A 57,671-nucleotide genomic window follows, 5' to 3' on the forward strand; every position below is an offset into this window, starting at 1 on the left:
GCGATGCTGCAGGTGTTCCTGCTGGACGAACAGGTCGCCCAGTGCACCCGCCTGACACGCATCATCTGCAGCGGCGAAGCCTTGCCGGTGGACGCCCAACAACAGGTGTTCGCCAAGCTGCCGAACGCCGGATTGTTCAACCTCTACGGCCCCACCGAAGCCGCCATCGACGTAACCCACTGGACCTGCCGCGAGGAAGGCAAGGCCAGCGTGCCGATTGGCCAGCCGATCGCCAACCTCACCACCTACATCCTCGATGCCGAGCTGCAACCGGTGCCCGCCGGTGTCATCGGCGAGTTGTACCTGGGCGGCGAAGGCCTGGCGCGCGGTTACCACCGCCGCCCTGCCCTCACCGCCGAACGCTTCATGACCAGCCCGTTCGGCGATGGCCAACGCCTGTACCGCACCGGCGACCTGGCCAGCTACCGGCCCGACGGCGTGATCGAATACCGTGGCCGTATCGACCACCAGGTAAAAATCCGTGGCCTGCGCATTGAGCTGGGGGAAATCGAAACCCGCCTGATGGAATTGGACTGCGTGCGCGAAGCGGTGGTGATTGCGGCTGACGGGCAACTGGTGGCCTACGCCGTGCCCACTCAAGCCCGTGACGCCGCTGAATTGCGCAGCGACATCAAACACCGCCTGAGCGAACACTTGCCCGACTACATGGTGCCGGCCCAGTTGATCTTCCTCGACCAACTGCCCCTGAGCCCCAACGGCAAACTGGACCGCAAGGCTCTGCCGAAACCCGATGCAAACCTGCTGCAAAAAGCCTACGTGGCACCGCAGAGCCCGCTGGAACAGCAGATCGCTGCCATCTGGCAAGACGTGCTGAAACTGGAACGCGTCGGCCTGAACGACAATTTCTTCGAACTGGGCGGTGACTCCATCATCTCCATCCAGGTGGTCAGCCGCGCCCGCCAGCAAGGCATCGCCTTTACACCCAAGGAACTGTTCCAACACCAGACCGTGCAAGGCCTGGCCAGCGTGGCCCGTATCGGCGCAAGTGCCCAGGTGATCGATCAAGGCCCAGCCACCGGCCCGCTCACGTTGCTGCCGATTCACAAAGTGTTTTTTGAAACGGCGATCCCTGAGCGCCATCACTGGAACCAGTCGGTACTGCTCCAACCTGCGCAACCGCTGGTGGCCGAGGCACTGCAAAGGGCGTTGCACGCGGTGATTGAGCACCACGACGCCCTGCGTTTGAGCTTTGCGCAACACCCCGGCGGCTGGAGCGCCCAGTACCGGCCAATGGTCGACTGGCAGTTGCAACAGATTGACGCCACCGCCGAGCAATTGTCGGACCTGTGCGATCAAGCCCAAAGCAGCCTCGACCTGCAACACGGCCCGCTGATCCGCGCCTTGTTGATCCACTTGGCCGACGGTACCCAGCGCTTGTTGTTGGTGATCCACCACCTGGCAGTGGATGGCGTGTCCTGGCGGATTCTTTTTGAAGACCTGCAAAACGCCTATCAACAGGTCAGCGACCAGCAGCCGGTGCAGTTGCCGGCCCGCACCAGTTCGGTCAAGGCCTGGGCCGAGCGCCTGCAACGCCGCGCGCAAAACCAGACGTCCCAGGACGAACTGAACTACTGGCTGGCACAACTCGACACCAACACGCCCGACCTGCCATGCGAACGTCCCCATGGCAGCCTGGACAATCGCCACAGCCACACGCTGCATACCCACCTCGACGCCCGGCAGACAAAGCAATTGCTGCAGCAGGCGCCCAAGGCCTATCGAACGCAGATCAACGACTTGCTGCTGACGGCCCTGGCACGTGTCATCAGCCGCTGGACCGGCGCCCCGCACTGCCTGATCGAGCTGGAAGGCCATGGCCGCGAAGACCTGTTCGATGACATCGACCTGACCCGCACGGTGGGTTGGTTCACCAGCCTGTTCCCGGTCAAGCTCGTGCCGGCCGCCAACCTTGGCGACTCCATCAAGCAGATCAAGGAACAGTTGCGAGCAATCCCCGACAAAGGCCTTGGCTATGGCGCCCTGCGCTACCTGGGCACGCCGCAGGCACGGGCCAGCCTCGGCGCCTTGCAGGCACCACGCATCACGTTCAACTACCTTGGCCAGTTCGACGGCAGTTTCGATGCCAGTCAGGGCTCGTTGCTGGCCCCTGCCGCCGAAGGCAGCGGCCGTGAGCAGGCGCTGAATGCGCCACTGGGCAACTGGCTGAGCCTCAATGGCCAGGTATACGGTGATGAACTGACCCTAGGCTGGCAATTCAGCCGGGAGATGTTCGACGAAGCGACCATTGCGCACCTGGCCGATGACCTCAAGCGCGAGCTGCTGGCGCTGATCGAGCATTGCTGCGACACCGTCAACGTGGGGGTCACGCCGTCCGACTTCCCGCTGGCGCGGATCAGCCAGGCACAACTGGATCGCCTGCCGGTGCCGTTGCCACAAGTCGAAGACGTCTACCCGTTGTCGGCGATGCAACAGGGCATGCTGTTCCACACACTGGAGGCACCGGAAAGCGCACTGTACGTGAACCAGATGGCCGTCTCGGTCACCGGCCTGGACGTTGCGCGGTTCACCGCAGCCTGGAACGCCGTGATTGAGCGCCATGAAATCCTGCGTACCGGGTTCTGGGCCGACAACCAACTGGCCGAACCGCTGCAAGTGGTCTATCGCGCGGCGACGATGCCTGTCGACGTACTCGACTGGCAGCAACGGGACGTCACCGCCCAAGACCTGGAGGTACTCGCGAGCCAGGATTGCGCCCGTGGCTTCGAACTTCTGCGTGCGCCGCTCACACGCCTGACCCTGGTGCAGCTCGACCCGCAAACGCACTACCTGATCTGGACCAGCCACCACATCCTCATGGACGGCTGGTCCAACTCGCGGCTGTTGGGTGAAGTCTTCGCGATCTACAACGGCCAGGCAGCACCGGCCAAACGCGGGCATTACCGCGATTACATCCGCTGGCTGCAAGATCAATCCCAGGCGGTACTGGAGCAGTTCTGGAAAACCAAGCTCCAGGACTTGAACGGCACCTCGTCCCTCGCCAACAGCCTATCGCCCAAACCGGCCATGGAATTGGAAGGCCACGCGGCGCTGTATCTGAATTGGGATGCGCTGCAAACCGCACACTTGCGTGAGCAGGCCCAACGTCTGCGCGTCACCCCGAACACGCTGATCCAGGCCACGTGGTTACTGCTGTTGCAGCGCTATACCGGCCAGGACACCGTGTGCTTCGGCGCGACGGTCGCGGGTCGTCCGGCCAGCCTGCCAGGCTCGGAGGACATGCTCGGGCTGTTTATCAACACCTTGCCCATTATCCAGACCCCGCAACCGCACATGCCCGTCGCCCAATGGCTGCAAGCGTTGCAGGCCTATAACCTGGAAGTGCGCGACCACGAGCACGCGTCCCTGGCGGACGTACAACGCTGGTCGGGCCAAGGTGGCCAGCCGCTGTTTGACAGCATTCTGGTGTTTGAAAACTACCCGGTGGACGAACGCCTGCAGGAAGCCGGGCAAGAACGCCTGAGCTTTGGCGACGTCAGCAGCCGCGATGTGACCAACTTTGCCATGGACCTGGCGATCAACCTCGGCGACACCCTGAAGATCGAGTTCCTGTACCTGCGCAACCGCTTTACCGAGGCCGCCACCGCACAAATCCTGCGCAGCTTTGAAACCCTGCTGCTGGAACTGCTGAACAACGCCCAGGCCAACGTCGGCAGCCTCACTATGCTGGCAGGCACCGAACAGCAACTGTTGCTGCAACGTAACGTGCTGAGCCCCGCCATGGCACCACGCGCCCACCTGGCACAGGTGATCCGTCAACACGCACTGGAGCGCCCTGACGCAGTGGCGGTGGTGTGCGACGGGATCGAGTTGAGCTACGGCGAACTGGATGCCCGGGCCAACCGCCTGGCCCACTGCCTCATGGCCCAGGGCATCGGGCCGGAGATGTTCGTTGGCGTCGCCCTGGAGCGTTCGGTGGACGTCATTGTCGCGTTCTATGGCGTCATGAAAACCGGCGCCGCCTACGTGCCGCTGGACATTGACTACCCGCAGGACCGCGTGCAGTGGATCGTCGAAGACTCTGCCATGAGCGTACTGATCAGCCAGCACTCGCTGCGGTCGCGCTTCGACGGCCTGGGCGAGGCGACGCTTATCGACCTGGATCGCCTGCCGCTGTCGGACTGGCCGGCGACGTGCCCGGCGCCGCTGGTGCACGACGATAACCTGGCTTATCTGATTTACACCTCGGGCTCCACCGGCAAGCCCAAGGGCGTCGCCGTGACCCATGGGCAAATTCGCATGCATTGCCAGGCGATTGCCGAGCGTTACGAGATGGACAGCGGCACCCGCGAATTGCTGTTCATGTCGTTCGCCTTCGACGGTGCCCAGGAGCGTTGGCTGTCGACACTGCAAAGCGGCGGGTGCCTGGTGGTGCGGGGTAACCAGCTGTGGACACCGGAAGAAACCTGGCAGGCGCTGCACGCCCACAGCATCAGCATCGCCTGCTTCCCTCCGGCGTATCTGCAACAGCTGGCCGAGTACGGCGACAGCCAAACCGATGCACCACCGCCCGTGCGCATCTACTGCTTCGGCGGTGACGCGGTGGCCGAGGCAAACTTTGAGCTGGTCAAACGCGTGCTCAAGCCGCAGTACCTGACCAACGGATACGGCCCCACCGAAACCGTGGTTACCCCGCTGCTGTGGAAAGTGAGTGTCGATGAACGCTGCGATGCGGTGTACGCGCCGATCGGCACCCGCGTCGGTGAACGCACCCTGTATGTGCTGGACGAACACCTCAACCCCGTGCCCGATGGCGTGGCGGGCGAGTTGTACATCGGCGGCGAAGGCGTTGCCCGTGGGTATCACCAGCGGCCCGGCCTGAGCGCCGAACGGTTTGTGGTTGACCCGTTCGCTGCCGACGGCACACGCCTGTATCGCACCGGGGATCTGGTACGCCAACGCCCCGACGGCGTGATCGACTACCTTGGCCGCCTGGACAACCAGGTGAAAATCCGCGGTTTCCGTATCGAACTGGGAGAAATTGAGTCACGCCTGCGCGAGATCCCCGACGTGCAAGACGCCGTGGTGGTCGCCCGCGATACGGCCGGCGGCAAGCAACTGATCGGTTACGTGGTGGCCGACGCTTCGGCCGGGCTGGGCGAACGCCTGCGTGCAGCTTTGCAGGTGGAATTGCCCGACTACATGGTGCCGGCGCAAATCCTCGCGCTCCCGGCCTTCCCGCTCAACCCCAACGGCAAGTTGGACCGCCTGGCCCTGCCTGACCCGGACTTCAAAGGCCGCGCCTTCGTTGCACCGCGCAATGCGTTGGAGGCACAACTGGCAGCGATCTGGCAGGAGGTGCTGGAGTTGGAGAGCGTAGGCGTCACCGACAACTTCTTTGAATTGGGCGGCGACTCGCTGCGCATTCTCAAGGTGCTGTCGAAGGTGCGCAGCCAGCCGGATATCGGCATCGAACTGAAACTGCGGGACATGATCGGCAAACCCACCATCGCTGAGCTGTCCGGGTTTGCCGAGGACGATGCCAGCCTGAATCCGCTGCTACTGCTCAACAGTGAAACGACGCACAGCTCGCCGTTGTTCTGCCTGCATGCCGGTTTTGGCACGGTGTTCGACTACGAGCCCCTGGCCCGTCGCTTGGATGGACAGCGCAGCGTCTACGGCCTGCAATGTCGCATGCTGCTGGACCGCCAGTGGAACGATGATTCCCTGGCGTCCATGGCCATCGATTACAGCCAGTACATCCGCCAGCAGCAAGCCAGCGGCCCGTACCACCTGGTGGGCTGGTCGCTGGGCGGCACCCTCGCGGTGCTGGTGGCCCAGGAGCTGGAAAGCCAGGGCCAACGCGTGGAGTTTCTCGGCCTGGTGGACAGTTTTGTGCCCACTGGCGAAGACGTCTTGAGCGACGACTGGAGCGAGGACTTGCGCGGGTTCCTCGCGGTACTGTTCGGCCTGTCGGCTGAGGCCTTGCCAACCTTCGACGTCAGGGCGACGACGGACAGCGCGGTGCTGGAGCAACTGATCGCACAGGTCCAGTCAGGCGCTGCCGCGCGTTCGGTGTATGCCGCAATCAGCACCGAGGAGCTGGCTCACACGTTCCAGGTAGCGATGAAACTCAAGGCGTTGTCCACGGGACTGGACGGCTTGCCGCCCACCCGGGCGCAAGCCCATTGCTGGTGGGCCAAGGCGATTGCCGACCAGCCGGTATCGAACCTGGCCAGCGCCCGGAGCAATGAACAGATCGCCGCCGGCCACTACGACATGCTTAACCACCCGACCCTGCTTCAGGGTCTGTTGCAGCACTTGGCGCTGCAACCCGTAGCCAGTTGAAACGTCGCCGCCTCTGATGGTCAGGGGCGGCGCTTCAGCCTATTTCACAAGGAACATGCAATGCCCCTGGACCCTGATCTCGAAGGTTTTCTGGAATTGGCGCAGATGGGTCGCCTGACCGGTAAAAGCCAACCCATGCACGCACTGAGTGTTGAACAGGCACGGCGGGAGTTCGAACAGACTTCGGCCATTCTCGACCCCAGCCCGCCGGGGTCGGTGGTGGTCACCCAGCTGACGGCCACCGCCCGCGATGGCCATGCACTGCCCGCCCGCCTTTACCGGGCGCCCGGCACTGCGCAATTGCCGGTGATTGCGTACTTCCACGGCGGCGGTTATGTGGTGGGCAGCCTGGACTCCCACGACTCCATCTGCCGCAGGCTCGCGGCCAGCGGTCAGTACGCGGTGTTCGCGCCCAGCTACCGTCTGGCGCCACAGGCGAGCTTCCCGACCGCAGTGAATGACAGCCTCGACGCCGCCAATTGGCTGGCCGAACAGGCCGGCAACCTGCAACTGGACAACCGCCGAATTGCCCTGGCGGGTGACAGTGTGGGGGCAACGCTGGCGACCGTCCTGGCGATCACCGCAGTGAAGGCGCCGCAGCAACTGGCGTTCAAACCCTGGGCCCAGTTGCTGTTTTACCCGGTCACTGATACCTCGCGGCAGCGTGATTCCCATCGCCACTATGCCGAGGATTACCTGCTGGAAACGGCCACGCTGGAATGGTTCTACCAACACTATTGCCCGGATGCCCAACAGCGCCTGGACTGGCGGGTCTCGCCGTTGCTGGCCGAAGGGCTGACTGCACTGGCACCGGCCTATATCAGCCTGGCCCAGTACGATCCGCTGTATGACGAAGGGCAGGCGTACGCCCAGATGCTGGCCGCGAGCGGCACAGCGGTCAGCCTGCACGTGCAGTCGGGGCTGACCCATGACTTCCTGCGCATGAACGGCATTACCAGCGCGGTTGCAGGCATTTATGAAGGCGTGTTGAGTTGGTTGGGGGAACAGCGCTAAGCAACACTTGACCGTTCCCGCCATTAAACAACGGGGCTGATTGCCAGCCCCGTTTTACATCCCTACCCCTGCTCCTTGCTCGCCTGCAACTGCCTGGCCTTTTCCATAAGCGCCGCTTTCTCTTCAGGTGTCATTGCATCCATGCGCAAACGTGCCTGGGCGATTCTCTCCAACTGCCCAGCGACAGTTTCACGCTCGCGCAGCTCCCGCGCCAATGCCGCCACGCTTGGGTGATCAAACACCACGCCGGGATGAATCTCGCATTGCAGCAGTTTGCGGATGCCTGCCACCAGCTTGATCACCAACAAGGAATGCCCGCCTGCGGCGAAAAAGTCCTCCTCGATGCTCAGCCGTTCCAACCCGACCAATTGGGCCATGCGCGTGGACAACAGGGTTTCAAGCGCATCCCGTGGCGCGACGTACACCGCCTGGGAAGCCACAGGTTGAGCGTGTTGCAGCGCCTTGCGGTCAACCTTGCCGTTTGGCAGGCGCGGCATGCGTTCAAGGCTCACAATCTGGCGCGGCACCATGGCCGCCGGCAGATGCTGGGCCAGTTGGTTTTTCAATTGAGGCCCTACGTCCTCTGCCGTCGCCGCACGCATTACCACAAACGCTTGCGGCTCCTCTCGCACCAGCACCACCACGGCCTCACTGACCTCGGGCAAACGCAGCAACTGCGCCTCTATCTCCGCCAGCTCAATGCGGAAACCACGCACCTTGACCTGATGATCGCGACGGCCATACAGCTGCACGCCCCCCTCCACCCGATAACGGGCCAGGTCTCCCGTGCGGTAAAGGCGCGCGCCGTCCACCAGCGGGCTATGGATAAACGCGTCTGCATCCGCCTCGCCCTGCAAGTAGCCTCGGCACAACTGATGGCCACCGATGAACAACTCACCGAGTTCACCCGTTGCCAGCAATTGCGCGTCGGCGCCCAGTACGAAGACTTGGTTTCCGGGAAGCACGTGGGTCAGCGGCACGCCATGGGACACGTCTTCCGCAGGCAGTAACGGATGCACCATCACGCCCACTGTCGCTTCGGTGGGGCCGTAATGGTTGAACACGCGACAGTCGGGCCGCAGCTGACGAATGCGCTGCACCAGGCTCGCGCCGATGGCTTCACCGCCCAGCACCAGCGTGTCAGGCAATACGGCGGTATCAGCCTCAAGCAAGGCGGCCAGGTGCGACGGCACGATTTTTAGGCAATCGATGCTGTTTTCCCGCAGGAACCCGGCGAAGCCCTGGGGATCTTGCAGGGTCGCATCGTCAGCTATATGCAAGGTCGCGCCGTTGTAGAGCGCGCCGAACAAGGCGGTGTTGCCCAGGTCCGCCGCTACCGTGGAACTAAAGGCAACGTGGCGGCAGGCGGACAGGCCCAGTTGCTGGCTGCTGCTCGCGGTGTAGTTGAGTAACGCGCCATGCTCGATCACCACGCCTTTGGGCTGGCCGGTGGAGCCGGAGGTGAACAGCACATAGGCGACGTCACGGGCCTGCACGGACACCGCCGGGGCCACCGTGGCATCCTGGGTTGATGCGCCCGGATTGAGCAGTTTGAACGCGGTCAGCGGGTCGTCCTGGCCTGGCGCGTGAGTCACCAGGATCAAGCTCGCGGCGGCGTGCCGTGCGATTTCAGCCTGGCGCGCCACTGGCCATTGCGGGTCCAGCGGCAGATAGGCTGCGCCCGCACGCCAGGTGGCAAGAATGGCGACGACCAGTTCCGCCGAGCGCGGCAGCGCCAGGCCCACGATCGACCCAGCGCCCACACCCTGGCGCAGTAATTCGGCACTCAAGCGCGCAGTACGGGCGTCCAGTTCTGCGTAGCTAAGGGCCTGGCCCGCAGCGACCAACGCCACGGCATCCGGCGTCTGATCAGCCCACGCAGCGATACGTTGCGGCAACAACTGCGGCGTTTGCATGATTTGCGCCGGCGGATTCAGTGCCAGCAATCGGCTCTTTTCGTCGGCACCCAACAGGTTCAGGCGTGCAAGGGTTTCATCCGGTTTGTCGGCGATGCTGTGGAGCAACTCGCGGAGCTGGCCCAACAGCGTCTCGACGGCGGGCGCCGTATAGCGTGCGGGATTGAAGTCCAGTGATAAACCTTGAGGTTCGCCAGACGCTGCGATTTCCAACTGAAGGGCCAACTCGAATTCAGGCAGACGGGCCGGCAGGTCGCTGCCCACCCAAACCAACCCGGCCACTTCACGCGGTTCCGAAACCCACCGATTGCCAAAACCGACCGCAGGCGCGGCCTGTTGTGGGAATGACAACGGTGTCCAGTATTCCTGCCAGGTGCGGTGCTGATCCAACTGCGCGGCCAAGGTGGTCACCAGCTCACGGAAGGTGCTGGCCGGATCAATGCGAATCGCCAACGGCAGGGTTTTCTCGAACAGGCCCAGGCTGTGGCTGAAAAATTCATAATCCAGGCGCGCATCATGCCGCCATCCCGCCAGGAATGACTCCCGACCACTGATGCGTGCCAGCAGTACCCACCAGGCGGCGTGCATCAGCACGTCCAGCGGCAGCCCCGTCGTGCGCAGGCGAGCCAATAGCGATTGATCCAATGGCACACTCAAGCGTTCTGCCGGCAGGACTTCTGCGCACGTCAGGCGATAGGGCAAGTCTGGCCCGCTGAGCAGCCCCTCGTGCCCTTGCAGATACTGCTGCCAGTAAGCCTTGGCGGTGTCTGCGTCTTCGTCGAAGATCACCTCGCTGCGCCATTCCAGGTACTGGGAAAACTGCCCCGGCTCGTCCTCTTCAAACCCTTGCTGCCCATAAGCGGCCAACAACTCCTGTTGGATCAGGGCCAAGGTCCCGGCGTCGGCGGCGTAACGCGAAACGCCTATCAACAGTTGCCAGTGGTCCGTTTCCAGGCGCTGCAACAACGCACCGATCAGCGGCTGTTGCTGCTGCAACCACTGCTGTTGGCGTGCAATCACCTGTTGGGGCGACGCCACGTCGAGCCACTGGGTCAAGCTCACCGCTTCAGCCGGCGCGACCCGCTGGCGCAATCCGTGATAACCACTCACGGGCGCAAATTGTGCACTCAATGCTTCGTGGCGCACCGCCAGGCTATCCAACGCGTGTTGCAGGCGCACCGGGTCCAGCTCGCCACGAATATCCAGTTTCAGGCAGTGGGTCAGATCCCCCCAGCTCGCCCCTTGTTGCCGTGCGTCCAGATGCTGTTGCTGCTCGACCAGCAACGCCAGTCCCGCGTCCACGGTTCCCTGTTGTGCAGTACTCATGCTCCGGCCTCTTCCTTTTCGGTCTCGCTATGCGCTAGGTGCAGCGCGCTGCGTTCAATCATTTCGCCCATTGCCACAACGATCTTGCGCGGTCCTTCGAAGGGATCACGTGCGTGGGCAGCCAGCATGTTGTCCAGCAGGATGACATCGCCCTTGTGCCAGTCGAACCGCACCGCGCAGGCTTCGTACAGCTCGCCCACCAAGGCCATGACTTCGTCTTCAATCGGCGAGCCATCGCCGTAGTACACGTGCCGAGGCATACGCTGCTCGCCGAACAGAGCCAGCAAGTCTTCGCGCACATCCGGGTCCAGACAGAAGATGTGGTGCAACTGAACCTGGTTGAAGAAGGTTTTTTCCCCCGTCACCGGGTGACGGATGATCGCCGGGCACGGGGTGCGGATTTGCAGTTCATCGTTGTCCAGCCAGGTCCACGCGATGCCCGCAGCCCGGCAACGCGCCTCGACGTCGGCACGCACGTCGGTCTTGAAGAAGTGCTGCCAGGAAACGTCGAGCTTGTCGGCAAAGGTGCGCACGTACAGCAACCCCTTGTCCTCGAAGCGCTCGCGGATCGCCGCCGGCAATTTGAGGTACATCTGCCGGCAGTCCACCACCGGTGTGGCGCCGCCGATTGGGGATGGCTGTTCGCAGAAGAACAGCTGCTTGCGCGGCCAGCGGTCCTGATGGGAGCTTTCGTTATGGAACAGGATCATTTTCTTTTCGGGGTACGGCGTGGACCGGTAGGTGTTCTTACCGCCCTCTTTTTTCGGCAAGTCGCCATATTGGCCATAGAGGCCCGGCTGTACAGCTTCAGCAAACGCTTCGAAGTCATGAATATCGCGCAGGGCAAATCCACGGAACAGAATCCCCGCATGGCGAGCCAGTTTTTCTTCCACCAGGGCGCGGTTGTCCTTGATCCAGGCCACCAGGTCCAGGCCCGGATCAGTGGGTTCCATCAGCAATGGAAAATCCTGTCCGGGTACCAGCAGCGATTCACGCATCAACGCACCGGCAGGCCTGTCGGTGCGGCTCTGGGATTTTTTCAGGAACTTGCCCAGCTTGTCGGCCTTGATGGCAGGCGGTACGGGCGTCGTGGTTTGTTCCAAGGTGTTGGTAGGCATGGTGATATCCCCTAATTGAATGTTCGGATCACACACAATCTGTTCAAGAATTCCCGTCCAGGCGTTGACGAATGACTCGATGCGTTGTTGTTCAAACAGGTCGCTGGCGTACTGCCAGGTACCGTGCAGGCCGCCTGCATCCTCATCGATGAACAGGGCCATATCGAACTTGGAGTAACCGCCACGAGTGGGCAGTACCTCAACCTCGATCCCGTCCATCTGGCCACCCTGCACCGGCAGGTTGTTCATCACGAACAACACCTGCACCAGTGGGTTGAAACCCCGTTGGCGCGGGCGCGGCGAGGCCTCCACAATCATGTCGAAGGGCAGGTCCTGATGATCGAAAGCGTCCAGCGCGGTGCCTTGGGTGGTGGCCAGGAAAGCGCTGAACGGTTGCTGCGCCACGAAGGTCGAGCGCAGCGGCAGAATGTTCACGAAGAAACCGATCAGACCTTCCAGCTCAGGCTGCTGGCGCCCGGCAACGTCGGCGCCGACCAGCACGTCATCGCTGCCGCTGAGGCGATGCAGCAGGATCTGGAACGCGGCCAGCATCGTGCTGTAAAGCGTCACACCGGCACGCGCCGACACCGCCTTGAGCCCTTCATGCAAGGCCACGGGCAGCGTGAAACCGAGGTCGCGACCTTCATGGGTCGGTGCCTGGGGACGCGGCTGGTCGGTGGGCAGTTGCAACACGCCGCTGTGACCGGCCAGTGCCTGTTCCCAGTAACGCGCCTGCGCGGCCAGCACGCCGGTGCGTTGCAGTTGCTGTTGCCAGAGGGCGTAATCGGAATACTGGATCGGCAGCGGCGGCAACGGCTCAACGCCCCCCGCCTTCGCCCGGCCATAGAAGCCCACCAGTTCATTGACCAGCACCGCCATCGACCAGCCATCGGAGATGATGTGGTGCATCGAATACAGCAACACATGTTCGGTGGGGCCCAGCTTGAGCACCTGTCCACGTAACAAAGGCGCCTGCAGCAGGCTGATGGATTGGCGGGTGTTCGCCTCAACGGCGACCGCGACCCGGCGCTGCTGTTCAGCGGGATCCAGGGACGACAGGTCCAGTAACGGCAAGTCGACCTCCACGTGCGCGGCGATGACGGCCTGCGGGTCACCCTCCTCGTCGGTGATGTAGGCCGTGCGCAGGGTTTCGTGGCGGGCAATCACCTGTGCCAGGCTGCTGACCAGCAGCGGCACCGACAACTCGCCGCGCAAGCGCACGGCCAGCGGCATGCCATAGGCGCCACTGGCCTGCGACAGCTGCTCCACTACCCATAGCCGGCGTTGCACCAGGGACAGTGCCGCGCTGGTTTTTTCGCCGTGGGCCACTAACGGGCTGCGCGCCGGCGCGGTGTCCTGCCCGGTGCGGGTGGAGATCGCCGCGATAAAGTCTGCCAATCGCGGCGCGCCAAACAGGTCACGCAGGGTCAGGTCGCAGGCCAACAGCGTCTTCAAGCGTGCGACCACTTGGGTGGCCAGTAGCGAATGCCCACCCAACTCAAAGAAGTGATCGTCCAGCCCGACCTGTTCCAGCCCCAGCACGTTTTGCCAAACCTCGGCGACCTGAATGTCCAGGGCCGTTCGGGGTGCCACATAGTGTTTTTGCCGTTGGCTGACATCCGGCTTTGGCAAGGCTTTACGGTCCAGTTTGCCGTTGGGGCTCAGGGGCAACACGTCGATCAGCATCAGGAAACTCGGCACCATGTAGTCCGGCAACGACTGACGCAACGCCGCCGTCAAGGTGTGCGCCTCCAGGGCATCCGACTGGGGCACGACATAGGCGACCAACTGCGCGCCGGTCGGCCCGTCCAGCGCAATCACCGCCGCCTCGCGCACCTGAGGCATGGCTTGCAGACAGGCTTCGATTTCACCCATCTCGATCCGGAACCCACGGATTTTCACTTGATGGTCAATACGGCCCACGTACTCCAGGGCCGCGTTGTCGTTGTAGCGAGCCAAGTCTCCGCTGCGGTAGAGCCGCGATCCCGGCACGCCGGAGAACGGGTCCGGCAAGAAGCGTTCGGCGGTCAGCGCCGGGCGATCGAAGTAGCCCTGGGCCAAGCCCGCCGCCGCACCGATGCACAGCTCGCCGACGCCGCAGGTCGGCAGCAATTCAAACCCGCTGTCCAGCACGTACAGCGCGCGCCCGTCGATCGCCCGCCCGATGGGCATGCCGAAGGCGTCATTGGCATCTGCAAGCTGGCAGTCATGCACGCTGGAGACCACGGTGGCTTCGGTCGGGCCATAGGTGTTCACCAGACGAACGTTGCCCAACCCAGCCTCGTACCAGGCACGTACGCCCTCCACGGCCATGGCTTCGCCGCCGACATGCACTTGGCGCAAGTTGCCCAGGGTGCGGCCATCGACGGCGCACTCCTTGGCCAGCAAGTACCAATAGGCCGCGGGCAAGTCGGCCAGGGTCACGCCCTGCTCGACGATTTGCTGCGCCAGCAACCCGGCGTCCCACAGCTCATCGCCGCGCATGATCAGCGCCGCGCCGATGCACAGCGGCGGGTAGCATTGCTCGACAAACCCGTCGAAGCTGAACGTCGCAAATTGCAGCACGCGGTCGGCAGGCGTCAGCGCACTGTAATCGGCCGCTGTGTCGCAGAACTGGTCGAGTGCAGCATGGTCGATGGCCACCCCCTTGGGTTGGCCGGTGGAGCCTGAGGTGTAGATCACATAAGCGAGGTCGGCGGCAGCGGCGTGGTTCGGTGGATTGGTCAACGGGTAGCCCGCCAGCTCTTCACCCTGTGCGCTGAACTCCACACGTTTGAGCCCATGGGGCAGCGGCAGATCAGCCAGCAAGCCGGTCTCGCTGAGCAACAGGTTCAGACGGCTGTCTGCCAACATGTAGCTCAGGCGCTCGGCTGGGTAGTTGGGGTCCAGCGGTACGTAGGCCGCGCCACTTTTGAGGACGGCCAGCAGGCTGACGATCAACTGCGGGCCACGCCGGGAAACCAGGCCTACCCGTTGGCCCGGGCCGACACCCTGCTCCAGCAGGCGGTGAGCCAGACGGTTAGCCCGCTGATTGAGCTGGGCGTAACTCAGGCGTTCACTGCCTGCCTGAACCGCCAACGCATCAGGGGTGGCTTGGGCTTGGGTGGCGATGCGTTCATGCACACGCATTGGCCGCGGCGCAGTACCAGGGGATTGGCTGATGGCGAGCAGCGAGGCTTGCGTGCTGTTGTCCAGCAGTTGCAGGGTGCCGAGTGGCGCGTGGATATCCGCCACCCATTGCGCCAGCAGGTGCCGCAAGTTGGCGCTCAATTGCGCGACGTGTTGCTCGGTGAACCGCGCCCGGTCGTAGCTGAACTCCAGGCGCAAGCCGGTCCCCAGCTCGATGCCCAGGGTCAACGGGTAGTGGGTGCGCTCATGGTTGTGCATCTTGCCGAAGGTAAGGCCCGCTGGCGCGCCTTGCTTGAGCGCTTCGGCTACCGGGAAGTTTTCAAACACCAGCAAGGTGTCGAACAGTGCGGCACCTTGTTGTCCGGCCCAGCCCTGGATGTCGTAAAGCGGTACATGTTCATGGTCGCGCAGGCTGAGGTTCAGCGCTTGCAGCTCCGCGAGCCAGGTGGCGGCGGACTGGGCCGGCGAGGCCGCGCTGATGATCGGCAACGTGTTGATAAACAGGCCCAGTTGCTGCTCGATACCCGGCAACGGCGCCGAACGCCCGGCAACAGTGGCACCGAAAGCCACGCAATCCTGGCCGGTGTAGCGTTGCAGCAAGAGGCTCCAGGCGCCTTGCAGCAGGGTGTTGAGGGTGACTTTGTGCTGGCGCGCGCAATCGCCGAGCGCGCGGGTGAATTGGCTGTCCAGGGTGGTGTGATGGTCGGCCATGCCCGCCCCTTCGACCGGCACGCGCAGTGCTTCAGCCAGCAGGGTTGGGGCTTGCAACGGTGCCAGGGCTTCGCGCCAGAACTTTTCGCCCGAGGCTTGCTGCTGCAGCCAACCCAAGTAATCGCGGAACTGCCCCAACGGTGCGGGCAAAACGTGGCCTGCGTAGTCGGCAATGACTTCGCCGAGCAACTGGGCATTGCTCCAGCCATCCATGAGGATGTGATGGCTGGTGAAAATCATGTGCCAGCCCGTACCGGCACCGCGCACCAACATCAGGCGAAACAGGGGCGCCGCGTTCAACTCAAAACCGCGCTGACGCTCGGCGTCGGCCAAGGTGTCGAGGTCAGCATGCGGGTCTTCGATCACGTGCAGCTGCAAATCGACCTGGCGCTGGATCACTTGATGGGCGCTGTCCAGGCCGAGCCAGTGGAAGCTGCTGCGCAAAATGTCATGCCGATCCAGCGCCGCCTGCCAGGCACGACCAAAGCTCAGCAGATCGAGGCCTTCAATGTCCAGGCGCAACTGGTTGATATAGGCCTGGGCTTCAGGCTCGTACAGGGTGTGGAACAGCATGCCTTGCTGCATGGGCGACAGCGGGTAGATATCGGCGATGGCCGGGCCGTCCACGGGCAAATCATCCAATTGCTGTTGGGTCAGGGTTGCCAGCGCAAAGTCCGACGGCGTCACCTGCCCGGCGGGTGTATCGCAGCAGTGCTGGATCAAGGCGTTGAGTTCGGCGGTGTAATCATCCGCCAGGCGCTGGATGGTCGACGCCTGGAACATCTCGCGGCTGAACCCCCATTGCAGCGCCAATTCGCCGCCATACACCTGCCCTTCCACCGTCAGCCAGTTGGCCAATGGCGCTTCGGGGTCTTGGGCCTGGCCGCTGCCTTGGGTGGCGGGCACGAACAATGCGGACTCATCGAACTGGCGATCGAACTGGCCGAGGTAGTTGAACGTGATGCGCGGCGCGGCCAGGCCCGCAAGGGCTTCACGCACCTGAGGCGCCGCCAGGTAGCGCAGCAGGCCGTAGCCCAGCCCCTTGTTGGGCACGGCACGCAGTTGCTCCTTGACCGACTTGATCGCGGTCGACAGCTCGCCGTCCGCCTGCAGACGTACAGGGAACAGGCTGGTAAACCAGCCAACAGTGCGGGTGAGGTCGACGGCGTCGAACAGATCTTCGCGACCGTGGCCTTCCAGTTGGATCAGCGCCGCAGCCTGCCCGCTCCACCGGCTGACTACCCGCGCCAACGCCGTCAGCAACAGGTCGTTGACCTGAGTGCGATAAGCCGCTGGCGCGTCTTGCAGCAACTGGCGGGTTTGCTCGGCGTTGAGGCGGGTTTCAAGCTTACAGCCCAAGCGGTTTTGCAGCCCGCCGTGGGGGTTGTCGCACGGCAGCTCGGCGTCGACGGACTGCGCCTGCCAGTAAGGCAGCTGTTCGCTGAGGGTTTGCGCGTGGGTGTGCAGTTGGTTCGCCCAGGTTTGGTAGGCACTGGTCTTGGCCGGCAAGGATGCCTGGCGGTAAGCCTGTTGCAGGTCTTCCAGCAGGATGCGCCATGAAACCCCATCCACCACCAGGTGATGCACCACCAACAACAAGCGCTGGGTGCCATCGGCCATGGAGACGAGGGCGGCGCGCAGCAGCGGGCCTTGCGTCAGGTCGAGGCTGCGCTGGGCTTCGTCGCATAGCGCGGCCAGTTGCGTATCGTCGGTGGCATGGGAGTGCCACAGCGCAGGCTCGTCGACGGGCGCAGCGTGGGTTTGCTGCCAGCCGTCGGGACGCTGCACAAAACGCAGGCGCAGGGCGTCGTGGTGGTTAATCAACTGCGTCAGCGCCGCTTCCAGGCGCACCGGGTCCAGGGCCTCGCGCGGGGTCAGCAACAAGGATTGGTTCCAGTGGTGACGTGCCGGGATGGCCTGGGCGAAAAAGCTCTGCTGTACCGGCGTCAGCAGCACCTCGCCGCTGACCGGGCCTTGGTCGATAACGCTGGCCTGCTCAAAGGTGGCGACGAGGGCCAGGCTGCGCACGCTCTGGTACTGGAACAGGTCGCGCGGGCTGAGGCGAATCCCCGCCTGGCGCGCGCGGCTGACCACTTGGATGGAGATGATCGAATCTCCACCCAGCTCGAAAAAGTTGTCTTCCAGGCCGACCTGCTCGACGCCAAGTACGTCGCTCCAAATCGCTGCCAGGGCTTGTTGCAGTGGGTTTTGCGGGGCGATGTAGGCTTGTTGCGGCGCGGCATCCGGCAGCGGCAGCGCTTTGCGGTCGAGCTTGCCGTTGGCGGTCACCGGCAGCTTGGCCAGGTGCACCATGTGGGTGGGCACCATGTATTCCGGCAGGCTGCTGAGCAGCCAGGCCTTGAGGTCGGTCGGCGCTTCACCTTCCAGCACCAGGTAGGCCACCAATTGCTTGCCGCCCTGCACCAGCACCACCGCCTCACGCACGCCTGGGTGTTGCATCAGGCGCGTCTCGATTTCTCCCAACTCGATGCGCAGGCCGCGCAGCTTGACCTGATGGTCGAGGCGACCAAGGTAGTCGATCACGCCATCCTCACGCTGGCGCACGCGGTCGCCGGTACGGTACAGACGCGCACCGTCACCGAAAGGGCTGGGCACGAAACGCTCGGCGGTCAGCGCCGGACGACGGTGGTAACTGCGGGCCAGGCCGGTGCCGCCCAGGTACAGCTCGCCGGACACGCCGGCGGGCACCGGATTGAGCTGCGCGTCGAGCACGTAGGTGCCAAGGTTGGCGATGGGGCGGCCAATGGGCACGGCGTCACGGCCTTCGTCGACGCAGGTCCAGTGGGTCACGTCGATGGCCGCTTCGGTCGGGCCATAGAGGTTGAACAACCCTGCCTGGGGCAGCTTGGCGAAGACTTGCAGTTGCGCATCCAGTGGCAAGGCTTCGCCGCTGCACACGATGCGCTTGAGGCTGTTGCAGCCCTGTACGCCCGGTTCATGGATAAACGCCTGGAGCATGGACGGTACGAAGTGCAAGGTGGTGATGCCGTGCTGGCCGATGGTCTCGATCAGACGCGCCGGCTCGCGGTGTTCGCCAGGGACCGCGACCACCAGGCGCGCGCCGGTCATCAGCGGCCAGAAGAATTCCCACACCGACACGTCAAAGCTGAACGGGGTTTTTTGCAGTACCGCATCGCTGGCGTCCAGGCCGTAGGCTTGCTGCATCCAGCACAAACGGTTGACCAGCGCGCGGTGGCTGTTACCGGCGCCCTTGGGCTTGCCGGTGGAACCGGAGGTGTAGATCACATAGGCCAGGTTCAGCCCGTGGATGGCTACGGCGGGCGATGCGCTGCTGTATCCGTCAAGCCAGCCAGGCGCCTGGTCCAAGGTGATCACCTGGATGCCCTCGGTGGGCAGCGACGGTAACAGGCTGTGCTGGCTGAGCAGCAGTTGGATGCCGCTGTCTTCGATCATGTAGGCCAGGCGTTCCTGGGGGTATTCAGGGTCAAGCGGGACGTAAGCGCCGCCAGCCTTGAGAATGGCCAGCAGGCCAACGACCATTTCCACGGAGCGCTCGACGCAGATCCCCACAAATGCATCGGGACCAACGCCCTGTTCGCGTAAGGCGTGAGCCAACTGGTTGGCACGGGCATCGAGCTGGGCGTAGGTCAGCGTTTGGGCACCAAACACCAGTGCCGGAGCGTGGGGTGTGGCCTGGACCTGGTCTTCGATCAGTTGATGAATGCCACGCTCAGTCGGATATGCCTCTGCGGTTTGATTCCAGGCCTCAACCAGCACCTGCTCCTCCTGGGTAGCCAGCATCGGCAACTCGCCGACGCGCTGCTCGCCATCGGCAACCATGGCCTGCAACAGGCTGATCCAGTGCCGGGCCATACGCGCGATGGACGGCGCGTCAAACAGGTCGTTGGCGTACGTCAGCGCGGCGTGCAGGGTGCCGGATTTTTCATACGTGTCGAGGGTCAGGTCGAACTGGGTGGTACGGCCTTGCCACTCCACCAACGCCAGCTCCAGGCCGGAGGCGGTACTGACCGATGCAATATCGGCCACCACCGGCTGGTGGTTGTACATCACTTGGAACAGCGGCGTATGGCTGAGGCTGCGCTCGACTTTCAGGGCTTCCACCAGACGCTCGAACGGCAGTTCCTGATGGGCCTGGGCGCCGAGGGCGTGCTCTTTGATGCCTTGCAGCAGCCCAGAAACACGGGTTTGCCCGGTCAGCTCGGTACGCAACACCTGGGTGTTGACGAAAAACCCGATCAGCCCTTCGACTTCACTGCGGTTACGGTTGGCAATCGGCACGCCGACGCGGATATCGCTCTGGCCGGTGTAGCGGTGCAGCAGCACATTAAAGGCACCGAGCAACAGCATGAACAGCGTGACGTTGTGCTTTTGCGCACAGGCGCGCAGTTGCGCCGCCAGTGCCGGCTCAATCGCGAAGTTATGGCGGGTGCCCTGATAACTGGGCATGGCCGGACGCGGACGGTCCGTCGGCAGTTCCAGCACCGGGTGCTCAGCGCCCAGGCGCGCCTGCCAGTACTCCAATTGACGGGCCTGCTCCCCCGCTTCCAACCAGCGGCGTTGCCACAGGGCGTAGTCGCTGTATTGGATCGGCAGCGCCGGCAATTGCGGTGCCTCGTTGCGCTCATGGGCGTCGTAAAAGCGGATGAACTCGTCGATCAGCACGTTCATCGACCAACCGTCGGAGACGATGTGGTGCAGGGTCAGCAGCAGGACATGCTCCTGGGCGCCAAGCTTGAGCAATTGCACACGCAGCAGCGGGCCGTGCTCCAGGTCGAATGGCAGCAGCGACTGGCGGGTGGCTGCGTCATTCACTGCCTGCTCGCGTTCCGCCGGGGCCAGGTCAGTCAGGTCGAGTTGCTCAACGGCCAATGAGGGTTGAACGGCGACTTGCAACAGGCGCTCATCGGCCTGGCGCTGGAACACCGTACGCAGGGTCTCGTGACGCGCCACCAGGCTGGCGAATGCCTGCTCCATCGCGCTTAAGCTCAGCGCTCCCTTGAGTCTCACCGCCCCCGGCAGGTTGTAAGCGCCGCTGGCCGGGTCCAATTGCCACAGGAACCACATGCGCTGCTGTGCATAGGACAGTGCCTGACGGTCCTCCACCTCCACCCCGGCTGGAATCGGAAACCGGGAGAAATCCACCCCTTCTTTCTGCAGTGCTTGCAGGAACAGCTGGCGTTTTTCCAGGGGCAACCCGATAAACCGGCGAGCAAGTTTCAAGGAGTCTTCAGCATTCATTTGTTGGAGTCCGGAGCAATAGGCAGGAAGCACAAAGGCACGTCGTCCCTATAAAACGAACCGGAGAGGGAAAAATTAGCGGCGGGTGGAGGGGTTGGAGCGAGGGGTCATCAAGGGTTACGTCAATCCCGGGAAACCCGTGCAAAAGCGAGAATGATCACGTTGCACAGGCCCGGCCCCGGCAATGCACTGAAGCACTGCATTCGGCGCCGAATCATCGAACCATTGCGTTCAGGAGAACTGATTACGTGAACAACCAACTCAAACGAAAAGCCTGCATCGGCTCCATAGAGGCCAGCCTTGAAGACAACTGCCTGTTCGGCAAGAACCTGTCCATCAAGGCGCTGAACGCATTCCTGCAACATCACAGCACAGAGGCATGCCCAGCGACGGGTTGATCAACCCAACCGCCGATACCCCAACACCGCCGAGCCCAACACCACCGCACCCGCCGCCAACGCCACCCAGAACCCGCTGGCGGCGCCAAAGTGGTCGATCATCCAACCGGAACTGGCGGCACCAATGGCCACGCCGATGCTCAGGCCGGTGATCAGCCACGTCATGCCTTCGGTCAGGCGGCTGGCGGGGACGATCCGCTCCACCAGCGCCATGGACACGATCAGGGTCGGGGCAAAGAACAGGCCGGAGATAAAGATCGCCACCGCCAGGCCTGGAATGTTGGTGACCAGCAGCAACGGCAAGGTGGTCAACGCCGTGGCCACGCCGCAGAACAGAAACTGGCGCGGCAGCGGCGCCTTGAGCTTGAGAGTGCCAAAGGCGAGTCCCGCCAGGCATGAACCGATGGCGTACACCGACAGCACAATACTCGCCGCCGCCGGCTGACCCTGGTGTTGCGCAAACGCCACGCTGACCACATCCACCACACCCACGATCACCCCCATGGCCAGCAAGAGGATCATCAGGATCAATACCGACGGCGACGCGATCAGCCAGCCAGCATGGTGATCGTGGTGCTCATGCACCGGGGGTTCGGTCGCTCGTTGCAGGACGAACGTGGTGACGCCCACCGCCAGCAACAACGCGGCCACCAGCGGCCCGGCTTCGGGGAACAACACCACGCTCAAGCCCACCGAAATCGGCGGGCCGACGATAAAGCACACCTCATCCAGCACCGACTCCAGGGCAAAGGCGGTTTGCAGCTTGGGCTGACCTCGGTACAACTCGGTCCAACGGGCCCGCACCATCGCCGACATGTTCGGCATGCAACCGGCCAAGGCGGCAGACAGGAACAGCGTCCAGGTCGGCGCCTGCAACCGCGTGCACAGCAACAGCATCAGCAGCGCCCCGCCACCGATCAACGCGGCAATCGGCAGCACCCGGCCTTGGCTGTAGCGGTCCACCAGCCGTGATACCTGTGGCGCGCAAATCGCCGTAGCCAACGCGAATACCGCCGCCACCGAGCCTGCCAGGCCGTAGCCGCCATGCACCTGGGAAAGCATGGTGATAATGCCGATACCGGTCATGGACACCGGCATACGCGCCAGCATGCCGGCCAATACAAAAGCCCGGGCGCCAGGGACTTGAAATAACTCGGCGTAGGGGTTTGCCATGACTTAAACGCCTTCTGTCCTTAAATTGCGCATCCTTTTATCACACCAACCGCTTGATCTGCTTATGCCGCCACACCAACCGGTAATACGCGGTCTGCAACCCCAGCATCGCCAGGTACGTCACCGGAAACGCCATCCAAACGCCTTCCAGGCCGAAGTGCGCATTCAGCAGGTACGCCATCGGCAGCTCCACACACAGCACGCAGAAGATCGAGATCGCCACCGGCATCAGCACCACGCCGCTGGCACGCATGATCCCGCCGATCACGGCCTGGAAGCCGAACACGAGGATGCTCCACAACATGATGTGCAGCAGGTGCTCGGCATTCACGCGTGCGGCGTCATCGGTGATGAACAGCCCGAGCAACCAGTGGGATAACAAGTAGCCCAGCACGATCAGACCACCGGTCAGGCAGGTGTTGATCAGCAACCCCGTGCGCAGGATCGGCCCGATGCGCTCCAGGCGCCCGGCGCCAATCGCCTGGGCGCCGAGGATCGAGGCGGTGATGGCAATCGACAGGGCCGGAAATTGCACGTAGTTGACGATCTGCGTCACCGCCCCATAGGCCGCCGTGGCCTGGGAACCATGGCTATTGACCAACGCCAGGATGACCAGCTCCGAGAGCGACAGCACCACCATCTGCAAGCCGGTGGGCAGGCCGATACGCAGGACTTTACCGAGGATGACGCGGTCCAGGCGCAAGGCCGCGAGCAGTTCGCGATCCGGCGCCATCACGTGGTTTTTATGGCGCAGGCGCAGGACCAGAAACAGCATCGCCGAGGCATTTCCCACCAGGCCCGCGTACACCGCGCTCTGGATGCCCAAGGGCGGCAGGCCGATCCAGCCGCGAATCAACGCCGGGGTCAGCAACAGGCCGACCAGTGTCGAGACCATCAACGCGAGCAAGGGCGAAATCGTATCGCTGACGCCCCGCAGCAATTGGGTGTAAAGGATGAAGACCAGCAACAGCGGCATGATCAGCATCATCATCTGGGCATAGCCGACTGCGTCGTCGAGCACGTCAACCGGCGTGCCCAATGCCTGCAACGCCGGGCGCGCAAACAGACTGCCCAACACCGCCGCGATCAAGCCCACCAGCGCGCCAAGGGTCAGCGTCGCGCCGGTAATCGACTTGACCATCGCGGTTTCCTGGGCACCCCAGGCCTGCCCGATCAACACCGACGCACCCGCCCCCAGGCCGATCACCAGTGCGATAAAGAAAAACACGATGGGAAACATCCCCGACACCGCCGCCAGGGCCTGAGTGCCGAGCATCTGCCCGACATAAATGCCGTTGAGCGTGCCGGAAAAACTCTGCAGGAAGTTGGACAGCACCATCGGTGCCAGAAAGATCAGATAGACCTGCCACAGCGGGCGTTGCAAAGGGCTTTGCATGAGAAACGGGGCCTCGAAGAACTAAAGCGTCCGAGGTTTATACCGCATGTGGATCCAATGTTCCTGCGGTTTATCGAGGCATGGCGTCGAACAGTGGGCAACCTGAATGGGCAACTGTTTTTTTGTCGTGAGCAAGCTCGCCCCGCTCACGACAAAGGCTATGGCGCAACCGGCAGCGCACGCTTGTGTGCGGTCTTGAGATAGGCCGATTCAACGATGTCCCGCACCCGCTCACTCACCGGCTCGCCCATCAGGTACGCATCGATCTCTTCGTACGTGCAGCCATAAGCCTGTTCATCCAGCTTGCCCGGTGCCAGTTCTTCGAGGTCGGCTGTGGGCTGCTTGTGCACCAGGTTCGTCGGTGCCCCAAGGGCACTGGCCAACAGGCGGACCTGGGTTTTGGTCAGGCCGGACAATGGCGCCAGGTCGCAGGCGCCGTCACCGAACTTGGTGAAAAACCCCATCAGAGCTTCGGCGCCATGGTCGGTGCCGACCACCAGGCCATTGTGCAAGTTGGCCACGGCATACTGCGCGATCATGCGGGTGCGGGCCTTGACGTTGCCTTTGATGAAGTCCACTTGTGCGGCGCTGGCGTCGGTGGCGGTGAGGCTGGCCATCAGGCCGTCGACGCTGACGGCGATGTTAAGGGTGTCGATGTGGTCCGGAGTGATGAAATCCAGCGAGGCCTGGGCGTCGCGCTCATCGGCCTGGGTCTTGTAGGGCAGGCGCATGGCGATAAAGCGCGCGGCGTAATCCTCAGCCCGCAGTTGCTCAACCGCCAACTGGCACAGGCGGCCGGCGGTCAGGGAATCCACGCCACCGCTAATGCCCAGCACCAGGGCTTTGCAGCCCGACTGGCGCAACGTGGTCTTGATGAAATCAATGCGCCGTTGGATTTCCCTGGCCTCACCGCCCTTCACCAGTTGCCGGTTGATATTCAGTTCCTGCGCGATACGGTCTTGCATGTCACACCTCCACGTTGCCGACATTGAATACCTTCGCTGCGTACTGCAAAAACGAGGGGTCTTCGCAGACGTTCTTCACCGGGTCATCGGAGAACTTCACCACCGGTTCGCCGTGCACCCGTACCAGCTTCATAACGATGCTCAGCGGTTCGACGCCGTCCACATCGCAAGCCAGGCTGGTGCCCATGCCGAAACCGAACTTGGCCTTGCCACGGATGTGCCGCAGGATCGGCAGGCATTTTTCGAAGTTCAGGCCGTCGGAAAACATCAGGTCCTTGGTCATCGGATCGATGCCCAGTTGTTTGTAGCGAGCCAGCACCTTGTCGGCCCAGGCGATGGGGTCACCGGAGTCCTGGCGCAGGCCGTCGTAGAGCTTGGCGAAGTACAGGTCGAAGTCCTTGAGGAAAAAGTCGGTGCTGATGCAGTCGGTCAAGGCGATGCCGAGACGGCCACGGTATTCATGCACCCAGTTCTCCAGGGCGGCGTTCTGGCTTTCGCGCAAGCGCCCCAATTGCTGGTGCACCATCAGCCATTGGTGGGCCATGGTGCCGATCAGCGGCAAGTCGAATTCATACGCCAGGTGCGCGTTGCTGGTGCCAACGAACTGGCCGGGGAAGTCGCGGCGCATGATGTCCACCACTTCGCGCTGGGCCTTGAAGGACAGACGCCGACGGGTCGAGAAGTCGGAGACGCGCAGGTCGGCCAACTCGTCGCGGCTGAGGTTTTTCTCCAGCCAGTCGAACTTCTGGTACAGCTTGCGGGTGACGTCTTCCAGGGTCACATCCGGGTATTTGTCGCGGTTGCGCAGTTCGCTGACCAACGCGAGCACCGGCTGTTCGAACATGATGCAGTGCAGCATCGGGCCGACCACGCGGATGTTCAATTGGCCATCGACTTCGCTGACGTGGATATAACGCAGGTTGAAGCGGAACAGGCCCAGGAAGCGCTCGTAGTCCGGGGTGAGGTACTCGCGAAAGCGTGGGTTGAACAGAAAGCGCAGCTCGCCTTCACGCACCTGCAGGCTGGCGAGTTTGTCCAACTCGACGCGCAACTGCGGGATCAAGTGGCCGAGTTTTTCCTTGGAGCGGACGATGAAGTTGTATTCCACATCGACGTTGGGGTACTGGTGCAACACCGCCTGCATCATGGTGAAGGTGTAGTAGTCGGTGTCGAGCAGGCCCTGGATCACCGGGGCGTCGTAGTCGTAGGCACTTTCCATGGTAAGTCTCCTTAACGCGTGGCCATCGCGGCCAGTTCTTCGCGGGTGCGGCTGATGCCGGCACCGGCCTTGAGCAACTCATTGACAGCCTGTACGCCGCCCTCCTCGCTGATACCGCGGCACGCTGGCAGGTGCAGCACGACTTCCAGGCCGGCCTTGAGCAATTGCAGTGCGGTGGTTTTGACGCAGTAGTCCAGGGCCAGGCCGCCAACGATCACACGGGTGACACCTTGAGCCTTGAGGTACTCGATGACTCCGGTGGACAGCTTGTCGTGCAGGTCGTGGTAGCAAGCACCGTAGGGGTGCAGGTCGGGCTCGACGCCTTTCCAGATGAAGTAGTCGTAGTCATAGGGCGTGGGCAGTTCGTCGAGCAACGTGAAACCTTCAGTGCCCGGTACGCAGTGGCTGACCCATGTGAGGTCGGCGTGGGTCAGGCCGGTGGGTTGCAGCATCTCGCTGGGCTGCGCGACCACCCAGGGTGCTTGCGGGGTGTGGGCGTCCTTGCTGCCGACGCGATAGCCGGCGAGGCTGGCCATGTAGTTGAGTTCGGCACCGATCTGGTCACCACCGGCCACAGGCAATTCGTTGGGGCACAGCGGCGTGAAGCTCTTCTGAGGATCGACATCGAAAGAAGCAAGGGCAGTTTTCGCAAGGGTCATGGCTGTTCTCCTGTGGCCTGGAAACAAAAGTACACGTCATGTACTTTCATTGCAAGAAACATTTATTTATCTATTCGCCTTCAAGCACATGACATATCTTTTCGATCCGTTAGACTGAGCCCTCTTCGCCGTTCAGAAGGATTTCATATGCCACTTAGCGCCTACCTCCACACCGTCGACCTCTGCGTGCTTTTTTACTGCCGCGCAACCGGGGAACTGAAACTGTTGCTGAACAAGCGCGACGCCGAGCCCTTCGCCGGGCATTGGGCGTTGCCGGGCGTGGTGGTGAATGGCGGCGTGCAAGATCTGAGCCTCCAGGATGCCGTGGAACGCTTGCGAACCAGCGACAAGGTCGGTCTGGAGCTGGCCTGGAGCGAGCAAGTCGGTACGGTGGGCGATGCGTTTCGCGACCCGCGTTGCTGGTCGTCATCAACGTACTACTTGGCGATCGTCGCGGATGAGGTGCAACTGGGGGAGCATCAAGGCTGGTTTGGGTTGAGGGCGGTGGCAGACGGCAGCATCAAGTTGCCGTTCGATCACAACAGCATCGTCGCGGCCGTGCAGGAGCGGTTGTTCTCCAAGTCGCTGTACAGCAGCTTGCCGCTGATGTTCCTGGGCAATGAGTTCAGCGCGCCGGAGGCGACCACGATCTTTTCCCTGGTGCTGGAGCGGCCGGTGCTCAAGACCAGTATTCGCCAGCGTTTGTTGAAGCTGACGGAGGCGGGATATTTGCGCGAGACGGGGCGCAAGAAGCATGGCGAGGGCGGCAGGCCCCAGGCGACGGTGGAGAACTTGAGGCCTGGGGCGGTTTACTTCTTTGATCGCAGTTTTGCCGACTAAGCACCCTTTTCAAGCGCGATGAGGTTCAAATGTGGGAGGGGGCTTGCTCCCGATAGCAGTGTGACAGTCCGCAAATAAAGTGACTGATCCTCCGCTATCGGGAGCAAGCCCCCTCCCCCAGTTTTGATTGGGGTATGGCTTTAGCTCATCCAATTGCCGCCGTCGACGTTGTAGGTCTGGGCCACCACATAATCAGCCTCCTTCGACGCCAGGAAGATTGCCATTCCGGTGAGGTCTTCAGCCGTACCCATCCGCCCAAACGGCACCTCTGCCCCCACCCGCCGCTTCTTCTCGCCAGGCGCCAGCCCTTCATGCTTGGCGAACAGCGCATCTACCCCATCCCAATGCTCTCCATCCACCACACCGGGGGCAATGGCGTTGACGTTGATTCCTTGCTTGATCAGGTTCAACCCCGCCGATTGCGTAAGGCTGATCACCGCTGCCTTGGTCGCGCAGTACACCGCCACCAACGCCTCACCGCGCCGCCCGGCCTGGCTGGCCATGTTGATGATTTTGCCGCCGTGGCCCTGGCTGATCATCTGCCGGGCCGCGGCCTGCAAGGTGAACAGCGTGCCGGCGACATTGATCGCGAACAGCCGCTCGAAGCTATCGCGGGTGATGTCGACGATGGGCGCCAGGTCGAACAGCGCTGCGTTGTTGACCAGGATATCCAGCTTCCCGACATGGGCCACCACGGCGGCAATCGCGCCATCGATGGAGGCTTGGTCAGTGACATCCATCGCGACCGCGTAGGCCTGAGGGCCCAGCTCGGCGGCAGTTTGCTGGGCGCGTTGCAGGTTGATGTCGGCAATGGCAACCGTCGCGCCTTCATTGATGTAGGCCAGGGCAAACGCGCGGCCAATCCCGCGCGCCGATCCAGTGATCAGCGCGCTTTTACCTTCCAGTCGTTTCATGGGTGTTGTCCGTCAAGGTTACTTGGGATAGCCGGCGCGTTTCATTTCGCGCTCGGTAGTGGACTGCGCCTGCAACAAGGCCTGATCAACCGTCATGCCGCCGGTAAGCGCCGCTGAAAACAGCTTGCCGACCGAGGTGCCGATGGCCTGGAACTCGGGGATGGTCACGTATTGGATGCCCACGTACGGCACCGGTTTGGCTGAAGGATGGGCGGGGTCGGCGTGTTTCATCATCTCCAGCGTCACCTGGGCAAACGGCGCGGCCTTGAGGTAAGCCTCGTTGTAAGTGGATTGGCGCGTGCCCGGCGGTACGTTGGTGATGCCCTCTTTATCGGCGACCAGTTGGATGTAGTCCTTGGAAGTGGCCCAGGTGATAAAGGCCTTGGCGGCGTCCTTGTGCTTGGAAGTGGCCGGGATCGCCAGGGACCAGGCGTAGAGCCAGGATGAACCTTTGTCGGTCACCTCAGTAGGCGCGGCGGCGAAACCGACGCTGTCGGCAACCTTGCTCTGGCTGGTATCGGTGGTGAAGGAACCGGCGACGCTGGCGTCGACCCAGATCGCGCACTTACCACTGTTGAACAGCGCCAAGGTCTCGTTGAACCCGTTGCTCGACACGCCTGGCGGGCCGTATTGCTTGAGGGTATTGACGTAGAAGTTGGCGGCGGCGGTCCATTCGGGGCTGGTCAGCTCGGGCTTCCATTGTTCGTCGAACCAGCGCGCACCAAAGGCGTTGGCCATGGTACTCAACAGCGCGATGTTCTCCCCCCAGCCGGCCTTGCCCCGCAGGCACATGCCGTACTGACCCTTGTCCTTGGCGGTGAGTTTGGCGGCGAACTCGCCGAGTTGGGTCCAGGTGGGATGCGCGGGCATGCTCAGGCCGGCGCTCTTGAACAGGTCAGTGCGGTAGTAGGTGACGGTGCTTTCGCCGTAGAACGGCAAGGCGTAGAGGGTGTTATTGACCGACAGGCCCTGGCGCACTGAGGGGAAGATATCGTCGGCGTCGTAATCGGCCGGCAGCTCGGTCAACGGTTCCAGCCATTGTTTGGCGCCCCACAACGGGGTTTCGTAGGTGCCGATGGTCAGCACATCGAACTGCCCGCCCTGGGTGGCGATGTCGGTAGTGAGGCGTTGGCGCAGAACGTTTTCTTCAAGCACAACCCAGTTAAGTTTGATGCCCGGGTGCTGCTCTTCGAACACCTTGGACAGGCGCTGCATGCGGATCATGTCGCTGTTGTTGACCGTGGCGATGGTCACGGTGTCGGCCGCATGGCCGGGTATAGCCATAGCCAGGCCGGACAGCAGTAACAGTGCTTTGGGAAGCGTTAACATGGCGGTTTCCACCTGTTGTTTTTGTTGTTGAGCACCGATTACAGCAGCTTGGCCAAGCCCTCACAAACGCCTGGCGAATGCGCGGCTGATACTTTTTTAACCGCACACTCAGGATCAAAAAAGTATCAGTGCCGGGCGAAAGCGGGGGTAGCCTGCCCCGTGCAAACCCGCGTATTTTGGTGTAATCCAACGCACAAGAGGCAGCACCATGCCCGTCAGCCGCGCCGAACTGTTCGAGCACCGCCCCGCCGAACTCGAAGTGATCTTGCCCGAACCCGACCACTGCTTTCGTTGGTTCGAACACGATTACCCCTATGATCTGGCGCGCTGGAACCACCATCCCGAATTTGAAATCCACCTGATCCGCCAAGGCACCGGCAAGCTGGTGGCGGGCGACTATATCGGTGCATTCAGCGCCGGCCATGTCGCTTTGATCGGCCCGGACCTGCCCCACGACTGGATAGGCGAACTGGCCCCCGGCGAACACTTGAGCGGGCGCGATGTGGTGCTGCAATTCGATGGCGCCGCCCTGCTCGCCCTGCGCAATACCTTGCCGGAACTCGGGGATTTGCAGCCGCTGTTCGAACAGGCCCGGCGCGGCCTGGAGTTCACCGGTGACAGCGCCGCAAAGGCTGCGCACCTGCTGGAAGCCATCGGTAGTGCCCATGGCCTGCAACGGCTGATCCTGTTCCTGCAATTGCTAGACACCTTGAAAAACGCGCCGCCCATCCAGGTCAAGGCACTGGCCAGCCCCTGCTACGCGCCCACGCTGGATGCCCGCAGCGCTGAACGCATCAACAAGGCCTTCGACTACCTGATGCGCGAACTCACTGGCGACGTGCGCCTGTCGGTCATCGCTCAACAACTGGAGATGAGCGAACCGGGATTCTCGCGGTTCTTCAAACGCAACACCGGCCACGGTTTTATCGACCTGATGCGCAAATTTCGCGTGCAGCGCGCGTGCCGGCTGTTGCTGCACAGTGAGCGGTCGGTGGCGGATATCTGCTTTGAAGTGGGCTACGCCAACCTGTCCAATTTCAACCGGCACTTTCGGATCGAGATGAACCAGACGCCGAGCGAATATCGCCGCGACACCGCGATGCATCTGTTCAATCCCATTGAAAAAATGACACCCAGTCATTTCTGATCAAAAGGTCGACTAATTCGCCTTTTTTCTAGGCCATTCAAGCCATTGGGCAAAGTTGGTACAGCCTGTGCAAACGTTTGCGGTACGAACTTGACCGCCAAGTTCCCCCTTACCTGAGCAATCGGGTTCAAACCGCGTACGAATAGGGACTTTCAATGCACCTCACCTCAAGGCCTCGCGCCTGCTTTGGTGTTTCCTTGCTACTGGCCGCCGTTACGGGAGTACTCAGCACACCCATTTTGGCGCAGGAAACACCTGCCAATGACTCAGCACAGGGCGAAACCCTCAGCCCTGAAGCCACCCAGTCGAATAAAGGCCCTTACCTGTCGCAATGGTTCAACCAGGACCTGACGCTGATCGGCAGCAAAGACATCAGCTTCGGCCCCAAGCCGTCCGATGACATTTACCTGGAATACGAGTACTTCGGCCGCAAAGGGCCCTTCGAGCTGTATGGCTACATCGACGTGCCGAAGATCCTCGGCATTGGTAACAGCAACGACAAAGGCGCATGGGACCACGGCTCGCCGGTGTTCATGGAGCATGAGCCGCGCATCTCCATCGACTACCTGGCCGGTCGCAGCCTGGCCATCGGGCCGTTCAAGGAATGGTACGTGGCGTTCGACTGGATCTACGACCACGGCAGCAACAAGGAAAACCGCGCCAACACCCTGTACAGCGGCCTGGGCACCGACATCGACACCCACTCGCGGGTCAACCTGTCGGCTAACTTCTATGGGCGCTACCAGTGGGAAAACTACGGTGCCAGCAATGAGTATTCCTGGGACGGCTATCGCGCCCAGATGAAGTACATCGTGCCCATCGGCAAGTTCGACAACGGCGCTTCGCTGACCTACATCGGCTTCACCAACTACGATTTCGGCTCCAACCTGCACAAGGACAACCCGGCGCGCACCGCCAATTCCATGGTGGCGACCAACGTGCTGCTGTACTCGTTCACCCACCTGCGCTTCACGCTGGTCGGGCGCTACTTCCATAACGGCGGCAACTGGGAAGATGGCAGCGAGTTGAATTTCGGCGAAGGCAACTTCCGCGCCCGCTCCGATGGCTGGGGCTACTACGCCGGTGTCGGCTACCAATTCTGATCAAGGAGCATGAGATGAACACGTTTACCCGTCTATCGATGGCCATCGGCATGGCCCTGTTGCCGAACCTGGTGCTGGCAGATACCCCGCCACCGATCAAACCCAAAGTGATGCTGATCACCATGTTCGCGCCCGAGGCACAAACCTGGATCGACCGCCTGCAACTCAAGCAAGAAGTGCGCGTGCCGGGCCTGTCCGCCGAATACCCGGTGATCCGCTGCAACACCCAGGACGTGTGCCTGCTCGTCACCGGCATGGGCCAGACCAACGCTGCCGCCTCCACCCTGGCCCTGGCGTTGTCGCCCAAGTTCGACCTGCGCCAGAGCTACTTCCTGATTGCCGGGATCGCCGGCATCAGCCCCAAGCACGGCACCATCGGGACCGCTGCCTGGGCGCATTACCTGGTGGAGTTTGGTACGCAGTGGGAACTGGATTCGCGCGATGCGCCCAAGGACTGGCCGACCGGCTACATCGGCATCAACACCAAAGGCCCCAACGAAAAACCGCCGCTGGACTACAAGACCGAAGTGTTTGAGCTCAACCCCAAGCTGCAAGCCAAGGCGTTTGCCCTGTCGCAGAAAGTCGAGCTGACGGAAAGCAAAGAGTCGACGGCCTGGCGCAAGCACTACCCCGCCGCCCCGGCCAACCAGCCGCCGCAAGTCACCCGCTGCGACACCCTGGCGGGCAACACGTGGTTCTCCGGCACGCGCCTGAGCGAACGCGCCGAGGTCTGGACCAAGCTGCTCACGGATAACAAAGGCGAATACTGCACCACCCAGCAGGAAGATAACTCCACCTATGAGGCCCTGCTGCGCGCCAGTCGCGAGGGCTTGGTGGATATTCAGCGCCTGGCCGTGGTGCGAGCAGGTTCCGACTTCGACCGGCCTTACCCTGGTTACAGCGAGGTGGATAACCTGCTCAACTATGCGGACCAGGGCGGGTTCGTGCCGGCGCTGGAAAACCTGTACCGCACGGGCAATCCGCTGGTGCAGGCAATCCTCAACAACTGGTCAGCCTGGGAAAAAGGTGTTCCCGACGCGTGACGATCCCTGTGCCGGCGATGGCGTGCTTAGGGCCAATCGCCGGTAAGCCGGCGCCTACGGGACCGTATCAGGGCAGGAAGATAATTTTGTCTGCACTGCCCTGGTTCACGTCTTCGTAGCACTGCGTCCCTTCGGCCAGCGCCACTTCGCGCAGGCCGACCGGCAGCGGCAGCAGGCCCTCATCAAAAAAGCGCCCGAACTGCTCCAGCATCACCGCGCACTGCTCGCAGCTGTAGAGCAATGAATTGATCCCCACCACCGAACCTCCCTTGCGGTACAGCGCCAGAGCCGGCAATTGCACATGACCGTCCACGGGCGCAGCAATGATGGCGATACGGCCAAAAGCCGCCAGACCCGCCACGGCGGCAGGCAGCCAGAAACCGGTGGTGTCGAAGATTACGTCGGCGCCGCCTGCGAACACGGCATTCACTTGCGTACCCAAGTCTTGCGGTTTAGCGAGGCTAATCGCCTCGAAACCTTGCGCTTGCAAAACCTCGACCTGCTCAACCCTGCGCACCGCCGCCAGCACCCGGGCGCCACGGATTTTCGCCAGGGCCAACGCCGCACTCCCCACGGCACCGTTGGCGCCGATCACCATCAACCGCGTGCCTTTGCCCACACCGCTGCGCTCCAGCGCATCCCAGGCGGTGGTGTACGGCACACCCAGGCTCGCCGCCTGGGCAAAGCTCAAATGCGTAGGCTTATGGGCCACGCCCTTGGCAGACACCGTGAGGTATTGAGCGTGGGAGCCATCGGCAAAAAAACCAAGATCGCGGCCGGTGCCCCAGACTTCCCGGCCCACCAATGCCTGCGGGCCTTCAACCACCACGCCAGCAAAATCGCGACCAGGAATGCGTGGCAGCGTGGTGTAAGGGAAGCGACCGAGCACGTTCTTTACATCGCTGGGGTTGAGGCCCGCAGCCTGGATTTTTACCAACACTTCATCAGCGCCTGGCACCGGAGTGGGAACGTCGATAAAGCTGAGGGCATTGAGATCGCCTGTGGCGGAAAATTGCAGGGCTTTCATGGGCAGTACATCCATCGAAAAGAAAAAGACTTCAGGACAACCAGGCACTGACCAACTGTCGCCCCATGGGCCACAGTTTTTCGCCGATCAACATGCCCATCAGGCCGACAAGCGCGATGGCCGGCGGCGCGGGTGAGCGAAAATCCAGCGCACCATAAATCACGCCGACAAACAGGCCAATGGCGAGGGAAATCAAGTAATTCATGGGGGCAGCGCCGTGTGGATTGGTGGGCTCAGTGTAGGGAGCCCCTCCCGCTGGCATCGGCCAACTGCTTCAGGATTTCGGCCAAACCTCAGCCGGTGTAGTGCGAAGGGGCCACACCGAGTTCGCGGCGGAACATGTCGCTGAAGCTGCTCGGCGAATAGCCCAGGGACCGCGCAATCCCGCTGACCGACTGGCCCTGGATCAACTCCGCCACGGCCGTGGCGAGTTGCACTTGCCGGCGCCATTCGGCGAACCCCATGCCCAGGTGGTTCTGGAACAGCCGCGCCAGGGTACGCACGCTGGCACCGGCCACCTCGGCATGCTGCTCGAAGGGGATCACCAGGGAAGGCGCAGCCATGACCGCCTGGCACGCGCTGATCAGTCGACGGTCGGCTTCAACCGGCATGGCGATGCGGATCCGGGAGCGACGCGCCCGCTGCAACTCCAGCAGGGCCAGGCCGACCACCGCGTCGTAATACGCACCGTCGCCGCTATCGCCCTCCTCCACCAGCGTGACGATCAACTCGCGCAGCAACCCACCGACCTCAATCACCTGCACCTGGCTGTCCAGCGTCGCCGCCAAGGCAGGACGCAGGTAGATATTGCGCATCTGCAAATCCGACACTACGCGAATCCCGTGCTCGACACCCGGCGGCAGCCATACCGCGCGCTGGGGCGGCACCACCAGGGCCTCGCGTGGGGTCTCGACCCACATCACGCCGCTCATGGCGTAAAGCAATTGGCCCCACTCGTGCCTGTGGGGTTCCACATACCACCCACGCGGGTAAGTACGCGCCAGAGGTTGCACGGGGACAGCGTGATCACTGAGGTCAGGTGGCGCGGCCAGGGCCATGGGACGTACGTCAGTCTAGGATGAGCCACCATGGTAATGACCACCGCCCGACAATCCGAGTGAATTTTTGGCGCTCGTGGCGATCACTTGCTTACACCACCAGGGTTGATGGGCCGATGAATAACGCAAAACTGTTTGTGATCGATTACACCCTCCATGGCGAGGCCAAGTCATTCATTATCCGCCTGGAAAAACTCGATGCCGCCGAAGCTTGGCATTGGGCAAGCTGCGATGCCGGCGTCGGTCGTATTGGCCGTTTCGCTCGGGAGCAGGTCAAGAAGACCAGCCAGGTTCAGGCCGAGAAATTCGGCATCACCAACGTGCAATGGCGCCGCTCGGACGCGCGCGCCCAGGCTTGATCAAGGAGAGATACCCATGAATGTATGTGGCCAGGTCAATGGCAAGGCTCGGATTGATTACACCCAGGACACCCTGTTTGGCCCACTGGCCAGGCATGTGGAATGCCAAGTGAGCGTGCAGCGCAAACCCGACAGACTCGTACTGAAGGTGTTTCAGCCGCTCCCGGATGATCTGCATGCAGCGAAAACGGTGGTGTTTGCCCTGGAGGGACGGCGGACCAGCGGGGTGGTCAGAGGTCGGCAGCGCCTGTCCGACCATAGCCTCCGGCTGGAGTTGGAAACCCAATAGCAGCTAACAGATAGATCAAATGTGGGAACGGTTTTGACCGCTCCCACCGCATTCAACCGTTGGCCGACTTGGCACACTCGCAGCCCGTAGCCGCAGCGCAGGGTTCACCATGGGCATGGTGTTCGGCACAGCCCTGGCAGCAATAGCCCTTACCGTCTTTCATCACCGCTTCGACACCCAATACACATTTGCAGTGTGGGCAGGCACAGGTTTGATCTGGCATGGTCAGACTCCTTCATCATGGTCGTCTCGGTACGGCGAGCGCCGGCACCTTAAGCAATGACTGCCGGCTCACGCAGATCGTTCAAACCATCAGTCGGTGCGCGTATTGCTGCGATACATGAACACCAGCGCCAGCGCCAGGCACACCATCGCCAGCATGCGACCGCCCGACAATTCGATGGCAGGGTTGCCCAGCCAGCCGAAGTTATCGATCAGCATGCCCATGCCCAACTGCCCGGTGATCACCGCCACCGTGGCCACCGCTGTGCCGACCACCGGCACCGCACCGACCATCACCATCATGTACACCACGCCGAACAGCGCGCCGGTCAGCTGCCATTTAGGCACGTCCAAGAGGCTCAACGCCTGTGCCGGTTCAAAGAAGAAAATCAACAGCGCGGTGGTGAGCGCGCCTACGGCAAAGGTCAGCAAACTGCTGCGCAACACACCCACTGTCTGGCCCAGGCGACCGTTGATCGCCGCCTGCACACTCAATACCGCACCGGCCGCGATGACCAGTACCAACAACAGAATCAGATTCATCGTCTTACCCTCGTGCGATCAGAACAAGTGCCACCACAATCAACGCCAGCGCGATCCAGCGCTCTCCATTGACTCGCTTGCGCGTCGTGCCGAACCAGCCGAAATGGTCGATCAGAACGCTCTTGCCCACCTGTCCCGACAGTATCGCGATCATGGTCATCGCAATACCGATGTGCGGCGTGGCCAGGGTCAGTACCACCACGTACATCGGCCCCAGAAAACCGCCGATCAGCTGCCAGCGCGGCAAGTCAGTGAGAGCCGGGCCTTTTTGCGGACCGCTGAACAGCAGCAGCAAATACAGAATCGCCGAGCCCACGCCGAAGATGCTCAACGTCGCCCACAGGTGCCCCACCTGCACGCCCAATGGGCCGAGCAAGCCGGCCTCCACCGACAAGCCCATACCGGCGAGGATCACCAGCGGCAACAACAGCAACCGCAGAAGGTTTTTTTTCGGCGTGGCGTTCGCCACACCCTCGATAGAACTGGCCTGCATACATCACCTGCGCATCAACAAATGGATTAATGGCGCGCATTATCCAGTGGCCGTCCTGTGCGATAAATGGGAGCATGCCAACAACACCTTTGCGCAAAACGCACAGCTTGGAGCCATGATGCAGGGTTTGAACGAGTTGAGTTTCAAGGCGCTGCGCCTGTTCGTCGCAGTGCTGGACCACGGCAGTTTCTCCGAAGTGGCGCGCCGCGAAAGCCTGGCGCCCTCCTCGATCTCGCGGCAGATCCAATTAATGGAGCAGGCCCTGGGGCAACAGTTGTTGTATCGACACACCCGCGCCGTCAGCCCCACCGAGGCTGGGCGCCTGCTAGGGCGGCACGCGCGCCTGATGCTCGAACAACTGGAAGCCGCCGGCCAGGCCCTGCAGGAACAGGAAAGCGAGCCCAGCGGCCTGGTGCGTATCAATGCGCCGATGGTGTTCGGCCAGCGTCACCTCTCACCCTGGCTGGGCGAGTTGTGCCGCCGCTACCCCAAGCTGCAACTGGATATCCAGCAAACCGACACCTACGTCGACCCTCTGCAAGATGGCACCGACCTGCTATTTCGCATCGGCGTGCTCAACGACTCCGGCATGCAGGCCCGTATCTTCGCGCCCCAGCGCTTTCGCATCGCCGCCAGCCCTGCTTACCTGGCGAAGCACGGCACGCCCTCGCACCCCGATGAACTGATCAACCACCAATGCCTGGCGTACAAGGGCATCACCGGCCAACAACGCTGGTTTTTCCGCCGCGACCAGGGCGACTGGACGCCCTACAGCGTCAAAGGCCCGATCACTGGCAACCACGCCGACACCCTCACCCACGCCGCCGAACAAGGCCTGGGGCTGGTGGTGTTTCCATCCTGGTTGATCGGCGAAAGCTTGCGCGCCGGCACGTTGCACGCGGTGCTGACGGAGTACGAGGTGGCGACCACCCTGGAGCCGCAGCAAATTGCGGCGTTGTGGCCAGGGAGCCGGCGCTTGTCGCTGAAGGTGAGGACCGTGATTGATTACTTTGTGGAGTGTTTTGGGGCGGTGCCTTATTGGGATCGCTGACTCAAAACACCCATTGCCCAATCAACCATGCATTTGCCCCACTGATCACCACAAATAGAAACCACACCAACACCCTGGTGGGCAGGCTATTCACAAACGGTCCCATCAGTTGCTTGTCGCCAGTCATGCGAATCAGCGGATACAGCGCAAACGGCAGCTGCAGGCTCAGCACCACCTGGCTCAGGATCAGCAATTTGCCGATGGCATCGTCACCCATCAGCCACACCCCGAGAAACGCCGGGATCAGCGCCAGCCCCCGGGTAATCAGGCGCCGCTGCCAGCAGGGAATGCGCAGGTTCAGGTAGCCTTCCATGATCACTTGTCCGGCGATGGTGCCGGTAAACGTCGAGCTTTGCCCGGACGCCAGCAAGGCGACGCCGAACAGGATGCTGGCAAAGGCGCCACCCACCAACGGATCGAGCAGGTGGTAAGCATCCTGGATTTCCACCACGTCGGTGTGGCCGGTCTTGTGGAATGCGGCGGCGGCGAGTACCAGGATGGCGGCATTGACCAGCAGGGCCAGAGCCAGGGAGCCGATGGTATCGATGCGCGCCAGCTTGACCGCGTCCTGTTTGCTGGCCAGGTCTTTACCGATCAGGCGGGTCTGCACGATTGAGCTGTGCAGGTAAAGATTATGGGGCATCACCGTAGCGCCCAGAATGCCGATGGCCAGGTACAGCGGCGCGGCATCGCTGATGGCCGACAGTGACGGCGTGAAGCCGCTGAAGACGTCCGGCCAATACGGTTTGATCAACACCAGCTCGATAAAGAAACACACCCCGATGGTCGCCACCAACGCCAGCATGATCGCTTCCAAGCGGCGAAAGCCTCGGTTTTGCAGGGCAAGGATCAGCAGCGTGTCAAAGGCCGTGATCACAATACCGGTCGTCAGGGAAACGCCCAGCAGGAGGTGAAACGCCAAGGCGCAGCCGAGCACTTCGGCCAGGTCGGTGGCAATGATGGAGATTTCCGCCAACGCCCATTGGGTGCGGGCGGAGCGCTTGCTGTAGCGCTCGCGGCATAGCTGCGCCAGGTCTTTGCCGGTGGCGATGCCCAGTCGCGAGCACAGGCACTGCACCGCCATCCCCGCCAGGCTGGCCAGCAGCACCACAAACAGCAGGCTGTAGCCGTAGCGCGAACCGGCCTCGATGGCCGTAGCCCAGTTGCCCGGGTCCATGTAGCCAATGGAGATCAACAGGCCGGGGCCGGCAAACATGAGGGCACGCTTGAAGAACGACGCCTTGGGATCAACGGCGACAGAGCCCGCCACTTCCGGCGGGCAGAACGGGGCGGTAGCAATTTTAGGCAGGCTGAATTTCACGCGGTATCCCAGGCAAACACACTCGACAGCGCGCAGCTTATCAGTCGGACGCGACCGTGCGCATCACCGTGTCCCGTGGCAGGTCAAACGCTTCCACCACCTGCACCACGAGGTCCATCTCCTGGTTCAGCGCCTCACGCTCCATGCGCTGGCGAATCACACCGATCACCAACACCGCCAGCGTCGTAATCGAATACGCCGGACCGGAAAACGCCCGAACACCACTCACCAGCAGCATCGCGGCCGCCAGTGCCTGCCCCACCACCGGAATCGCTGAGGCCGCCCCACGACGCAGGATAAACCCGGTCAGCCCCGCCAGCGCCGTGCCGCTCAAAGCCGTGGTGGCCGAGCGCCCAATATCGAAACGCTTGAACAGGCCCTGCTCTTTTTGCGCGGCCGCCTTGAGCTCGGCGTCGAATACCTGCCGGTCGGCATTACTGAGCTTGTCCTTGTACTGCTCGATCAGCTTTTGCGCGACCTGGGTTTCGATCTCTGCCAGCGCAACCGTTTCGAGCGACTCGTCAAACTTGATCCCCAGGCGCTGCGCCACGTCTTCGGCGATCTGGCGATAACTTACGCCATGCCCACGAGCCAGATTCATAAAGCTATCGCCGCCCATGCGCTGTAACTCGATGGCCAGTTTGAGCGGCTCGCGCACCTTGGCATCAATCGATGCACTGCGCTTTTGCGCCATCAGTTCGGCGAGGAATTTCAACTCATCCGGCCGCGCCTGCACCAAGGCTGGGAACAGTTCCACATCCTCCTCGGCAAAGCGCACCTCGCTGCTGCGCTGGTCGGAGCGGATCATGCCGCGCCGCTCGTGCAACAGGTCGGTGTACTGCACCACCGTCTGCAATTGCGGCCAATAGGCGGCGTGATCGAAGGTAGCCAAGTGCACATTGGTGATCTTGGCCTTGAGTGCCGGCGTCACCTCAATTGCATAACGACCAATGCAGCGCTCGGTGTCCGGCTTAATGGCCAACGCCCAATCCTTGCTGGAGTGGCAGTTGATCAGCCGGCCCTTGAGTGGCGCCGACACCTCATCCCACGGGCTCGACGTACAGATCGCCCCGCCCATCAGCAGTAGATTGTCCAACGGCAGTTCCCGCGCGGTTTCAGGGCTGGCCAGGAGGCTCTTGACCAGAATCCGCGCGCCCAGGGAATGGCCGATCAGGTTGATACGCCGCACGTTCAGCGACTCACCGTGCAGGTAACCCGCCAGCTCCGGCAGCAAACTCTTGGCCACTTCGTCCACCCGCGCCTCGACACTTTTGTAGTGGTCGAGGAAATAGGCAATTGCCTTGCCCACGCCGACGGTCGCTGCACCGACACTGCCGCCGCCGAGCATCGCGCCGATCACGTCCTTGAAAGGCGCAAACAGGTTTTCCAGGAAGTGCCCCGCGGGCCAGAACAGCATCAGGTTGGTGGAGCCTTCGATGCCCGCCAACTGCGCCTTGAAATTGCCCAGTTGTTGCCGGTTGAAAAACGCCGAATAACCGTGAACATAGAGATTGAGCACGTCCCCCTGAGGCTCGCCACACAGTAGGAATGTGGGCTTGCGGGTGCGGTGCATTTCATCCCACTGGTGTTGCATTGGGCGGTGACTCCGGGTGACAAGAGTGGGCGATAGTAACAAAGGCAAGGCCCAAGGGAGGTGAATCCTGACCGACGTGGCAGCAGCAAAAGCCTCAGAACTGCGCGCCAGCCTTTGAGTTCGCCAGGTAGCGCGCCGGAGAATCCCCCAGGTTGCGCCGGAACACCGACGTGAACGCACTGGAACTGCTGAAACCCAACCCGAGCGCCACCTCGGTGATGGAAGCGCCATGGCTTAGGCGTGCAGTGGCTTCCAGCAGGCACACCTGCTGGCGCCACGACACAAACGTCATCCCCGTGCTTTCCTGGAAATGGCGGGTGAACGTGCGTCGACTCATGTTCGACCACTCAGCCATCTCATCGAGGGTGATTTTTTGCGTGGGCGCCTCCAGGAAACGCTGACAGGCCCGCGCCAGCCTTGGTTCGCCAGGCAATGGTGCGCTGAGGGGCACCTCAGGCATCGCGCCGATCTCATCAATCAACAGCGTCAACACGCAGCGATGCCTCACATTGAGTGGCATTGAGGGATCGATAGCCAGCGCCGCCTCCAGCAAATGCCTGAGCAAGGGCGACACTTCAAACACCTGACAGCGCGCTTGCAACCCCGCGCGCAGGACGGCATCGGCGTTCAGGTAGGTATTGAGCATCATCACCTCCCCGCGCATATGCATTTCATGGGGCACACCACCGGGCACCCAAATCGCCCGCTGCGGCGGCACCACCCAATTGCCGAGGTCGGTGAACATTTTCAACGCACCGGTGGAGGCATAGGCGAACTGCCCACGCGCGTGCGTGTGCCGCTCGAAAACAGTGCCATTGGGGTATTCGCGTAGCGTCACCACGGCGTCAGGGCTGGAAACATCAAAGGCTGGAATCATGGCCCGATCTTGTCAAAAGTTGACCTGACATAGCAAGCGGGCCAATCCAACTGCCCCTAACATCAACGCCCTTAAAGAAGCGTCATGACCTAGGGAACATTCCATGCTGAAAAAACACTTGGCGCTAGCCGTGCTCGTCACCCTGGTGTGGGGAGTGAATTTCCCCATCACCCAATTAGGCCTGCGCTCGGTCGACCCCTTTGTGCTTACCGGCATCCGCTTTGCCTTGGCAGCCCTGCCCCTGGTGTTCTTCATCAAGCGCCCCGCCGTCAAGTTCAGCTACGTAGCCGCCTACGGTTTTATCTTCGGGCTGGGCATGTGGGGCGTAATCAACTACGGGATCCAGATCGGTGTGAGCCCTGGTATTGCTTCATTGATCATCCAACTCAGCGTGTTCTTCACCATGGGTTGGGGGTTTTTACTGTTCAAGGAGAACATCCGCAAGGCGCAGATCGTCGGCGCCTTGCTGGCGCTCAGCGGCCTGGCGGGCATCATTTCCACTCAGGAAGGCAACCACGCCGTCCTTGGGGTGATGTTGATCGTATTGAGTGCGCTGGCCTGGAGCGTGGGCAACGTCATCATCAAGAAGTCCGGGGTCAAGGAGATCTTCTCGTTCATGGTATGGGCCAGCCTGTTTCCGCCGATTCCACTGTTCCTCATGGCCTGGTGGATGCACGGCAGTAGCCCGTTCGAAGGCTTGAACGCCAGCCTCGACCTGGCAGCGATACTGTCCATCCTGTTCCAGGTGTACCTGGCCACGCACTTTGCCTACTGGGGCTGGAACTCGCTGCTAAAACTGTACCCCGTGTCCACAGTGGCGCCGCTGTCGTTGCTGATTCCCGTGTTCGGGATCAGCAGTTCGATGTTGATCATCGGTGAGCACGTTTCCACGCCGAACCTGATTTCGATTGCAATCATCATCGTCGGGTTGGCGGTGGGCTTGTGCCGCCGGCCATCGACACTCGCGCCTGCCGGGCTATCCTTGCGAAACCTCAGCAAGAAGCGCATTGCCCGTTAAAAACCGCGACACATCGGCCTGATACGCAGCAAAAACACAATTTTCAAAATGTAAAAAGCGCTCTAATACACGCCTGATGACTGGTTTTGAAGATCCTGGAGTTCGCAATGCCCCATGAAGGCAACCTGTTACAAGCAGCCGTGGTGTTCCTGCTCGCGGCCGTGCTGACCGTGCCCCTGGCCAAGCGCCTGCAATTGGGCGCGGTGTTGGGCTATCTGTTTGCTGGTGTGATCATTGGTCCATCGGTGCTGGGCCTGATAGGCAACCCGCAAAGCGTGGCGCAGTTTTCGGAGCTGGGAGTGGTGTTGCTGCTGTTCATCATTGGTCTGGAACTGTCGCCCAAGCGACTGTGGGTGATGCGCAAGGCGGTGTTTGGTGTCGGCCTGGCCCAGGTGCTGTTGACCGGGCTGGTCATGGCCGCAGTGGCGCTCTGGGTATTTGGCCAGGCCTGGAACAGCGCCATCGTGCTGGGCCTGGGCCTGGCGCTGTCGTCCACCGCGTTTGGCCTGCAAAGCCTGGCCGAGCGCAAGGAGCTCAACCAGCCCCACGGCCGGCTGGCGTTTGCCATCCTGCTGTTCCAGGACATCGCGGCGATCCCGCTGATCGCCATGGTGCCGCTGCTGGCCGGCAGCGACCACCCGACCACCGAAGCCCAGGGCGTACAACACGTCCTGCAGATCCTCGGCAGCATCGCTGTGGTGATCATTGGCGGGCGCTACCTGCTGCGGCCGGTGTTTCGCATCGTCGCCAAGACTGGCCTGCGCGAAGTGTCCACTGCCACCGCGCTGCTGGTAGTGATCGGCACAGCCTGGCTGATGGAACTGGTGGGCGTGTCCATGGCCCTCGGCGCCTTTCTCGCTGGCTTGCTGCTGGCGGATTCGGAGTACCGCCACGAACTGGAATCCCAGATCGAACCGTTCAAGGGCCTGTTGCTGGGACTGTTCTTTATCAGCGTGGGCATGGGCGCCAACCTCAGCCTGTTGCTCAGCTCGCCCCTGGTAGTGATCGGCCTGACCCTGCTGCTGATTGGCCTCAAGCTACCGCTGCTGTACGCCGTGGGCCGAATGGTGGGCGACCTCAATCGCGAAAGCGCCCTGCGCCTGGGCGTGGTACTGGCTGCCGGCGGTGAATTCGCCTTCGTGGTGTTCAAGATCGGCCGCGACCAGGGCCTGTTCGAACCCCATCTCTACGACATCCTGGTGCTGACCATCACCCTGTCCATGGCCGTAACGCCGCTGCTGTTGCTGGTGTGCCCGAAGCTGTTCAGGCCCAAGGTCAAGCCGGTGGAAGTGCCCGAGGAGTACCGCGCCATCGAAAGCGATGCGCCGCGTGTGGTCATCGCCGGCATGGGCCGTATGGGCCAGATTGTGGCGCGGATCCTGCGCGCCCAGAACATCTCGTTCATCGCCCTCGACACCTCGGTGGAAACCATCGAACTGACCCGCAGTTTCGGCGGCATGCCGGTGTTCTACGGCGACCCGCAGCGCCCCGAGATCCTGCACGCGGCCAAGGTCGACCAGGCCGAGTTCTTTGTGATCGCCATGGACGACCCGGAGATCAACATCAAGACCGCCGAGCTGGTGCGCACCCTCTACCCGCACATGAAAATCATCGCCCGCGCACGTAACCGCCAGCATGTGCACCGCCTAGTGGACCTGGACGCCTCGCCCGTTCGCGAGACGTTCTACTCCAGCCTGGAAATGAGCCGCCGCACCCTGGTAGGTCTGGGGCTGACCCAAGCCCAAGCTGATGCGCGCATCAACCGGTTCAAGAACCACGACCTGCAAGTACTCGCTGCCCAGCACGCGGTGTACGACGACGCAGCCAAAGTGATGCAGACCGCCCAGGAAGCCCGTACGGAACTGGCGCGGCTGTTTGAGATGGACAGACTTGAGGAAGAGTCCGACAAGGTGTGAGGCTAGCGATGAACGATCTTGCGAATTTTCTGACAGAATACGGCGCAATTTCGTTCATCCCTGGAGCGCTTCATGGCCACTTTCACCAAGACCGCCGCCCTGCTGGCCCTCGCGCTTACCGCCGGCAGCGTATTCGCCGCTGCCAAGCCGACCGTGCAAACCATCTCCACCTTGGGCGGCAAGTTCACCTTCAGCCTGCCCAAGGCCTACACCGCCGACACCCTGCCGCCGGGCAAGACCGAGGATGGCACTGCCGACACCCAGGGCACGATGTACGCTAACAAGACCACGAAAAGTGTAGTGATCGTCGCCGAAACCGTGCGTAACGACGGGGTTAGCATCAAGGACAACGACCCACAATTCCTCGACGGCGCCGTGGCCGGCTTCGTCAAGGACCAGAGCGCCGCCCTGCCCGACTTCAAAAAGCAAAGTGAGAAAAAACTGACCTTCAAGGGCCTAGGACTGCGCCAAGTGGACAGCACCGCCACCCAAGGCGGCGGTAAAACCTTGAACTCCACATTCCTCGGCGGTTCAGGCAATCACCTGCTGGTGATCCAGGCGATTTCACGGGCCGATGATGCAAAAGGACATGCTGAACTGGTGAAACAAATCACTGGCGGCAAGTAACCAGCAGTCCTGACAACACCCATCAAATGTGGAAGGGGCATGCCCCCTCCCACCTTTGTTCAACGCGTTCACTTCAAATTCGTTTCCAACCAGGCCTTCAGGTCCTGCACTTCCGTCTCACTGACGGTGTGGTTCATCCCCGGATAGCCATGAAACTCCGGCTTCAACCCCAGCCCCACCAACACCTCATTCGCCCGCGTCGCCGAGGCATAAGGCAGCGCCTGGTCCAGGGTGCCATGACCGATAAAGATCGCCAGTTTGCCCAGACGTTCGTCCGGCTTGAGCTCAGCCTTGAGCACCGGCAGCAGGCTGCCACTCAGTGCCGCGATGCCGCGCACCAACTGCGGGTCACGTAAAGCCACCTCATACGTCATGATCGCGCCCTGGCTGAAACCTACCAAAAACACCCGGTCAGGCTGGGTGTGATACTTGACGGTGGCTTTGCCGACAAAGTCCCTGATCAGCGCAGCGCTGCTCTGCAAATCGGCCGTCACCCCATCGTAATCGCCGTCCCCCGGCGTCTTGGTAAACCAGCGGAAGCCATTGGGCTCCACCGGCATCGGCGCGCGGGCCGATAGGTAGGTCCAGGTGGACGGCAGCGCGTCCTTGATCCCGAACAGGTCCTCCTCATTACTGCCGAACCCGTGCAGGAAAATCACCAGCGGCTCGTTGCGCGCATCGCTCTGGGTCTGTTCCAGGTACGCCAGCGGCAAATCGGTGTGCAACTCGGCATCGGCGTGAGCAACGCCAGCCATCAGGGTCAGCGCCAAGGCAAACAGTTTGAGCATGGGAAATGACCTCAGGGTTTGCGCAATAAATAGGTGTCCATGATCCAGCCATTCTCAAGGCGCGCCGCCTTGCGCACCCGCTCAATCTCTTCAGCCACTTCGCTGACTTTGCCGCTGATGAGGATTTCATCAGGCGTGCCCAGGTAGGCGCCCCAGTAAATATCGAGGCCTTGATCCGCCACCGTGCGGTAGGAATCTTCCGCGTCGAGCATGACCACCAGGGTGTCGGCATCGCTGGCCTGCCCTGCCGCCAGCCGGCGTCCCGTGGTGATTTCGACGGACTTGCCGATGCGGTTGAGCGCCACCTTATGCTGGGCCGCCAAGGCCTGCACACTGGTGATGCCGGGGATCACTTCAAACTCGAACGTGCACCGGCCAGTGGCCAGGATCGCCTGCAAGATGCGAATGGTGCTGTCGTATAGCGCCGGGTCGCCCCAGGCCAGGAATGCGCCGACTTCGCCGTCGGCCATTTCCTCATTAATCATGCGCTCGAAGGTGGCCTGCTTGTCACGGTTGAGGTCCTGCACAGCGGTGGTGTAGTCGATATCGCCGCGTACACGCTCGGGGCAGTCGGCCTCGACAAAACGGTAGCCGGGCTCGGTGATGTAGGTCTCGCAAATCTCGCGGCGCAGGTCGATCAACTTGTCTTTGCTCTGGCCCTTGTCCATCAGGAAAAACACGTCGGTGCGGTTGAGCGCCTTCACGGCCTGCATCGTGATGTAGTCAGGGTTGCCGGCGCCAATGCCGATGATCAGGATGCGTTTCATGGGTTGCTCTCATTGCGGGGCGTGGATTTTGCCATGTTCACGCGCCTGGGCGTGAGTTTCCAGGCGCAAGCGCCAGACCTTGTTGAAGCGAAGTTCAGTGGCCGACAACGCTTCGACGTCGATGAGGTAGAACATCGACAGCGGGAACTGCATGACGTACAGCAGTGCGGCGCGGATCACAAAGGGGTGCGTAATGGCGACCACATGGCCGGGTTGGGTTTCGAGGGATTTCATCCACTGCGCGACACGTGTGCAAACGTCATCCACCGACTCGCCGCCATGGGGTGCGCACGTGCTGTCAGTGAGCCAGGTGTTTAACTGATCGCCATTCAGTTGGCTGATGGCCTGGCCTTTCCACTGGCCGAAATCCGCGTCACGCAGGGCGTCTTCGATTCCTGCGTCATCGCCGAACAAGCCGGCTGTCTGCCGTGTACGCACTTCCGGCCCGCACAACAAACGCCGGGGTTTCTTATAACGCCCGGCGAGGGACAGCGCCGCGCCATGCCAATCCATCGCCACCGCCTCGTCGTCCGGAAAACGCCCGCGCTTTTGCAGAGGCGTGGCGGCATGGCAGATGAGTGTCAAACGGGTGGCCTGGATCACGGATTGTTTCAACGACAAGGATTAAGGCCACCAAGACTGGCGCAGTTATCACTGGGGCGCAACGCCTTGTGCCAGATAGAGCACCTGGTAGCCAGTGCCTGGGTGCTCGGCATCCAACGTTTTGGCCGACAGCGTAAACCGCACCAAGCGCCACGCTTGTACGTCCAGCGCGAGGAACACCGCGAACGTGTCGTTGCTATCCGCCAACTGCTGATTCCGTCGTTTCTCATCGGCCAAGATGCCCGCGCGGTCCACGCCAGGCGCCAGCGGCCGTTCCTCCCGATACAGACTCAGCGCGTTCTGCGCCGGGCCACGTTGTACATCCAGCGGCAGCCAACTCTCGATATGCGGACGACCGAAGCTGTCGAGCACTTTCTGGAAACGCTCCCCCAGCAAAAAGTCAGCGGCCTGCAACGGGTCGGCCCACAGGTACACCGAGGAATACACATTGCCGCCAGTCTCCTGGGCGATAAACGCCTTGAACAGCAACCCTTCAGCGTGATCCCACAACGGCCCCAACTGCGTGGCACGTCGGCGAATCACGTTCATGTCGTAATCGGCGGGTAAGCGGTGTGAATACTGTTTGGCGAACATCAGTAAGCTCCCAGGCAAGATGAGGTATCAGCTTGCGCATCCGCGATGATTTCAACAAGATATGACCGGATATAGGTGCGATAAGGATTTGATATGACTGACGCGCTCAAACCTCTGGACATCGACACCGTGCACGCCTTCGTACTGGTGGCCGATTTCGGCAGTTTCACCCGTGCCGCCGAGGCCCTCGACACTTCCCAGGCCGCGATCAGCCTTAAGCTCAAGCGCCTTGAAGAGCGCCTCGGCTATCGTCTGCTTGAGCGCACGCCACGGCATGTGCGCCTGTCGCCCCAGGGCGAGCAGTTCATCGTGGCCGCGCGTGCGCTGCTCAACGCCCATGAACGCGCGCTGGGCGACATGGGCACCCACGCACCGCGTCGCCTGGTGATCGGCATCAGCGACCATGTCGCCGGCCCGGACTTGCCGACCTGGCTCAGCCGCCTGGCCGCCTATGACCCTTTGGTGATCCTCGAAGTGCGCATCGCCTCCTCCCGCGACCTGGTCGCGGCCTTCGATCGCAACGAGCTGGACGCGGTCATCGTGCGCAACGAGGGCGACCGCCAGGACGGCGAAGTCTTGGTGGTGGAACGCTTTGGCTGGTTCGCCGCGCCCACCTGGCAGCACAGCGCCGGCACGCCACTGCGCATGGCGACCATGGCCGCGCCCTGCGGCGTTCGCCACTTGGCCACACGCGCACTGGATGCGGCGTGCATCGACTGGACCGAAGTATTCGTCGGCGGCGGTGTGATGGCCGTGGGTGCGGCAGTCAGCGCCGGCCTCGGCGTCGCCGCCCTCGCCCACCGCGTGGCACCCGCTGGCGCGGTGGAGGTGAGCGAGCAATATGGGTTGCCGGCGTTGCCCGTCAGTGAAGTGGTGCTTTACAGCCGTATCAGTGACGCACGCTCCAGGGAAACGTTGCGCGCCCTGAGCGCAACCTTTCGTGGTGTGCTGCAACGGTGAAACCAGCCCCGCAATTCCTCTGCTACGGGCCATCTCATTGAACATGTGCAGTCAATCAAACCACTCGCGGCGGCCTTCGAAGGTGCTGACGATCAACGCCACAATCATCTGCACCGCCTCGGCATCCTGCACCTGTGCATTCACCGCCAGCCACACCTGGCGCTGCATGCTCTCGGCCAACAACCCCGGCAAGGCCACCAGACCTCGGTCGAAGCTGCTCATGTAGTGCGGCAGCAACCCGATGCAGGCGCCGCAGCGGATCATCTCCAGCATCAGCGAATACGCATGCACCTGCACCACGGCGGCCAGGCGCTGCTCCACCACGTGGTTCCATGGCTGCAAGGCCTCGACCTGCGCATCGGGTTGCCATTGCACCAGCATGTAGTCAGCGAGGTCTTCCACGCTGTCCGGGCGCGTGGTCAGCCGCGAGTAGCGCTTGGCAATGTGCGGCAAGTACTGCAGGCGCGCCAGGGCCCTTGGCGGTTCGGTGACAAAGCCCGGGCCGGGCATCGGGCTGTCGCTGTCCGACAGCCACACCACCACATCCACGTCCACCGCTTGCAGGGACAGTTGGCTGTCGATGGAGATAATCTCCAGGCGCACGCTGGCGTTGCGCCGCAGTAAGGCGATCAAATCGCGGCCGAGGATGTCATGCAGGATCGGTTCGGCCACCGCCACGCGGATCAGCGGCTGTTCCACCACCGGCAGGCGTCGTTCATGGGCCAGAGCGATCAGTTGCGCCTGCAATTGCTGGCCGTCCCGACTGAGCACCAGCCCATTGCCCTGGTAACTGAACAACACGTGCCGCAAGTGCTCTTCCAGTTGCGCCAGGCGCTTGCGCAGCAGCGTCGCCTTGATGTTCAGGCTGCGCGCCGCCTGCATAAAGCAGCCGCAGCGCGCGCTCACCAGAAAGTAGCGCGCCACCTCCGGGTCAATCTCATGGGCCAGGGCCAGCCAATGGCTGCGCGGCTCGGCCGCCGCGGGATAGGCGGCGGTGCCCTGAGGGCCGGACGGTTCCAGTAATTCCATTTGAGACTCCCTGTCTTGTTGGTCTGGGCATCCAATGCGGGTGGACGGGTATTACTCCAATACTTTATTCAACTCGGCGCCGTCGATGCTCAAGGTCGCGGTGTTGAGCATGCCTTCAAGGTAAGCCTTGGCGATCTGCTCTTGACGCTGGGCACGCAGGGCCTGGGTCAGGCGTTCACGCAGCTCATCGAGGCTGGCGGTGCGCGCCGGTTGTTGGCCGATCAACTTCAGTACATGGAACCCCGCCGGGCTCTGCACCACGTCCGACACCGCGCCGACCTTGAGTCGCGACACCGCCTCGCGTACTTGCGGCACCAGTTGCTGCAACGGCTGCATCCCCGAATCACCTCCGCGCGCGGCGCTGTCCGGGTCCTGGGAAAACTGCGTGGCCAAGGCCGCAAAATCGGCTGGCGCGGCCTGGGCCTTGCGGCTCAACTCCTGGGCCTGGCGCCGCACGGCATCGAGGGTTTGCGGGTCGTTCACGGCGAGGAAAATCTGACTCACCCGGTACAACGGCGGCGTCACCCATTGCGCCTTGCCGCTGTCGTAGGCCTGTTGCAATTCGGCGGCGCTGGGGTAATCGGCCGGGACTTTACTGACCGACAACATGTAGTCGCGAAACACGATCTGCTCGGTGGCGGCGCGGGTCTGTTGCTCCACCTCCGGGCGCTGGCGCCAGCCTTGGGCGTCGGCCTGTTCCAGCACGGCTTTTTGCGCCAGACGCGAGCGGATCCAGGTTTCCAGGGCGCCACGGTTGCCACGCAATTGTTCGCGGGATTCAGCCGGCAGGCTGGCGAGCACGTTTTTCAGTTCCGGCAGGTCGATCTGCTGGTTGCCCAGGCGCGCAACCGCCGGCCCGGTTGACGCAGGGCTGATCACCGGCGCCGGTTGTTGCGCCGCCACCGGGTCGCTGCCCGGTCGCAGGCTCAACGCCACTGCCACCACCAGCAGGGCCAACGCGCCCGCGCCGACCATCAGTGTCGGCTTTTTCACAGGACAGGCGCCTCTTCCCCAACCGCGGCGACCTGCAACTGCGCCGCGTGCTGGCTGTATTCACGCAGGTAGACAATGAATTCCTGCAACAGACGGTCCCACAATTCCAACTGACTGCGCAGGTGCGTGGCGCCAACGCCGGCCACCACCACGTCCATTTCCATCAATAGGAATTCACCCTGCACCGACAACCGCGCAAAACGGCGCGAGGCATTCCACACCTGGGCCAAGCCTTCGGGCAATTCGCCCTGGACCCGCAGCGCGCAGCTGTAGGTGAAGTCCACATAGCTGCCCTGCTCGGCCGCCGGGTTGCCGAAACGCACGGCAAAGCCGATGCCCTGGCTGGCGCTGAGCAACTGCACGATGCCGTTCTGTTCGGATTGGTTGACCCGGTAGCCGGCTTCCTGCAACAGCTCGGTGAGGCTCTGGACGCTAACGCTGGTGATCAATTCGCTCATGGTCTGTTCTTCCTTGTCGATCAGTGGGTGACGCCCGCCTGGGGCGCATCAAAACGGCTCTTGTACAAATCGTCGCCAAAACCCTGGGCCAGTTCCTCGAACTTGACCCGCGCGCTGCTGGCGAACGGCTGGCGAATACTCATCACCTCAGCCACATCGATTTTTTCGTAGGCCGCGAGCAACTGCTGGGCCACGCCGTACATTTGTTGATTCTTGACTGAACATTGCTGCACTTGTGTGTCACGTTCGCTCAATTGCGCTTGCAACCGCGCACGCTCGGTTTCCTTGCCCTTGGCCAGCACCAGCAACTCGTCATAGGCCTTCTTGAACTTGCCAATCTGCTCGTTGCTCGCATTCACCTGGGCTTGCGCCTGGCTGTGCAGGCTTTGTTGCTGGCCGGCCAGTTGCTCGGCCAGGCCACGGGTCTTTTCCAGCTCAGCCGTCAACTGCTTGATCTGGGCCTGGGCCTGCTTGGCCTGGGTTTCGGCGGCGATGCGCGCGGCACTGGCCTGGGCCTGCTCGCTTTGCAACGCCTGCAATTGCTGGGTAGTGCTGCGCAGTTGGGTACGCAGGCGTTCCTCCATGCCTTCGGCGCAAGCGCCGCTGGCGACGAACAGCAACAACAGCCCGCAGATTCGCGTGTTCATGTGGCATCTCCCTGCGCATCAAAAGCGCGTGTTGAGTTCCAGTTGCATCACATCCACTTCAAACGGCTGGCCGTAGACTTCGGAGGCGCTCAACCAACGTGCGCTGGCGTAGATGTTCTTTTCGATGCCGTAGTTGGCGCCAATGAAATAGCCCTTGGCATTGGTGCCGCCCAGGTGGAACGAGGAGTCATTGAAGCCGTCGGGCAAGGCGTCGGGTTGGATGTATTTGTAGCCGGCCAGCACGTTCCAATCGCCACGCTTGCGCATCTCCAGCGCGCTGCCGAGGGTGAACGAGACCATCAAGGCATTGCCGCCACTTTCAAACTGGCCGTCGCTGTTGAGGTTGTTGACGATCTGGCCTTCGCTGCGCTTGAGCATTTCGCCCTTGTCGTAGGCCAGGTTGTGAATGAAGTTGCCCTGGCTGCGCAGCTTCAAGTCGCTGGGCAACTCGCTGTCCCAGACCGCGTTGAGGTCCAGCACATTGAACTTGGACGCCAGGCCGACGTATTGCGGCTCCGGCGTGAGGCCGGGTGTGGCCGGGTTAGGCGTGATGTTGCGCAGGTTGAACACGCTGTTGCCCTTTTGCATAAACGCCACCCGCGAGCCATCAGTGTCGCAACCGGGTTGGCCTGCCCACGGTGAGCACGGGCTGGAACGTTCGCCTTCGATGTCCTGGAATTGGTAGTACGCGGCGGCCAGCTTGAGTTTGTTGCTGCGGCTGATCTTCCAGTCCGCGCCGATCTGCCCGCCAAACAGCCATTTGGTCTCGCTGTCCTGCTTGTCGACGCCGTTGCTGCTGGCGGTGTCGGAGGTGTACTCGACCGGGAACGCACCAAGGGTGCCGAACAGGCCCCACTCGCTGTTGAGGCTGTGATTGAAAATCGCCGCCACGCCGTCGAAATTGAGGTCGTTGGAATACATCATGTCAGTGGAATAGAACGGGTTGCCGATACGCCCGCCGGTCAGCGTCACCGCGTCGGAGGCTTTCCAGCTCAGGTAACCCTGGTCGAGCCAGATGTCTTTCTTGCCGAAACCACCGCCCAGGGTCTGGGTGGTGGACACCGGGTTATTGTCCGAACCGGTACCCAGGCGAATGCCGGCGGTCCATTCCGGCGAAATCACCGCTTTCATGCCCAGGCGGGCGCGCAGGCGGAACAGGTTCTCACGGTCCTCGCGGGTATTGAGCAACGGCGGGAAACGCGTATTGGTGCCAGGATTGACGTCATACGGGCCCGAATCGTTGAGCTTGGCGTAGTCGGTGATGGTGTCGTCGTTCTTGCCCGAAAAATACCGAGATTCGTCGCGTAAACGGATATCGCCATCAAAGCTCACCCGTGAGATCCAATCCGGAAAGGTGTTGGGTTGGGCCCAGTTTTCCTGCTTGGCGGTGGCCATGACTTCAGCTTTCACCTGGTCACGGATCTGATCACGCACCGCTTGCGGCACATACTGCACCCGCACATCCCCAGGCGCTGCGGCCGGGCCGCTGGCAACCACCGGCGCCGCATTGGCCTGGCGCGCCTGCAAGGCTTCTTTTTCGGCCTGGGCGATCAGGCCGTTGGCGGTGTCCTGGGTCAGCACGCCCTGCTGCACCAGCAGGCGGATCAGGTTGATGGTGACGTTTTCCGAAGGGGCAACCGGAGCAGCCGCCGCCTGGCCGACCAGGGTCGCGATGACCATGCCAACCGCCAGGGTCAGTCGATTCACGGGGGAAATCATGTGTACGCAACTCCTGTAAAAAACCATTGAAAAAGCATTCGATCAATCTGGACGCCGACCCTTGAGGGACAGGCGTACCGGCATCGTCACCGAGGCCGGCACCCGTTGCGTGGCATGGGGCGCACGCAAGGCGGCGAGGACCTGGGCATCGGTGTCGGCATCGCCACTGGACTTGGCCAACTGCGCACGGGTGACCGCGCCTTCGGCGTCAAGCCACAAGTCCGCTTGCACCGTGTAAGCCTTCTTGCGTAACTCCGGGTCTTCGCGCAGCAGGCGTTGAAACACCCCGGCCAAGTACTGCTTATAAGTGCCGGCACCGAGTCCACCACCACCGGAACCCGCCATGCCGCCGCCCTTGCCCGCGCCAATGTTGAAACCGTCGTTGCCTGACTGGGCGTCGCCATCGATCTGCATCGGGTTGGCCAAGTCATCGGCCGGTGAAGGCGGCGCTTCCTCGGCCGGCTTGACCTCTTCCGGTTCTGGAGTAGGGACTGGCTCAGGGATTTTTTCTTCCACTTGCGGCTCTGGTTCCTTGGGCTTTTCAGGCGGTGGCGGCGGCGGTGGCGGCAACGGAATAATCGTCGGCACCTTCGGCGCTTCGCGACGTACGCCACTCATGTCATTGGCCCATTGCCATAAAAACCAGGCCGCCACGGCCGCCAGCAGCAGGCCGGCGCCCCACTTCAGCGGGCGCAGCTTCGGCGTTTTCTTGACCGGCAACGGCGTGATCGGGATCTGTGCAGTCATGACTCAGCCCTGGCTCGGTTTGCCGGTGACCAACCCGACCTGGGACAGCTCCAATCGGCGCAGCAGGTCGAGCACTTCGATCACTTTCTGGTACTGCACCATGGCGTCGCCGCGCACGATCACCGGGAAATCCGGGTTCAATGCTTTCTCGATGCGCAGGCGCTCCTCCAGCTCGCCGAGGGTCACCGGGTAAGCGTCGAGGAACACCTGGCCGCCGTCATTGACGGAAATGGCCTTGGTCTTTGCCTCCGACAACGACACCGAAGCGCTGGCCTTGGGCAGGTGAATCTGGATACCCGACACCTGGGCGGTGGCGGTGAGGATGAACATCACCAACACCACCATCAGCACGTCCACCAGCGGCGTGATGTTGATGCTGTCGACAGCGGCATCATCGTCATCGTCGTGGGAGGTATTTACGGAAGCCATGGCGATTCTCCTCAGGCCGGAACCGATGCGTGATGTTCGCGACGGTGCGCGGCTTCACTGTGCTGGCTCTCGCCGTGCATCTCCGCCAGGCGGGTGATGAACTCGTCGACGAACACCCGCATGTCGGCGCTGACTTCCTTGTTGCGCGTGATCAGGCGGTTGTAGCCAAACAGCGCGGGGATCGCGACGAACAGGCCCATGGCCGTGGCCAGCAAGGCGGCCGCCATACCGGGGGCGATGGCGTTGATGTTGACGTCACCGGCCATGGCCGTGCCGAGGAACACCACCATGATCCCCAGCACCGTACCGAGCAGGCCGATGTACGGGCCGCCGGCAATGGCGTTGGACAAGGTCGAGAGTTTGGAACTGAGGGCCTGGTTCTCACGGGTGCGCACGCCGTCCATGGAACAGCGGATGGCTTCGATGGTGGCCGCAGACACCGATGAGGTGTCAGCGCCCTGGGCACGTCGCGTGCGGATCTCCTTGACCGCCACCAGGTACAGGCGCCACAGCGAGGAATGGGTCAGCCGCTCACTCAGTTGTGCGTCGTCGGCGTACATTTCCAGACGGGTGCCGATCTGCGCGAAGTGCTCGCGGAACACCTCGTTGGCACTGCTCACACGGCTGACCTGACGGTTCTTGCGCAGCATGATCACCCACGATTGGAACATCATCGCCACCAGCACCAGGATGATGACCCAGGCATCCACCGGCACGGCGTTGAGCAAAAAGCCCAGGCTGCCGAAGCCCATGCCCGACTGTTCTTCATCCACCCCGTAAGCCACCAGTTTCGACTCGGCGCCCTGGGCACTGGCATCAGCCAGCAACAGCGCGGCCGGGCGCGCCACTTTGGACAAGCGCAGCTCATCCATCGCACCAGCGAACGGCAAGTGCGTACTGCCTGCTTCCGGCAGGTCGGCACCGATGGCGAATTGGGAATTGAAGGCCGGCAATGCGACGGCGAGCGTCGCGGTTTCGCGACCATTCACATACAGCGCGACTTTTTCACCCTCGGCGGTGAACGCCAAGTGCTGCCATTGGCCGGGGTTCAACGGCTGCGTCGAGACAGCGCGCTGGCCGTCGATTTCCACAAACGGCATGCCTTGATTCAAGCCCAGCAACAGGCTGTGGGCACCGTCGCGACGGGCCAGGACGATTTGTTCGCCACTGGCCTGGTCCAGACGCAACCAGGCGCTGACGGTGAACGCCCCACCGGCGGCGTGTTGCAGCGACGGGCTGGCCGGCAGCAACAGCGGCTGGCCGCCGAACTGCAAGGCGCGGCCGATTACGCCGTCGATGCTCGCGCCGGTGGCGTTCAGCGCCGTGTTGGCATAGGCCGTGGTGTCCCGTGGCGGCGTGGCATTGGCGCCGTCAAAGTGATAGAGCGCGGTGTAATTCGGGTCAAACGTCAGCTGGCCGTTGGCGGTGGCCGGGGCCTTCTGGTTGCCGTAGTACATCCAGATGTCCTGGCGCTGGCCGCCTTCGACCTTGGGCACGTCGACCCAAATGAGCGCCATGCCCATCAACGGATCAAAGCTCTCGATCTGGTGATTGAGCACGGTCTTGTCATCGGCACTCACAAAGCGCAGGTCGGCGCCGTCGTCCTTGACCCCGTCAAAGGTGAAATTGCCGGTGTGCAAGCGCACCAGCAGAGCGGTACGGCCCAAAGCCTGATTGATCGCGGCGCCTTGGGCGGTGGTGTCTACCGAAATCTGTTTGCGGTAGTGCCAATCGTCCTGCCACCAGGCGTGGGCGGTGGCCGGGAGCGCGAAGCCCAGGCAGATCATCAGGCTCAGAAATAGGCGTTGCATGGGTGAAGTCTCCGGAAGAAAAAGTCAGAACGTCGCCTGCACACTGAAGTGCAGTCGCGAATCCTGTTTCTGGGTGTTCGGTCCATCGAGCAGCGGGTAGCCCCAATCCAGACTGCCGGACAACCATTTGCTCAAACTGGCGCGGGTGCCCAGGCCGACACTGGCCAGGCTGTATTCGTCTTCTTGCTCGGGCAGCGGGTCGTGCAGACGCAGGCGCGCGCCTTCGGCGAACGCATAAAAGCGCCACTCCTGCACATAACTGCCGAGGAACTTGGCCAGGGACGGCGTGCGCAGCTCCTGGGACAGCAGCAAGCCTTCGTCGCCGGTGCGTTCGGCCGCCAGGTAGCCGCGCACCGAAGTGGCGCCGCCGGCGGAATACTGCTCGTTGGACACCAGCGGCCCCGAGGCCAATTGGAAGCCGGCCTTGGACGCCGACTGCCAATCGTTGGCGAAGGTGTAGCTGTAATTCAGGTCGCCCTTGAGCACGGCAAAACTGGCGCTGGCCTTGTAGCGTTTGTAATCGAACTCTTCGGCGTCGCTGCCGTAGCCAAAGAACGCACGGGTGCCAACCACCAGGTTCAGGCCCAACCCCAACTGGGACTGTTCGGTGTAGCGATAGCCGTTGTAGCCGAGGGTGAACGGCGCGTACTTGAGCGGCACCTGATCGCTGCTGGAACCGAATCTCATCTGCTCGTCGAAGTCTTTGAAGTCGATACCGAACGAGAAGGAATTGGCCCAATTGCCGGCGGCCGGCAGGTTGTAA

The 57,671-nt window shown here is 62.3% G+C and carries 44 protein-coding genes and 1 pseudogene (1 of these 45 cut by a window edge); 14 read left to right on the forward strand and 31 right to left on the reverse strand.

Features of this window, described 5'->3' with window-relative positions; genetic code table 11:
* Window positions 1-12 precede the first annotated feature (12 nt).
* Complete coding sequence (locus tag CKW32_RS21810; RefSeq protein WP_371854023.1) at window positions 13-6,327, forward strand: amino acid adenylation domain-containing protein; 6,315 nt, start codon at window positions 13-15, stop codon at window positions 6,325-6,327.
* 60 nt (window positions 6,328-6,387) lie between these two features.
* Window positions 6,388-7,341 carry an alpha/beta hydrolase gene (locus CKW32_RS21815; RefSeq protein ID WP_095185968.1) on the forward strand — a complete coding sequence of 318 codons (954 nt, stop codon included), beginning with the start codon at window positions 6,388-6,390 and terminating at the stop codon, window positions 7,339-7,341.
* Window positions 7,342-7,403: 62 nt separating this feature from the next.
* Here the strand turns inward: CKW32_RS21815 and CKW32_RS21820 are convergent, their stop codons facing one another.
* Window positions 7,404-10,583 carry a non-ribosomal peptide synthetase gene (locus CKW32_RS21820; protein WP_095185969.1) on the reverse strand — a complete coding sequence of 1,060 codons (3,180 nt, stop codon included), beginning with the start codon at window positions 10,581-10,583 and terminating at the stop codon, window positions 7,404-7,406.
* Entirely contained in the window at window positions 10,580-20,782 is a 10,203-nt protein-coding gene (locus tag CKW32_RS21825) for a non-ribosomal peptide synthetase (RefSeq protein WP_095185970.1), read from the reverse strand. The genes CKW32_RS21820 and CKW32_RS21825 overlap by 4 nt, the downstream gene beginning before the upstream one ends.
* A 248-nt stretch (window positions 20,783-21,030) precedes the next feature.
* Here CKW32_RS21825 and CKW32_RS28355 point away from each other — a divergent pair.
* Window positions 21,031-21,138: pseudogene (locus CKW32_RS28355) on the forward strand (type II toxin-antitoxin system HicB family antitoxin); the annotation flags it as partial.
* 42 nt (window positions 21,139-21,180) lie between these two features.
* Here the strand turns inward: CKW32_RS28355 and CKW32_RS21835 are convergent.
* From CKW32_RS21835 to CKW32_RS21855, 5 genes are all read right to left on the reverse strand, one after another.
* Window positions 21,181-22,353, reverse strand: coding sequence for an MFS transporter (locus CKW32_RS21835; RefSeq protein WP_032885341.1), 1,173 nt, complete (start codon window positions 22,351-22,353; stop codon window positions 21,181-21,183).
* A 40-nt stretch (window positions 22,354-22,393) separates the two neighbouring features.
* Window positions 22,394-23,749, reverse strand: coding sequence for an MATE family efflux transporter (locus tag CKW32_RS21840; protein WP_032885342.1), 1,356 nt, complete (start codon window positions 23,747-23,749; stop codon window positions 22,394-22,396).
* Between the two features lie 158 nt (window positions 23,750-23,907).
* Window positions 23,908-24,714 (reverse strand): ammonia-dependent NAD(+) synthetase, encoded by an 807-nt coding sequence (gene nadE / locus CKW32_RS21845; protein WP_095185971.1) that lies wholly within the window; start codon window positions 24,712-24,714, stop codon window positions 23,908-23,910.
* Window position 24,715: 1 nt separating this feature from the next.
* Window positions 24,716-25,933 (reverse strand): nicotinate phosphoribosyltransferase, encoded by a 1,218-nt coding sequence (pncB, locus tag CKW32_RS21850; RefSeq protein ID WP_095185972.1) that lies wholly within the window; start codon window positions 25,931-25,933, stop codon window positions 24,716-24,718.
* Between the two features lie 11 nt (window positions 25,934-25,944).
* Entirely contained in the window at window positions 25,945-26,592 is a 648-nt protein-coding gene (locus CKW32_RS21855; protein ID WP_095185973.1) for a nicotinamidase, read from the reverse strand.
* 147 nt (window positions 26,593-26,739) lie between these two features.
* Between CKW32_RS21855 and CKW32_RS21860 the strand changes: the two genes are divergently transcribed.
* The gene (locus CKW32_RS21860) at window positions 26,740-27,432 is read left to right on the forward strand and encodes an NUDIX hydrolase (protein ID WP_095185974.1); all 693 of its coding nucleotides are present in this window, start codon (window positions 26,740-26,742) and stop codon (window positions 27,430-27,432) included.
* A gap of 140 nt (window positions 27,433-27,572) precedes the next feature.
* Here CKW32_RS21860 and CKW32_RS21865 read toward each other — a convergent pair whose 3' ends face one another.
* Window positions 27,573-28,346, reverse strand: a complete 774-nt coding sequence (locus CKW32_RS21865; RefSeq protein WP_095185975.1) for an L-iditol 2-dehydrogenase — start codon at window positions 28,344-28,346, stop codon at window positions 27,573-27,575.
* Window positions 28,347-28,364: 18 nt separating this feature from the next.
* Window positions 28,365-29,630: a sugar ABC transporter substrate-binding protein gene (locus CKW32_RS21870; RefSeq protein WP_371854025.1), complete on the reverse strand. Its 1,266-nt coding sequence runs from the start codon at window positions 29,628-29,630 to the stop codon at window positions 28,365-28,367.
* 253 nt (window positions 29,631-29,883) lie between these two features.
* Between CKW32_RS21870 and CKW32_RS21875 the strand changes: the two genes are divergently transcribed.
* The 3 genes from CKW32_RS21875 to CKW32_RS21885 all read left to right on the forward strand — a co-directional run bounded on the left by CKW32_RS21875 (window position 29,884) and on the right by CKW32_RS21885 (window position 32,968).
* Window positions 29,884-30,822 carry an AraC family transcriptional regulator gene (locus CKW32_RS21875; protein WP_095185977.1) on the forward strand — a complete coding sequence of 313 codons (939 nt, stop codon included), beginning with the start codon at window positions 29,884-29,886 and terminating at the stop codon, window positions 30,820-30,822.
* A 155-nt stretch (window positions 30,823-30,977) separates the two neighbouring features.
* Entirely contained in the window at window positions 30,978-31,925 is a 948-nt protein-coding gene (locus CKW32_RS21880) for a nucleoside-specific channel-forming protein Tsx (RefSeq protein WP_032885352.1), read from the forward strand.
* Between the two features lie 14 nt (window positions 31,926-31,939).
* Window positions 31,940-32,968 (forward strand): purine nucleoside permease, encoded by a 1,029-nt coding sequence (locus tag CKW32_RS21885; RefSeq protein WP_095185978.1) that lies wholly within the window; start codon window positions 31,940-31,942, stop codon window positions 32,966-32,968.
* A 67-nt stretch (window positions 32,969-33,035) separates the two neighbouring features.
* On the opposite strand, the gene CKW32_RS21890 is transcribed toward CKW32_RS21885, so the two are convergent.
* The 3 genes from CKW32_RS21890 to CKW32_RS21900 all read right to left on the reverse strand — a co-directional run bounded on the left by CKW32_RS21890 (window position 33,036) and on the right by CKW32_RS21900 (window position 35,053).
* Window positions 33,036-33,995: a zinc-binding alcohol dehydrogenase family protein gene (locus CKW32_RS21890; protein WP_095185979.1), complete on the reverse strand. Its 960-nt coding sequence runs from the start codon at window positions 33,993-33,995 to the stop codon at window positions 33,036-33,038.
* Window positions 33,996-34,026: 31 nt separating this feature from the next.
* Window positions 34,027-34,200, reverse strand: a complete 174-nt coding sequence (locus tag CKW32_RS21895; protein WP_081797626.1) for a DUF1427 family protein — start codon at window positions 34,198-34,200, stop codon at window positions 34,027-34,029.
* Window positions 34,201-34,288: 88 nt separating this feature from the next.
* A complete protein-coding gene (locus tag CKW32_RS21900; protein WP_095185980.1) occupies window positions 34,289-35,053 on the reverse strand; it encodes a helix-turn-helix transcriptional regulator in 765 nt (254 codons plus the stop codon).
* A 116-nt stretch (window positions 35,054-35,169) separates the two neighbouring features.
* Between CKW32_RS21900 and CKW32_RS21905 the strand changes: the two genes are divergently transcribed.
* Window positions 35,170-35,412 (forward strand): DUF6555 family protein, encoded by a 243-nt coding sequence (locus tag CKW32_RS21905; protein WP_032885356.1) that lies wholly within the window; start codon window positions 35,170-35,172, stop codon window positions 35,410-35,412.
* A gap of 16 nt (window positions 35,413-35,428) precedes the next feature.
* The gene (locus CKW32_RS21910; protein WP_032885357.1) at window positions 35,429-35,701 is read left to right on the forward strand and encodes a hypothetical protein; all 273 of its coding nucleotides are present in this window, start codon (window positions 35,429-35,431) and stop codon (window positions 35,699-35,701) included.
* Window positions 35,702-35,753: 52 nt separating this feature from the next.
* Here CKW32_RS21910 and CKW32_RS21915 read toward each other — a convergent pair whose 3' ends face one another.
* The 3 genes from CKW32_RS21915 to CKW32_RS21925 form a co-directional block, all read right to left on the reverse strand.
* Entirely contained in the window at window positions 35,754-35,924 is a 171-nt protein-coding gene (locus CKW32_RS21915) for a metallothionein (protein WP_095185981.1), read from the reverse strand.
* An 89-nt stretch (window positions 35,925-36,013) separates the two neighbouring features.
* Entirely contained in the window at window positions 36,014-36,466 is a 453-nt protein-coding gene (locus tag CKW32_RS21920) for a DMT family transporter (protein ID WP_032885358.1), read from the reverse strand.
* Window positions 36,467-36,470: 4 nt separating this feature from the next.
* Window positions 36,471-36,959 carry a DMT family transporter gene (locus CKW32_RS21925; RefSeq protein WP_032885359.1) on the reverse strand — a complete coding sequence of 163 codons (489 nt, stop codon included), beginning with the start codon at window positions 36,957-36,959 and terminating at the stop codon, window positions 36,471-36,473.
* A 118-nt stretch (window positions 36,960-37,077) separates the two neighbouring features.
* Between CKW32_RS21925 and CKW32_RS21930 the strand changes: the two genes are divergently transcribed.
* Complete coding sequence (locus CKW32_RS21930; RefSeq protein WP_095186030.1) at window positions 37,078-38,010, forward strand: LysR family transcriptional regulator; 933 nt, start codon at window positions 37,078-37,080, stop codon at window positions 38,008-38,010.
* Between the two features lies 1 nt (window position 38,011).
* Here the strand turns inward: CKW32_RS21930 and CKW32_RS21935 are convergent, their stop codons facing one another.
* From CKW32_RS21935 to CKW32_RS21945, 3 genes are all read right to left on the reverse strand, one after another.
* Entirely contained in the window at window positions 38,012-39,331 is a 1,320-nt protein-coding gene (locus CKW32_RS21935) for an Nramp family divalent metal transporter (protein ID WP_032885360.1), read from the reverse strand.
* Window positions 39,332-39,371: 40 nt separating this feature from the next.
* Window positions 39,372-40,925, reverse strand: a complete 1,554-nt coding sequence (locus CKW32_RS21940; RefSeq protein WP_095185982.1) for a DUF726 domain-containing protein — start codon at window positions 40,923-40,925, stop codon at window positions 39,372-39,374.
* A 94-nt stretch (window positions 40,926-41,019) separates the two neighbouring features.
* Entirely contained in the window at window positions 41,020-41,802 is a 783-nt protein-coding gene (locus CKW32_RS21945; RefSeq protein WP_095185983.1) for a helix-turn-helix domain-containing protein, read from the reverse strand.
* A 103-nt stretch (window positions 41,803-41,905) separates the two neighbouring features.
* Between CKW32_RS21945 and CKW32_RS21950 the strand changes: the two genes are divergently transcribed.
* From CKW32_RS21950 to CKW32_RS21960, 3 genes are all read left to right on the forward strand, one after another.
* Window positions 41,906-42,820: an EamA family transporter gene (locus CKW32_RS21950; protein WP_095185984.1), complete on the forward strand. Its 915-nt coding sequence runs from the start codon at window positions 41,906-41,908 to the stop codon at window positions 42,818-42,820.
* Window positions 42,821-42,927: 107 nt separating this feature from the next.
* Complete coding sequence (locus CKW32_RS21955; protein WP_095185985.1) at window positions 42,928-44,736, forward strand: monovalent cation:proton antiporter-2 (CPA2) family protein; 1,809 nt, start codon at window positions 42,928-42,930, stop codon at window positions 44,734-44,736.
* Between the two features lie 72 nt (window positions 44,737-44,808).
* Complete coding sequence (locus CKW32_RS21960; RefSeq protein WP_095185986.1) at window positions 44,809-45,363, forward strand: hypothetical protein; 555 nt, start codon at window positions 44,809-44,811, stop codon at window positions 45,361-45,363.
* A 68-nt stretch (window positions 45,364-45,431) separates the two neighbouring features.
* Here the strand turns inward: CKW32_RS21960 and CKW32_RS21965 are convergent, their stop codons facing one another.
* The 4 genes from CKW32_RS21965 to CKW32_RS21980 are packed head-to-tail and all read right to left on the reverse strand — an operon-like array spanning window position 45,432 to window position 48,115.
* On the reverse strand, window positions 45,432-46,151 hold the full coding sequence (locus tag CKW32_RS21965) for an alpha/beta hydrolase (RefSeq protein ID WP_095185987.1): 720 nt from the start codon (window positions 46,149-46,151) through the stop codon (window positions 45,432-45,434).
* 11 nt (window positions 46,152-46,162) lie between these two features.
* Window positions 46,163-46,918: a precorrin-6A synthase (deacetylating) gene (gene cobF, locus CKW32_RS21970; protein ID WP_032885385.1), complete on the reverse strand. Its 756-nt coding sequence runs from the start codon at window positions 46,916-46,918 to the stop codon at window positions 46,163-46,165.
* Between the two features lie 9 nt (window positions 46,919-46,927).
* The gene (locus tag CKW32_RS21975) at window positions 46,928-47,518 is read right to left on the reverse strand and encodes a histidine phosphatase family protein (protein ID WP_032885417.1); all 591 of its coding nucleotides are present in this window, start codon (window positions 47,516-47,518) and stop codon (window positions 46,928-46,930) included.
* Between the two features lie 51 nt (window positions 47,519-47,569).
* On the reverse strand, window positions 47,570-48,115 hold the full coding sequence (locus CKW32_RS21980) for a DUF4865 family protein (protein WP_032885386.1): 546 nt from the start codon (window positions 48,113-48,115) through the stop codon (window positions 47,570-47,572).
* A 93-nt stretch (window positions 48,116-48,208) separates the two neighbouring features.
* Here CKW32_RS21980 and CKW32_RS21985 point away from each other — a divergent pair, with 93 nt between their 5' ends.
* Window positions 48,209-49,075, forward strand: a complete 867-nt coding sequence (locus CKW32_RS21985) for a LysR family transcriptional regulator (protein WP_095185988.1) — start codon at window positions 48,209-48,211, stop codon at window positions 49,073-49,075.
* Between the two features lie 51 nt (window positions 49,076-49,126).
* Here CKW32_RS21985 and CKW32_RS21990 read toward each other — a convergent pair whose 3' ends face one another.
* The 9 genes in view from CKW32_RS21990 to CKW32_RS22030 are tightly spaced (at most 51 nt apart) and all read right to left on the reverse strand, a layout consistent with a single transcriptional unit that may run on beyond the window.
* Window positions 49,127-50,104, reverse strand: a complete 978-nt coding sequence (locus CKW32_RS21990) for a LysR family transcriptional regulator (protein WP_095185989.1) — start codon at window positions 50,102-50,104, stop codon at window positions 49,127-49,129.
* 51 nt (window positions 50,105-50,155) lie between these two features.
* The gene (locus CKW32_RS21995) at window positions 50,156-51,097 is read right to left on the reverse strand and encodes a peptidylprolyl isomerase (RefSeq protein WP_032885389.1); all 942 of its coding nucleotides are present in this window, start codon (window positions 51,095-51,097) and stop codon (window positions 50,156-50,158) included.
* Complete coding sequence (locus tag CKW32_RS22000; protein WP_095185990.1) at window positions 51,094-51,555, reverse strand: YbjN domain-containing protein; 462 nt, start codon at window positions 51,553-51,555, stop codon at window positions 51,094-51,096. The genes CKW32_RS21995 and CKW32_RS22000 overlap by 4 nt, the downstream gene beginning before the upstream one ends.
* A gap of 20 nt (window positions 51,556-51,575) precedes the next feature.
* Complete coding sequence (locus CKW32_RS22005; RefSeq protein ID WP_095185991.1) at window positions 51,576-52,202, reverse strand: DNA repair protein; 627 nt, start codon at window positions 52,200-52,202, stop codon at window positions 51,576-51,578.
* A gap of 18 nt (window positions 52,203-52,220) precedes the next feature.
* Complete coding sequence (locus CKW32_RS22010; RefSeq protein WP_032885392.1) at window positions 52,221-53,921, reverse strand: putative porin; 1,701 nt, start codon at window positions 53,919-53,921, stop codon at window positions 52,221-52,223.
* A gap of 42 nt (window positions 53,922-53,963) precedes the next feature.
* Window positions 53,964-54,668, reverse strand: a complete 705-nt coding sequence (locus CKW32_RS22015; protein ID WP_032885393.1) for an energy transducer TonB — start codon at window positions 54,666-54,668, stop codon at window positions 53,964-53,966.
* Window positions 54,669-54,671: 3 nt separating this feature from the next.
* Window positions 54,672-55,097: a biopolymer transporter ExbD gene (locus tag CKW32_RS22020; RefSeq protein WP_016980095.1), complete on the reverse strand. Its 426-nt coding sequence runs from the start codon at window positions 55,095-55,097 to the stop codon at window positions 54,672-54,674.
* A gap of 11 nt (window positions 55,098-55,108) precedes the next feature.
* Complete coding sequence (locus CKW32_RS22025) at window positions 55,109-56,908, reverse strand: DUF2341 domain-containing protein (RefSeq protein WP_095185992.1); 1,800 nt, start codon at window positions 56,906-56,908, stop codon at window positions 55,109-55,111.
* A 24-nt stretch (window positions 56,909-56,932) separates the two neighbouring features.
* Window positions 56,933-57,671, reverse strand: the final stretch of a protein-coding gene (locus CKW32_RS22030; RefSeq protein WP_095185993.1) for a ShlB/FhaC/HecB family hemolysin secretion/activation protein. The gene runs 845 nt beyond the window's last position; 739 of the gene's 1,584 nt are visible here — the last part of the coding sequence; the start codon falls outside the window, past its right edge; its stop codon occupies window positions 56,933-56,935.

The sequence above is a fragment of the Pseudomonas sp. Irchel 3H9 genome, assembly GCF_900187495.1.
GTDB lineage: Bacteria > Pseudomonadota > Gammaproteobacteria > Pseudomonadales > Pseudomonadaceae > Aquipseudomonas > Aquipseudomonas sivasensis.

Bases quoted from the DNA above. Each gene is read 5' to 3' on its own strand.
- CKW32_RS21815 (WP_095185968.1), top strand. From the start codon at position 6,388: ATGCCCCTGGACCCTGATCTCGAAGGTTTTCTGGAATTGGCGCAGATG.
- CKW32_RS21910 (WP_032885357.1), top strand. From the start codon at position 35,429: ATGAATGTATGTGGCCAGGTCAATGGCAAGGCTCGGATTGATTACACC.
- CKW32_RS21885 (WP_095185978.1), top strand. From the start codon at position 31,940: ATGAACACGTTTACCCGTCTATCGATGGCCATCGGCATGGCCCTGTTG.
- CKW32_RS22015 (WP_032885393.1), bottom strand. From the start codon at position 54,668: ATGACTGCACAGATCCCGATCACGCCGTTGCCGGTCAAGAAAACGCCG.
- CKW32_RS21915 (WP_095185981.1), bottom strand. From the start codon at position 35,924: ATGCCAGATCAAACCTGTGCCTGCCCACACTGCAAATGTGTATTGGGT.
- CKW32_RS21990 (WP_095185989.1), bottom strand. From the start codon at position 50,104: ATGGAATTACTGGAACCGTCCGGCCCTCAGGGCACCGCCGCCTATCCC.
- CKW32_RS22010 (WP_032885392.1), bottom strand. From the start codon at position 53,921: ATGATTTCCCCCGTGAATCGACTGACCCTGGCGGTTGGCATGGTCATC.
- CKW32_RS21960 (WP_095185986.1), top strand. From the start codon at position 44,809: ATGGCCACTTTCACCAAGACCGCCGCCCTGCTGGCCCTCGCGCTTACC.
- CKW32_RS21930 (WP_095186030.1), top strand. From the start codon at position 37,078: ATGCAGGGTTTGAACGAGTTGAGTTTCAAGGCGCTGCGCCTGTTCGTC.
- CKW32_RS21855 (WP_095185973.1), bottom strand. From the start codon at position 26,592: ATGACCCTTGCGAAAACTGCCCTTGCTTCTTTCGATGTCGATCCTCAG.
- CKW32_RS21920 (WP_032885358.1), bottom strand. From the start codon at position 36,466: ATGAATCTGATTCTGTTGTTGGTACTGGTCATCGCGGCCGGTGCGGTA.
- CKW32_RS21900 (WP_095185980.1), bottom strand. From the start codon at position 35,053: ATGGCCCTGGCCGCGCCACCTGACCTCAGTGATCACGCTGTCCCCGTG.
- CKW32_RS21870 (WP_371854025.1), bottom strand. From the start codon at position 29,630: ATGGCTATACCCGGCCATGCGGCCGACACCGTGACCATCGCCACGGTC.
- CKW32_RS21980 (WP_032885386.1), bottom strand. From the start codon at position 48,115: ATGTTCGCCAAACAGTATTCACACCGCTTACCCGCCGATTACGACATG.
- pncB (WP_095185972.1), bottom strand. From the start codon at position 25,933: ATGGAAAGTGCCTACGACTACGACGCCCCGGTGATCCAGGGCCTGCTC.
- CKW32_RS21895 (WP_081797626.1), bottom strand. From the start codon at position 34,200: ATGAATTACTTGATTTCCCTCGCCATTGGCCTGTTTGTCGGCGTGATT.
- CKW32_RS22005 (WP_095185991.1), bottom strand. From the start codon at position 52,202: ATGAACACGCGAATCTGCGGGCTGTTGTTGCTGTTCGTCGCCAGCGGC.
- CKW32_RS21945 (WP_095185983.1), bottom strand. From the start codon at position 41,802: ATGATTCCAGCCTTTGATGTTTCCAGCCCTGACGCCGTGGTGACGCTA.
- CKW32_RS21825 (WP_095185970.1), bottom strand. From the start codon at position 20,782: ATGAATGCTGAAGACTCCTTGAAACTTGCTCGCCGGTTTATCGGGTTG.
- CKW32_RS21925 (WP_032885359.1), bottom strand. From the start codon at position 36,959: ATGCAGGCCAGTTCTATCGAGGGTGTGGCGAACGCCACGCCGAAAAAA.
- CKW32_RS21835 (WP_032885341.1), bottom strand. From the start codon at position 22,353: ATGGCAAACCCCTACGCCGAGTTATTTCAAGTCCCTGGCGCCCGGGCT.
- CKW32_RS22000 (WP_095185990.1), bottom strand. From the start codon at position 51,555: ATGAGCGAATTGATCACCAGCGTTAGCGTCCAGAGCCTCACCGAGCTG.
- cobF (WP_032885385.1), bottom strand. From the start codon at position 46,918: ATGAAACGCATCCTGATCATCGGCATTGGCGCCGGCAACCCTGACTAC.
- CKW32_RS21840 (WP_032885342.1), bottom strand. From the start codon at position 23,749: ATGCAAAGCCCTTTGCAACGCCCGCTGTGGCAGGTCTATCTGATCTTT.
- nadE (WP_095185971.1), bottom strand. From the start codon at position 24,714: ATGCAAGACCGTATCGCGCAGGAACTGAATATCAACCGGCAACTGGTG.
- CKW32_RS21875 (WP_095185977.1), top strand. From the start codon at position 29,884: ATGCCCGTCAGCCGCGCCGAACTGTTCGAGCACCGCCCCGCCGAACTC.
- CKW32_RS21985 (WP_095185988.1), top strand. From the start codon at position 48,209: ATGACTGACGCGCTCAAACCTCTGGACATCGACACCGTGCACGCCTTC.
- CKW32_RS21905 (WP_032885356.1), top strand. From the start codon at position 35,170: ATGAATAACGCAAAACTGTTTGTGATCGATTACACCCTCCATGGCGAG.
- CKW32_RS21950 (WP_095185984.1), top strand. From the start codon at position 41,906: ATGCTGAAAAAACACTTGGCGCTAGCCGTGCTCGTCACCCTGGTGTGG.
- CKW32_RS21940 (WP_095185982.1), bottom strand. From the start codon at position 40,925: ATGCAACACCAGTGGGATGAAATGCACCGCACCCGCAAGCCCACATTC.
- CKW32_RS21890 (WP_095185979.1), bottom strand. From the start codon at position 33,995: ATGAAAGCCCTGCAATTTTCCGCCACAGGCGATCTCAATGCCCTCAGC.
- CKW32_RS21820 (WP_095185969.1), bottom strand. From the start codon at position 10,583: ATGAGTACTGCACAACAGGGAACCGTGGACGCGGGACTGGCGTTGCTG.
- CKW32_RS21865 (WP_095185975.1), bottom strand. From the start codon at position 28,346: ATGAAACGACTGGAAGGTAAAAGCGCGCTGATCACTGGATCGGCGCGC.
- CKW32_RS22025 (WP_095185992.1), bottom strand. From the start codon at position 56,908: ATGCAACGCCTATTTCTGAGCCTGATGATCTGCCTGGGCTTCGCGCTC.
- CKW32_RS21860 (WP_095185974.1), top strand. From the start codon at position 26,740: ATGCCACTTAGCGCCTACCTCCACACCGTCGACCTCTGCGTGCTTTTT.
- CKW32_RS21880 (WP_032885352.1), top strand. From the start codon at position 30,978: ATGCACCTCACCTCAAGGCCTCGCGCCTGCTTTGGTGTTTCCTTGCTA.
- CKW32_RS22020 (WP_016980095.1), bottom strand. From the start codon at position 55,097: ATGGCTTCCGTAAATACCTCCCACGACGATGACGATGATGCCGCTGTC.
- CKW32_RS21955 (WP_095185985.1), top strand. From the start codon at position 42,928: ATGCCCCATGAAGGCAACCTGTTACAAGCAGCCGTGGTGTTCCTGCTC.
- CKW32_RS21965 (WP_095185987.1), bottom strand. From the start codon at position 46,151: ATGCTCAAACTGTTTGCCTTGGCGCTGACCCTGATGGCTGGCGTTGCT.